This window comes from Kribbella polygonati, from assembly GCF_050320105.1.
Taxonomy (GTDB): Bacteria; Actinomycetota; Actinomycetes; order Propionibacteriales; family Kribbellaceae; genus Kribbella.
On sequence record NZ_CP190129.1, the window covers coordinates 4,449,394 to 4,505,958 of the forward strand.

Annotated in this window: 53 protein-coding genes (2 of these 53 cut by a window edge); 18 read left to right on the top strand and 35 right to left on the bottom strand. The window is 69.5% G+C overall.

Annotation, left to right across the window (positions count from 1 at the left end; translation table 11 throughout):
* The 3 genes in view from ACQHIV_RS21090 to ACQHIV_RS21100 are tightly spaced (at most 4 nt apart) and all read right to left on the bottom strand, a layout consistent with a single transcriptional unit that may run on beyond the window.
* A protein-coding gene (locus ACQHIV_RS21090; protein ID WP_427884690.1) for a carbohydrate ABC transporter permease crosses the window boundary here: on the bottom strand, positions 1-537 show its 5' portion. It extends 303 nt beyond the left edge of the window; 537 of the gene's 840 nt are visible here — the first part of the coding sequence; it begins with the start codon at positions 535-537; the stop codon falls past the left edge of the window.
* A gap of 4 nt (positions 538-541) precedes the next feature.
* The gene (locus ACQHIV_RS21095; protein WP_427884691.1) at positions 542-1,459 is read right to left on the bottom strand and encodes a carbohydrate ABC transporter permease; all 918 of its coding nucleotides are present in this window, start codon (positions 1,457-1,459) and stop codon (positions 542-544) included.
* A complete protein-coding gene (locus tag ACQHIV_RS21100) occupies positions 1,441-2,697 on the bottom strand; it encodes an ABC transporter substrate-binding protein (protein ID WP_427884692.1) in 1,257 nt (418 codons plus the stop codon). Before ACQHIV_RS21100 ends, ACQHIV_RS21095 begins: the two co-directional genes overlap by 19 nt.
* A gap of 160 nt (positions 2,698-2,857) precedes the next feature.
* Here ACQHIV_RS21100 and ACQHIV_RS21105 point away from each other — a divergent pair, with 160 nt between their 5' ends.
* Positions 2,858-3,625, top strand: a complete 768-nt coding sequence (locus ACQHIV_RS21105) for a hypothetical protein (protein ID WP_427884693.1) — start codon at positions 2,858-2,860, stop codon at positions 3,623-3,625.
* Here ACQHIV_RS21105 and ACQHIV_RS21110 read toward each other — a convergent pair.
* Positions 3,622-5,472: a bifunctional metallophosphatase/5'-nucleotidase gene (locus ACQHIV_RS21110; protein ID WP_427884694.1), complete on the bottom strand. Its 1,851-nt coding sequence runs from the start codon at positions 5,470-5,472 to the stop codon at positions 3,622-3,624. The genes ACQHIV_RS21105 and ACQHIV_RS21110 overlap by 4 nt on opposite strands.
* 105 nt (positions 5,473-5,577) lie before the next feature.
* Between ACQHIV_RS21110 and ACQHIV_RS21115 the strand changes: the two genes are divergently transcribed.
* Entirely contained in the window at positions 5,578-6,369 is a 792-nt protein-coding gene (locus tag ACQHIV_RS21115) for a polysaccharide deacetylase family protein (protein WP_427884695.1), read from the top strand.
* Positions 6,370-6,530: 161 nt separating this feature from the next.
* On the opposite strand, the gene ACQHIV_RS21120 is transcribed toward ACQHIV_RS21115, so the two are convergent.
* Together ACQHIV_RS21120 and ACQHIV_RS21125 are read right to left on the bottom strand one after the other, a co-directional pair.
* Complete coding sequence (locus ACQHIV_RS21120) at positions 6,531-7,229, bottom strand: hypothetical protein (protein WP_427884696.1); 699 nt, start codon at positions 7,227-7,229, stop codon at positions 6,531-6,533.
* 23 nt (positions 7,230-7,252) lie between these two features.
* Positions 7,253-8,446 (bottom strand): homogentisate 1,2-dioxygenase, encoded by a 1,194-nt coding sequence (locus ACQHIV_RS21125; RefSeq protein WP_427884697.1) that lies wholly within the window; start codon positions 8,444-8,446, stop codon positions 7,253-7,255.
* A gap of 69 nt (positions 8,447-8,515) precedes the next feature.
* Between ACQHIV_RS21125 and ACQHIV_RS21130 the strand changes: the two genes are divergently transcribed.
* Together ACQHIV_RS21130 and fahA are read left to right on the top strand one after the other, a co-directional pair.
* Positions 8,516-9,343, top strand: a complete 828-nt coding sequence (locus ACQHIV_RS21130) for a hypothetical protein (RefSeq protein WP_427884698.1) — start codon at positions 8,516-8,518, stop codon at positions 9,341-9,343.
* On the top strand, positions 9,343-10,548 hold the full coding sequence (fahA, locus tag ACQHIV_RS21135) for a fumarylacetoacetase (protein ID WP_427884699.1): 1,206 nt from the start codon (positions 9,343-9,345) through the stop codon (positions 10,546-10,548). The genes ACQHIV_RS21130 and fahA overlap by 1 nt, the downstream gene beginning before the upstream one ends.
* Here the strand turns inward: fahA and ACQHIV_RS21140 are convergent.
* From ACQHIV_RS21140 to ACQHIV_RS21150, 3 genes are read right to left on the bottom strand one after another with little or no spacing between them, the layout of a single operon-like run.
* Complete coding sequence (locus tag ACQHIV_RS21140; RefSeq protein WP_427884700.1) at positions 10,541-11,794, bottom strand: lanthionine synthetase C family protein; 1,254 nt, start codon at positions 11,792-11,794, stop codon at positions 10,541-10,543. The genes fahA and ACQHIV_RS21140 overlap by 8 nt on opposite strands.
* A complete protein-coding gene (locus tag ACQHIV_RS21145) occupies positions 11,791-14,478 on the bottom strand; it encodes a lantibiotic dehydratase (RefSeq protein WP_427884701.1) in 2,688 nt (895 codons plus the stop codon). The genes ACQHIV_RS21140 and ACQHIV_RS21145 overlap by 4 nt, the downstream gene beginning before the upstream one ends.
* Before the next feature lie 30 nt (positions 14,479-14,508).
* Positions 14,509-14,682, bottom strand: coding sequence for a hypothetical protein (locus tag ACQHIV_RS21150; RefSeq protein WP_427884702.1), 174 nt, complete (start codon positions 14,680-14,682; stop codon positions 14,509-14,511).
* Positions 14,683-14,894: 212 nt separating this feature from the next.
* Here ACQHIV_RS21150 and ACQHIV_RS21155 point away from each other — a divergent pair, with 212 nt between their 5' ends.
* Positions 14,895-18,647: an endo-alpha-N-acetylgalactosaminidase family protein gene (locus tag ACQHIV_RS21155; protein ID WP_427884703.1), complete on the top strand. Its 3,753-nt coding sequence runs from the start codon at positions 14,895-14,897 to the stop codon at positions 18,645-18,647.
* Positions 18,648-18,695: 48 nt separating this feature from the next.
* Here ACQHIV_RS21155 and ACQHIV_RS21160 read toward each other — a convergent pair whose 3' ends face one another.
* The 7 genes from ACQHIV_RS21160 to hppD form a co-directional block, all read right to left on the bottom strand.
* A complete protein-coding gene (locus ACQHIV_RS21160) occupies positions 18,696-19,109 on the bottom strand; it encodes a hypothetical protein (RefSeq protein ID WP_427884704.1) in 414 nt (137 codons plus the stop codon).
* 78 nt (positions 19,110-19,187) lie between these two features.
* A complete protein-coding gene (locus tag ACQHIV_RS21165; protein ID WP_427884705.1) occupies positions 19,188-20,432 on the bottom strand; it encodes a HAMP domain-containing sensor histidine kinase in 1,245 nt (414 codons plus the stop codon).
* 3 nt (positions 20,433-20,435) lie between these two features.
* Complete coding sequence (gene cseB, locus ACQHIV_RS21170) at positions 20,436-21,101, bottom strand: two-component system response regulator CseB (protein ID WP_185759410.1); 666 nt, start codon at positions 21,099-21,101, stop codon at positions 20,436-20,438.
* A gap of 48 nt (positions 21,102-21,149) precedes the next feature.
* Entirely contained in the window at positions 21,150-21,749 is a 600-nt protein-coding gene (locus ACQHIV_RS21175) for a hypothetical protein (RefSeq protein ID WP_427884706.1), read from the bottom strand.
* Between the two features lie 128 nt (positions 21,750-21,877).
* On the bottom strand, positions 21,878-23,254 hold the full coding sequence (locus tag ACQHIV_RS21180; RefSeq protein WP_427884707.1) for an FAD-binding oxidoreductase: 1,377 nt from the start codon (positions 23,252-23,254) through the stop codon (positions 21,878-21,880).
* A gap of 44 nt (positions 23,255-23,298) precedes the next feature.
* Positions 23,299-23,769 carry a hypothetical protein gene (locus ACQHIV_RS21185; protein ID WP_427884708.1) on the bottom strand — a complete coding sequence of 157 codons (471 nt, stop codon included), beginning with the start codon at positions 23,767-23,769 and terminating at the stop codon, positions 23,299-23,301.
* Positions 23,770-23,918: 149 nt separating this feature from the next.
* Complete coding sequence (gene hppD, locus ACQHIV_RS21190; protein WP_427884709.1) at positions 23,919-25,121, bottom strand: 4-hydroxyphenylpyruvate dioxygenase; 1,203 nt, start codon at positions 25,119-25,121, stop codon at positions 23,919-23,921.
* A 152-nt stretch (positions 25,122-25,273) separates the two neighbouring features.
* Here hppD and ACQHIV_RS21195 point away from each other — a divergent pair, with 152 nt between their 5' ends.
* Positions 25,274-25,744 (top strand): Lrp/AsnC family transcriptional regulator, encoded by a 471-nt coding sequence (locus ACQHIV_RS21195; protein ID WP_427884710.1) that lies wholly within the window; start codon positions 25,274-25,276, stop codon positions 25,742-25,744.
* A 789-nt stretch (positions 25,745-26,533) separates the two neighbouring features.
* Here ACQHIV_RS21195 and ACQHIV_RS21200 read toward each other — a convergent pair.
* A complete protein-coding gene (locus tag ACQHIV_RS21200) occupies positions 26,534-27,178 on the bottom strand; it encodes an IclR family transcriptional regulator (protein WP_209698258.1) in 645 nt (214 codons plus the stop codon).
* 55 nt (positions 27,179-27,233) lie between these two features.
* Here ACQHIV_RS21200 and ACQHIV_RS21205 point away from each other — a divergent pair, with 55 nt between their 5' ends.
* Positions 27,234-27,983 (top strand): hypothetical protein, encoded by a 750-nt coding sequence (locus ACQHIV_RS21205; RefSeq protein WP_427884711.1) that lies wholly within the window; start codon positions 27,234-27,236, stop codon positions 27,981-27,983.
* Positions 27,984-27,989: 6 nt separating this feature from the next.
* Here ACQHIV_RS21205 and ACQHIV_RS21210 read toward each other — a convergent pair whose 3' ends face one another.
* Both ACQHIV_RS21210 and ACQHIV_RS21215 read right to left on the bottom strand, forming a co-directional pair.
* A complete protein-coding gene (locus ACQHIV_RS21210; protein WP_427884712.1) occupies positions 27,990-29,222 on the bottom strand; it encodes an MFS transporter in 1,233 nt (410 codons plus the stop codon).
* Positions 29,223-29,251: 29 nt separating this feature from the next.
* A complete protein-coding gene (locus ACQHIV_RS21215; RefSeq protein WP_427884713.1) occupies positions 29,252-30,013 on the bottom strand; it encodes a phytanoyl-CoA dioxygenase family protein in 762 nt (253 codons plus the stop codon).
* A 127-nt stretch (positions 30,014-30,140) separates the two neighbouring features.
* Here ACQHIV_RS21215 and ACQHIV_RS21220 point away from each other — a divergent pair, with 127 nt between their 5' ends.
* Entirely contained in the window at positions 30,141-30,779 is a 639-nt protein-coding gene (locus ACQHIV_RS21220; RefSeq protein WP_427884714.1) for an AraC family transcriptional regulator, read from the top strand.
* A 14-nt stretch (positions 30,780-30,793) separates the two neighbouring features.
* Positions 30,794-31,342, top strand: a complete 549-nt coding sequence (locus tag ACQHIV_RS21225; protein ID WP_427884715.1) for an NUDIX hydrolase family protein — start codon at positions 30,794-30,796, stop codon at positions 31,340-31,342.
* Between the two features lie 65 nt (positions 31,343-31,407).
* On the opposite strand, the gene ACQHIV_RS21230 is transcribed toward ACQHIV_RS21225, so the two are convergent.
* Positions 31,408-32,136 (bottom strand): SDR family NAD(P)-dependent oxidoreductase, encoded by a 729-nt coding sequence (locus tag ACQHIV_RS21230; protein ID WP_427884716.1) that lies wholly within the window; start codon positions 32,134-32,136, stop codon positions 31,408-31,410.
* Between the two features lie 102 nt (positions 32,137-32,238).
* Between ACQHIV_RS21230 and ACQHIV_RS21235 the strand changes: the two genes are divergently transcribed.
* Together ACQHIV_RS21235 and ACQHIV_RS21240 are read left to right on the top strand one after the other, a co-directional pair.
* Positions 32,239-33,081 (top strand): helix-turn-helix transcriptional regulator, encoded by an 843-nt coding sequence (locus tag ACQHIV_RS21235; RefSeq protein WP_427884717.1) that lies wholly within the window; start codon positions 32,239-32,241, stop codon positions 33,079-33,081.
* A 47-nt stretch (positions 33,082-33,128) separates the two neighbouring features.
* Positions 33,129-33,878 carry a glycoside hydrolase family 16 protein gene (locus tag ACQHIV_RS21240; RefSeq protein WP_427884718.1) on the top strand — a complete coding sequence of 250 codons (750 nt, stop codon included), beginning with the start codon at positions 33,129-33,131 and terminating at the stop codon, positions 33,876-33,878.
* Positions 33,879-33,934: 56 nt separating this feature from the next.
* Here the strand turns inward: ACQHIV_RS21240 and ACQHIV_RS21245 are convergent, their stop codons facing one another.
* Complete coding sequence (locus tag ACQHIV_RS21245) at positions 33,935-35,722, bottom strand: DEAD/DEAH box helicase (protein WP_427884719.1); 1,788 nt, start codon at positions 35,720-35,722, stop codon at positions 33,935-33,937.
* Between the two features lie 146 nt (positions 35,723-35,868).
* Between ACQHIV_RS21245 and ACQHIV_RS21250 the strand changes: the two genes are divergently transcribed.
* A complete protein-coding gene (locus ACQHIV_RS21250) occupies positions 35,869-36,138 on the top strand; it encodes a DUF3039 domain-containing protein (protein ID WP_380191453.1) in 270 nt (89 codons plus the stop codon).
* Between the two features lie 3 nt (positions 36,139-36,141).
* On the opposite strand, the gene ACQHIV_RS21255 is transcribed toward ACQHIV_RS21250, so the two are convergent.
* From ACQHIV_RS21255 to ACQHIV_RS21265, 3 genes are read right to left on the bottom strand one after another with little or no spacing between them, the layout of a single operon-like run.
* Positions 36,142-36,699 carry a YqgE/AlgH family protein gene (locus tag ACQHIV_RS21255; RefSeq protein WP_380191455.1) on the bottom strand — a complete coding sequence of 186 codons (558 nt, stop codon included), beginning with the start codon at positions 36,697-36,699 and terminating at the stop codon, positions 36,142-36,144.
* Between the two features lie 7 nt (positions 36,700-36,706).
* The gene (locus ACQHIV_RS21260; protein WP_427884720.1) at positions 36,707-37,090 is read right to left on the bottom strand and encodes a VanZ family protein; all 384 of its coding nucleotides are present in this window, start codon (positions 37,088-37,090) and stop codon (positions 36,707-36,709) included.
* On the bottom strand, positions 37,087-38,517 hold the full coding sequence (locus tag ACQHIV_RS21265) for an NAD-dependent malic enzyme (protein ID WP_427884721.1): 1,431 nt from the start codon (positions 38,515-38,517) through the stop codon (positions 37,087-37,089). Before ACQHIV_RS21265 ends, ACQHIV_RS21260 begins: the two co-directional genes overlap by 4 nt.
* Positions 38,518-38,624: 107 nt before the next feature.
* Between ACQHIV_RS21265 and ACQHIV_RS21270 the strand changes: the two genes are divergently transcribed.
* The gene (locus ACQHIV_RS21270; protein WP_427884722.1) at positions 38,625-39,620 is read left to right on the top strand and encodes a LacI family DNA-binding transcriptional regulator; all 996 of its coding nucleotides are present in this window, start codon (positions 38,625-38,627) and stop codon (positions 39,618-39,620) included.
* Positions 39,621-39,676: 56 nt separating this feature from the next.
* On the opposite strand, the gene ACQHIV_RS21275 is transcribed toward ACQHIV_RS21270, so the two are convergent.
* From ACQHIV_RS21275 to ACQHIV_RS21300, 6 genes are all read right to left on the bottom strand, one after another.
* Entirely contained in the window at positions 39,677-40,672 is a 996-nt protein-coding gene (locus ACQHIV_RS21275; RefSeq protein ID WP_427884723.1) for a substrate-binding domain-containing protein, read from the bottom strand.
* 12 nt (positions 40,673-40,684) lie between these two features.
* The gene (locus ACQHIV_RS21280; RefSeq protein ID WP_427884724.1) at positions 40,685-41,704 is read right to left on the bottom strand and encodes an ABC transporter permease; all 1,020 of its coding nucleotides are present in this window, start codon (positions 41,702-41,704) and stop codon (positions 40,685-40,687) included.
* Complete coding sequence (locus ACQHIV_RS21285; RefSeq protein WP_427884725.1) at positions 41,701-43,221, bottom strand: sugar ABC transporter ATP-binding protein; 1,521 nt, start codon at positions 43,219-43,221, stop codon at positions 41,701-41,703. The genes ACQHIV_RS21280 and ACQHIV_RS21285 overlap by 4 nt, the downstream gene beginning before the upstream one ends.
* A 250-nt stretch (positions 43,222-43,471) precedes the next feature.
* Positions 43,472-44,617: a CaiB/BaiF CoA transferase family protein gene (locus ACQHIV_RS21290; RefSeq protein ID WP_427884726.1), complete on the bottom strand. Its 1,146-nt coding sequence runs from the start codon at positions 44,615-44,617 to the stop codon at positions 43,472-43,474.
* A gap of 47 nt (positions 44,618-44,664) precedes the next feature.
* The gene (locus tag ACQHIV_RS21295) at positions 44,665-45,792 is read right to left on the bottom strand and encodes an alpha/beta fold hydrolase (RefSeq protein ID WP_427884727.1); all 1,128 of its coding nucleotides are present in this window, start codon (positions 45,790-45,792) and stop codon (positions 44,665-44,667) included.
* Entirely contained in the window at positions 45,789-47,615 is a 1,827-nt protein-coding gene (locus ACQHIV_RS21300) for a hypothetical protein (RefSeq protein WP_427884728.1), read from the bottom strand. Before ACQHIV_RS21300 ends, ACQHIV_RS21295 begins: the two co-directional genes overlap by 4 nt.
* Before the next feature lie 85 nt (positions 47,616-47,700).
* Between ACQHIV_RS21300 and ACQHIV_RS21305 the strand changes: the two genes are divergently transcribed.
* Together ACQHIV_RS21305 and ACQHIV_RS21310 are read left to right on the top strand one after the other, a co-directional pair.
* Positions 47,701-48,441, top strand: coding sequence for a MerR family transcriptional regulator (locus ACQHIV_RS21305; RefSeq protein WP_427884729.1), 741 nt, complete (start codon positions 47,701-47,703; stop codon positions 48,439-48,441).
* 239 nt (positions 48,442-48,680) lie between these two features.
* Positions 48,681-48,806, top strand: a complete 126-nt coding sequence (locus ACQHIV_RS21310; protein WP_427884730.1) for a hypothetical protein — start codon at positions 48,681-48,683, stop codon at positions 48,804-48,806.
* 52 nt (positions 48,807-48,858) lie between these two features.
* Here ACQHIV_RS21310 and ACQHIV_RS21315 read toward each other — a convergent pair whose 3' ends face one another.
* From ACQHIV_RS21315 to ACQHIV_RS21325, 3 genes are read right to left on the bottom strand one after another with little or no spacing between them, the layout of a single operon-like run.
* Positions 48,859-49,020, bottom strand: a complete 162-nt coding sequence (locus tag ACQHIV_RS21315; RefSeq protein WP_427884731.1) for a hypothetical protein — start codon at positions 49,018-49,020, stop codon at positions 48,859-48,861.
* Positions 49,017-50,324: a hypothetical protein gene (locus ACQHIV_RS21320; protein WP_427884732.1), complete on the bottom strand. Its 1,308-nt coding sequence runs from the start codon at positions 50,322-50,324 to the stop codon at positions 49,017-49,019. Before ACQHIV_RS21320 ends, ACQHIV_RS21315 begins: the two co-directional genes overlap by 4 nt.
* Positions 50,325-50,373: 49 nt before the next feature.
* A complete protein-coding gene (locus tag ACQHIV_RS21325; RefSeq protein ID WP_427884733.1) occupies positions 50,374-51,828 on the bottom strand; it encodes a flavin-containing monooxygenase in 1,455 nt (484 codons plus the stop codon).
* A 66-nt stretch (positions 51,829-51,894) separates the two neighbouring features.
* Here ACQHIV_RS21325 and ACQHIV_RS21330 point away from each other — a divergent pair, with 66 nt between their 5' ends.
* Together ACQHIV_RS21330 and ACQHIV_RS21335 are read left to right on the top strand one after the other, a co-directional pair.
* Positions 51,895-52,515 (top strand): TetR/AcrR family transcriptional regulator, encoded by a 621-nt coding sequence (locus ACQHIV_RS21330; protein WP_427884734.1) that lies wholly within the window; start codon positions 51,895-51,897, stop codon positions 52,513-52,515.
* A complete protein-coding gene (locus ACQHIV_RS21335; protein WP_427884735.1) occupies positions 52,512-53,069 on the top strand; it encodes a GNAT family N-acetyltransferase in 558 nt (185 codons plus the stop codon). Before ACQHIV_RS21330 ends, ACQHIV_RS21335 begins: the two co-directional genes overlap by 4 nt.
* A 1-nt stretch (position 53,070) precedes the next feature.
* Here the strand turns inward: ACQHIV_RS21335 and ACQHIV_RS21340 are convergent, their stop codons facing one another.
* Positions 53,071-54,102 carry a LacI family DNA-binding transcriptional regulator gene (locus tag ACQHIV_RS21340; RefSeq protein ID WP_427884736.1) on the bottom strand — a complete coding sequence of 344 codons (1,032 nt, stop codon included), beginning with the start codon at positions 54,100-54,102 and terminating at the stop codon, positions 53,071-53,073.
* Positions 54,103-54,213: 111 nt separating this feature from the next.
* Between ACQHIV_RS21340 and ACQHIV_RS21345 the strand changes: the two genes are divergently transcribed.
* Positions 54,214-55,140, top strand: a complete 927-nt coding sequence (locus ACQHIV_RS21345; protein ID WP_427884737.1) for an acetylxylan esterase — start codon at positions 54,214-54,216, stop codon at positions 55,138-55,140.
* A 45-nt stretch (positions 55,141-55,185) separates the two neighbouring features.
* Here ACQHIV_RS21345 and ACQHIV_RS21350 read toward each other — a convergent pair whose 3' ends face one another.
* A protein-coding gene (locus ACQHIV_RS21350; protein ID WP_427884738.1) for a chitobiase/beta-hexosaminidase C-terminal domain-containing protein crosses the window boundary here: on the bottom strand, positions 55,186-56,565 show its 3' portion. The gene runs 852 nt beyond the window's last position; the window shows 1,380 of its 2,232 coding nt (coding positions 853-2,232); its start codon lies beyond the right edge, outside the window — the gene reads right to left on this strand; its stop codon occupies positions 55,186-55,188.

Genomic DNA, 56,565 nt, shown 5'->3' on the forward strand with positions numbered 1-56,565 from the left:
GGCGCCGTCGATCGAGGCCGCGTGGTCGATGTCCACCGGGATCGTCCGGATGAAGCCGACGAACAGGAAGATGCTCACCGGCAGCGTCGACGCCACGTCGTGCGCGAGCAGCCCGGCCACGGTGTTCGCCAGCCCGAGAGACCGCAGTACGTAGATCACCGGGATGATCAGCGCGGCGCCCGGGATGAAGGTGCCGGCCAGGAAGTACAGCATCAACAGCTGCGTACGCCGCTTCATACTGCGGGCGATCACATACGCCGCAGGTCCGGCGAACAGAATGCACAACACGTCGACGGCCACCACGAGGAACAGCGTGAACCCGTAACCCTTGATCACGTTGAACTGCGGGCTGTGGATCGCGGCGTTCAGGTGCTCCAGCGTGAGCTTCGAGAACGGCAGCGAGAACGGGCCGTTGAGGATGTCCTCCTGGTTCTTGAAGCTGTTCACCAGCAGCAGGTAGACGGGCACGGTCATCAGTACGAAGAGCAGCCCGAGCAGGATCGGCCGGACCACACTCCGCCGTACGTTCGGTGCCATGCCCCTACCCCGTCGCTGCTTGGTCTTGGCGGTTCCGCAGGGCGGTCACGACCAGAGCGAGTGCGGCCGACACCACCATCAGGAACACCGCCTGCGCGGTCGCGTACCCGACCTTCGTGCCCTCGAACGAGCGCGCCAGGATCAGGTACCCGTACGTCTGGGTCGCGCCCGCCGGACCGCCGCCGGTCAGGCTGACCACGATGTCGTACGTACGGATCAGCCCGATCAGGTTGAGCACCGTCGCGACCGTCACCACAGGGGCGATCATCGGGATCACCACCTGGGTGTTGATCTGGCGCGCGCTCGCCCCGTCGATCTGGGCCGCCTCGAGCAGCTCGGCCGGGACCGTCTGCAGCGCGGCGACGAACAGTACGACGTTGAACCCGAAACCGGCCCAGGCGATCACCGCGATCAGCGTGACCAGCGCGAGCTTCTCCGAGAACAGGAAACCGACCGGGCCGACGCCGAACTTGTGCAGGGTGTTGTTGATCGCGCCGTTCGTGCCGAGGATCGCCGCCCACAGGTAGCCGAGGATCAGCGCGCTGATCACGTGCGGGTAGTAGGCCAGCGCCCGGAAGAACGAGTTGACCAGCGACTTCTCCTTGAGCACCAGTGCGTACGACAGCCCGCCGCCGAGCATCAGCACGGAGCCGCTGACCGCGACGATCCCGGTCACCCACCAGGCCCGCGTCGAGTTCGGGTCGTCGAACAGGTGCCGGTAGTTGCCGAGCCCGATGAACACGGCGTCCGAGAAGCCGTTCCAGTTCGTCAGGCTCAGGTAGACCGCGACACCCACCGGCACGATCGTCAGCACCGTGTACAGCAGCACGGCCGGACCCGCGAGGCCTACGGAGAGCGCTGTCTCCCGGAGCCTCGCGATCCTGAGCTGCCGTCGATGGCCGGTCAGTTCTGGGAGTTCCACCACTTGTCCAACCCGTCGGCGACCTGGTCCGGCGAGGCACCGGTGAACAGCGACTGGACCCGGGTGTTCAGCTCGCCCGAGAACCCCTCGATCGGCTGGTGCGTACCGGACTTCACCAGCACCGTCGGCGCGGCGTCGAGGATCTTCTGTACGCCGGTCCCGAGGCTCGACGTCTTGTACGTGAAGCCCTTGCGCAGGTTCCCGTCCGACGCCAGCTGGCTCTCGACCGCGGCCGGATCCGTGACCAGCCACTTCACGAACTCGGTGGCCTGGGCCTTGTGCTTGGACTGGTTCACGACGACATACGGGCTGGCGATGTTGCCGAACTGGCCTGACGGGTAGGCGCCGTCGGTCGGCATCGTGAAGACGCCGATCTGGTCGCTCTTCTTCGCCTGGTCGGCGGCCGGCACGAAGTACGAGCCCATCATGTACATCGCGGACTTCCCGTTCAGGAACGCCGTCTGGCCGTCGGCGTACGTCAGGCCGAGCGCGCTCTTGTCCAGGTACCCGGCGTCGATCCAGTTCTTGTACGCCTTGAAGTAGTCCAGGTACCCGCTGTCCTTGAAGCTGGCCTGCTTGGCGGTGCGCTTGACCACCCAGTCCGGGTCCTTGGTCAGTACGCCGGCGTCGGCCATCATCGAGAACTGCGCGCCCGGGACCCACTGCCCCGCGGTCTGCAGCGGCGTGTACCCGGCCGTCTTCAGCTTCGCCATCGCGGCGGTGAAGTCGGCCATCGTCTTGATGTTCGCGGCGTCCAGCCCGGCCTTGGTGAACGCGGCCTTGTTGTAGAACACCAGCGACTGGATCTGCTCGCCGACGCCGACGACGTACCGCTTGCCGTCGATCGCGTACTGCTCGCTCAGCGGGGTGTCCTTGACCCACGCCTGATCGGTGAGGTCGGCCAGCAGGCTGACGTTCTCCTTGGTCGGAGTGATCTGCTGCGCGATGTCCGGCGGGTCGCCGGCGGCCAGGTCCTGGGTGAGCTTCGCGCTCGCGGAGATCGTGCCGGTCAGCTCGAGCTTCACCTTGACGCCGGGATGCGCCGCCTCGTACTTGGCGAACAGGCCGGTCCAGTACGCCTCGGTGAGGTTCGGGGTGATGTTCACGATCACCCGCAACGTGGTCTGCCCGGAGTCGCCCCCGGCGCCGGAGTCGCCGCCACCACAGGCGGCCAGCGATCCGGTCAGGCTCGTCGCCGCAACCGCGGCGATCACGGTACGGCGCCACAGTTGTCTCATCTCGTCACACTCCAGTGCCTAGAACTTCGCTGATCGGCTATCGATAGATGATCATATGGAGATGCGAACCGGAGTCAAGATCCAGTTGACACCGAACCCGCTCCGCGAGTTTCATCTATCATCGATAGGCGATCAAATCGTGATCAACGAAAGGCACCTCATGTCCACTCCGACGTACAGCTCGCAGCTGTCCCCGGTCCAGACCGCGACCTTCTCCCGGCCGACCGCCGAGATGCTCGGCGCGCTGACCGACGTGAGCGCGGCCACCGCCTGCGCCAAGCTGCACCAGAAGGGCATCACCCGGACGTTCATCAACGGCCCGGTGCCGCTGCACCGGACGCCGGACGTGCGCGTGTACGGCGGGGCCGTGACACTGCAGTTCCTCCCGCAGCGCGAGGACGTGTTCAGCAGCGCCGACCAGGAGTACGCCGAGAAGAAGACGGCGCTGTGGGGTGTGCTGGAGTCGATCCAGCCGGGTGACGTGCTGGTGGTGTCGGCGTACGCGAGCCAGTTCACCGGCTGCCTCGGCGACATGCTGGTCCGCTACTTCAAGCTCCGCGGCGGCGCCGGCATCGTGGTCGACGGGCGGGTCCGCGACGCGGCCCGGATCCGGGCGCTCGGCGTCCCGGTCTGGAGCACCGGCGTGACGCCGCACTACGCGTCCCAGACCGAGCTGTTCCCGGCCGCGTTCAACGTGCCGGTCGGCGTGGGCGGCGCGCTCGTCACCCCGGGCGACATCGTCGTGGCCGACGACGACGGCGCGGTCGTCGTACCGCAGAAGTCCGCGGTCTCGCTGGCCGACGACTCGCTGGAACTGCAGGCCCGCGAGGAGTTCGCCCGCCGCCGCCTCGACGACGGCGGGCGCCTGTCCGACTACTACCCCCTGAACGGCCAGGGACTCGAGGAGTACCTGGCCGCGAAGGGCTAGGCGGTGACGGTGATCGGGCTGCCGTTCGAGACCAGCGACCAGTCGACCGTGTGGAAGGTCTTCGGGTCCACGGTGCCGGTCGCGGTCACGTAGTCGATCATCAGCTGGCGGATCTCGACCTGCCGGTTGTAGACCACCGGCGCGGTCTTGACGTGCGGGAAGTTGCCGCCGCCGGACTGGCGGTAGTTGTTGACCGCGACAACGAACTGCTGGTCGGCGGCGACCGGCGTACCGTCGTACGCCAGGCCGGTGATCCGCGCGCCGGGCGCCTTGGCGATGTCGATCGTGTAGGTCAGCGGCTTGGTCAGGCCGCCGACGATGTCGTAGTTGTAGTCCGGCGTACCGTTCGGCGCCGTCGAGGTCGGCGCGTTGGTGACCTGGTCCGACGGGAACGGGCCGGTGCCGGTGACCTGCTTGAAGTAGTACGCCGAGAACTCCAGGTAGTCCTTGACCTGCGCGCCCGTCATCGTCACCGCGAGCAGCGTGTTGTCGAAGACGTACAGCCCCGCGACGTCGCGGACCGAGACGTCACCGGCCGGGATCGCCGCCTCCCGGTTGAACGGCGCCGCGATCGCGAGCACCGGCAGCGAGGCCTGCGGCGTACCGGCGAGTGCCTTCGACACCGCGTCGGCCTGGACGAAGTTCACGAAGTCGAGCGCCGCGGTGTCCTCCCACGGCGCGGTCGCCGCGGACATCGCCTCGGTACAGGTGCCGACCTTCGAGTTCACGTACTGGACGACCTTGTCGTGGTCCTTCTCCAGCAGCGCGACCACGTCCGGGTCGGCGGCGACGGTGTTCGCGTTCAGCACCTGGCTGTGCCGGGCGACCACCTTCCACTGCCCGCGGACCTTCTGCAGGTCCAGGTCGAACAGCGACAGCCGCATGCCCCACTTCAGCGGCTCACTCAGCACCACCTGCTCGCCGCTCGTCTTGTTCGTGACCAGCCGCTCCGGGATCTCCAGGTGCGCGTGGCCGACCAGGACGGCGTCGATGCCCGGGACGGTCTCGGCCATCAGCACGGACGCGTTCTCCGGGTACGGCAGCGCGTCGCCGTACGACGAGGACAGGTCCATGCCGGAGTGCACCGAGGCGATCACGATGTCGGCGCCCGCGGCCCGGACCTTCGGGACCCACTGCTGGGCGAGCTCGACGATGCCGCCGAACTTCAGCTTGTTCTCGACGTTCGCCTTGTCCCAGATCGCGATGCCCGGGTTGGTCAGGCCGAGGATGCCGACCGTGATCGGCTTCTCCCCCGGCACGTGCACCCGCTTCAGCACGTACGGCGGGAACGCGGGCAGGCCGGTCGTCCAGTCCTGGGCGTTCGCGCCGAGCAGCGGGAAGCGCAGCTGGCGCTGGAACTTGCGGAGGATGTCGAGGCCGTAGTTGAACTCGTGGTTGCCGAGCGCGGCGGCGTCGTACCCGATCCGGTTCATCGCGGCCGCCATCGGGTGCGTGTGGCCGCCGGTGATGGGCTCGATCTTGGCGTAGTAGTACGCCAGCGGGGTGCCCTGGATGGTGTCGCCCGCGTCCAGCAGCAGCGGGCGCGGCGCGTGCGGGTCCTCGGCGAGCCGGTCGCGGACGGCGCTGACCAGCGTGGAGATCTTCGCCAGGCCGATGTCGTTGTGCGCGGAGTCGTCGTACTCGGCGTTCTTGAAGTAGTCCCAGTTGAAGACGTTGCCGTGCAGGTCCGTCGTACCCATCACGGTCAGCCGGACCGTCTTGCCCGAACCACCCGCGAACGCCGGCGCCGTCTGGAACCCGGCCGCGGCCAGCGCCGCCGCGCCGCCGATCCCGGCGCCGATCACTGTGCGTCGCGTCATCGTGTTCCGCTCACCGCTGTCGCTCATCGCCCCGCCTCACAAGGTCGCATCGCCGGGATCTCCGGCACGAATGCACACGATAAGCGAGACCCGGTGAACACTTGCCCCCACCCACAGGAGAAGATGCCGCCCATGACCAAGCCGCCCGGCAAACTCCTGCCGTTGGTCGCCGCCTTGCTCTGCGGTGCCGTCCTCGCCCAAGCCGCCTCTCCCTCCGGTCCTTCCGTCACGTCCGCCGCGCCCGTGGTGAGTACGACGCCGGACCACGGACTCTTCGGTACGCCCGGTACGTCGAAGCGCGGCGAGCCGTCGTCGTCCAAGCCGAGTACGCCGCCGGTGCGGCCGGCCCCGCCGAAGCCGCCCGCCGACGACTGGAACCTGACCGGCCACGGGAAGGTCCTCTACCTGACCTTCGACGACGGACCGCAGCACGAGTGGACGCCGAAGGTCCTTCAAGTACTGCGCAAGCACCACGCGCAGGCCACGTTCTTCGTGCTCGGGATCCAGGTCGCGCAGTACCCGGAACTGGTCGCCGCCGAGCGCGCCGCCGGGCACCACGTCGGCAACCACACCGTCGACCACAAGACGCTGACCCTGCTGCCGGACGCCAAGGTCCGGCAGGAGATCGGGATGGGCGTCAAGTCGAAGTGCCTGCGGCCGCCGAGCGGTGCGACCAACGCCAAGATCCAGGCGATCGCCGCGGCGTACCACCAGCGTCAGGTGCTGTGGGACGTCGACACGAAGGACTGGGAGAAGCCCGGCACCGCCCACATCGAGCACGCGATCATGTCCGGCGCCCGCCCCGGCGCGATCATCCTGATGCACGACGGCGGCGGCAACCGCTCCCAGACCGTCGCCGCCCTGGACCAGGCCCTCACCAAGCTGACCGCCCAGGGCTACACCTACCGCGCGCTGCCCTGCTAGGGCACGGCTCCCGATCCCGCGCCGTAGCGAGGAGGTGCTCGGTGCGGTAGCTCGGCGTGCGGGGGCGAAGGTCTCGATGCGGAGCATCGTGGCCTTTGCACCCGTGCGGCGAGGTGCCGTGCCGAGTGCCCCGCAGTAGGCGTGGGATTGGGAGCCGTGCCCTAGCGCTGAACGCCGGCGGTTCCGTTCGAGAAGTGGCGGAGGGCCTCGTCGATGACGTGGACGGGCTGGTCGAGGGCCTTGATCAGGAACATGCCGGTCGGTCGGAGTAGCGGGTTGGGCTTGACCACGCTGCGGACGGACGGCTGGTCGAGGCCGCGGACGCCGGCGGTGGTCGCGCCGACGCCGCGCTCGAGCGCCAGGTCGAGCATGTACTGACCGAGCAGCTTGTGCTGGGTGAAGCCGCGGACGCTCGCCCACGGGAGGACGACCGGGTACGCCGCGCCGTCGCACGCCAGCTCGAGGCCCTTGACCGAGATCCGCATCGCCACCGGTGGCAGCTCGTTCGCGTCGTACCACTGCTGCCGGTCGGACTGCACGCGGTACACCAGCAGCGTGCTGATCACCAGCGGCAGCATCGCCGCGATCAGCAGCAGCGCGAACGGCCACATCCCGGAGCCGCGGAACGCGACCAGCGCGTAGACCGCGGCAACGATGCCGATGCCACCGAGGACCGCGGTCACCCAGGCGCCGCGCCGCTCCACGATCCGCACCACCTCGCGCCGCCGCAGCACCGCGTCGCGGTCGATCCCGACCACGAACCCCTGTCCCGGATCACCTGGCGGCATCGCTACCTCCGGCGTGTCGTCTGCCGCGTCCAACTCTGCGACCTGTGAAGTTGCGTCCCCGTCCTCACTCACGGGGGACAGAATCCCACAGACCGTCAGTTTTTGCGCCTCCCGGCCCAGGTCCAGGCGTAGACGCCGTCGTCGACGGCCTGGCCGGCCTCGCCGAGTTCGAGGGGGCGGAAGGTGTCGACCATGACCGCGAGTTCCTCGAAGCGTTCGGCGCCGAGGGAGGCCTCGATCGCGGCGGGCTGGGGGCCGTGGGCGTAGCCGCCGGGGTGCAGCGAGATCGAGCCGAGGCCGATGCCGGAGCCCTTCCGGGCCTCGTAGTCGCCGCCGCAGTAGAACATCACCTCGTCGGAGTCGACGTTCGAGTGGTAGTACGGCACCGGCACCGACAGCGGGTGGTAGTCGACCTTCCGCGGCACGAAGTTGCAGACCACGAAGTTGTACCCCTCGAAGACCTGGTGCACCGGCGGCGGCTGGTGCACCCGCCCGGTGATCGGCTCGAAGTCGCTCACGTTGAACGTGTACGGGTACAGGCAGCCGTCCCACCCGACCACGTCGAACGGGTGCGTCGCGTACGTCATCCGGGTGCCGACGATCCCGCCCGGCCCGTTCCCGCGGTGCTTCACCAGCACCTCGACGTCGGTGCCCTCCTCGACGAGCGGCTCGGTGGTGGGGTGCAGGTCGCGTTCGCAGTACGGCGAGTGCTCGAGGAACTGGCCGTACCGGGACAGGTAGCGCTTCGGCGGCGCGATGTGGGAGTTGCCCTCGATGCAGTACGCCGCGACGCCGTTCGGCCCGGGGAGCCAGCGGTGCGTGGTGGCGCGCGGGATGATCACGTAGTCGCCCTCGACCGCGTTCAGCACGCCGAACACGGTCTCCACGGTGGCGGAGCCTTTCTCGACGTACACGCACTCGTCGCCGATCGCGTTCCGGTAGTACGGCGAGGGCTGCTCGGCGACGGCGTACGAGATCCGGACGTCCCCGTTGCCCAGGACCAGCCGGCGGTCCTCGACGGCGTTCGACTTGGACGTGTCGGTGAACAGGTCGTGAAGCTTCAGGTGCCGGGGCGTCAGCGGGTGGTTCGGGACGGTGGCCAGGTCGGGGAGGTCCCAGACCTGGGAGTCGACGAGCGCGGACGGTACGCCGGCGTGGTACAGCAGCGAGGAGTCCGACGAGAAGCCCTCCTCGCCCATCAGCTCCTCGTAGTACAACCCGCCGTCCGGTTTCCGGAACTGGGTGTGCCGCTTGGGTGGTACTTCCCCGATCTGCCGGTAGAACGCCATACTCACTCCGTTGAACGATAATCGAACGCATGCGTCCGCTTACCGAAAGCATCCGTTAGGCTCTGGAACATGTCAACCGTCCCCCCGCTCTACCAGCACCTGGTCGACGACGCCTCGATGTTCCCGCCCGGCAACCTCCCCCTCGAGGAGGCCGTCGCCGCCCACCACTCCCACCTCCAATCGGCGCACGCCGACCTCGTCGGCACCTTCGTCTGCACCGATGACAACCTGATGAAGGTCGCCGCGGCAGCGTCCACCCCGCTGCGGGTGTCCGTGGTGGTCTCCGGTGGGGCCGGGGGGATCGAGCCGGTGGTGCGGTGGGGGGATCGGTCGAAGGACGTGGTGGTGGCGGGGGTCGAGGTGCGGTTGCGGGACGAGGACGACCTGTCGCGGAACGCGCTGCGGGTCGTCCGGGCGTGTGACGACTGCCTCGACGAGGAGGCGGCGTACGTCGAGATCGGGATGGAAGGCGCCTGGGAGCGGGCGCTCGACGTGGTCGCGGACGCCGGGTACCACGCGAAGCTCCGTACCGGCGGGCTCGACGCGCATCTGTTCCCCTCGTCGCAGCAGGTGGCGGCGTTCATCACCGCCTGCCTGGACCGTGAAGTGCCGTTCAAGTGCACCGCCGGCCTGCACAACGCGGTCCGTCACACCGCGGACGGCTTCGAGCACCAGGGCTTCCTGAACGTCCTGCTCGCGACCCGCGCCTCGTTGGACGGCGCGCCCCGGGACGAGCTGGTGCAACTGCTGGACAGCCGCGACGGCGACGCGCTGGCCGCGCGGGCGCGCGAACTGTCCGAGGACCAAGCGGCGGGCACCCGCCGGTGGTTCACCTCGTACGGATCGTGCAGCATCGAGGAGCCGGTGACGGACCTGAAGAGCTTGGGGTTGATGTGATGAGCTGGATCGACATCCCGGACGGCTCGCCGTTCGGGCCGGACAACCTGCCGCTCGGCGTGTTCCGGCTCGGCGACGAGGAGCCGCGGGTGGGCGCCGCGATCGGCGACCAGATCATCGACCTGGCCCCGGTCGCGTCCGCCCAGATGCTCGACGGCGCCCAACTGTTCGCACAGCCGACCCTGAACGCGTTCCTCGCCCTCGGCCGTCCGGCCTGGCGGGCGACCCGCAACTGGCTCCTCGACCTGGTCCGCAACGCGAACGACCGCGACGCCGTCGAGCCGCACCTGATCCCGCAGTCCGCCGTCAGCATGCAGCTCCCGTTCGAGGTCGCCGACTACGTCGACTTCTACGCCTCCGAACAGCACGCGACGAACCTCGGCCGGCTGTTCCGCCCCGACTCCGAGCCGTTGCTCCCGAACTGGAAACACCTCCCGGTCGGCTACCACGGCCGGGCCGGCACGATCGTTGCCAGCGGCACCGACATCGTCCGCCCGTCCGGCCAGCGCAAGCCCCCGGACGCCAGCGCCCCGGCGTACGGCCCGTCCCAGCGCCTCGACATCGAGGTCGAGCTCGGGTACGTCGTCGGTACCCCGTCGACGCTCGGCAAACCCGTCTCCGTCGACGACTTCGAGGACCACGTGTACGGCGTGGTGCTCGTCAACGACTGGTCCGCCCGCGACCTCCAGGCCTGGGAATACGTCCCGCTCGGCCCGTTCCTGGGCAAGTCCTTCGCCACCTCGATCTCCCCCTGGGTCGTGTCGCTCGACGCCCTGGCCCACGCCAAAGTCCCGCTGCCCACGCAGACCCCGCCCGTCCTCCCCTATCTGGGCGGACAGAACCTCACGAATTACGACATCACCTTCGAAGTCAGGTTGAACGGCCATCTTGTCAGCTCCCCGCCGTACCGCGACATCTACTGGTCCCCCGCGCAGATGCTCGCCCACATGACCGTGAACGGCGCCAGCGTCCGCACCGGCGACCTGTACGCGTCGGGCACGGTCAGCGGCGCGGCGAAGGACCAGCGCGGCTCGTTCATCGAGCTGACCTGGGGCGGCCGCGAACCACTGGTTGTCGACGGCAAGGAGCACGGATTCCTCGAGGACGGCGACGAGGTCACGATCTCCGCCTGGGCGACCGGATCCGGCGGGTCGCGGCTCGGGCTCGGCGAGGTGACCGGGAAGATCACGCCGGCGGTCAGCTGAGCAGCAACGCGGAGTCCCAGCCGGTCCGGGGCGGCCGGGTGTACGCGCTGAGCGCGAGCGCGATCCCGGCGGCACCCTCCATCAACCCCGGCAGATCGAGGTGGAGGTCCGCGACCGGCTGGTAGTAGCGGTACCCGAACGGCAGCGCCGGGTCGAAGCGCCCGATCAACCGCTCCGCCAGCCGGTCCGCCGACGCACCGAACTCCTCGAACAGCGTGCAGAGGTACAGCATGCCTGCCCAGCCGTGGCAGAACGCGTCGTCCGTGACACCCCAGTCGGGCCGCGCCACCAACGATCGGAAAGCGTCGAGTCCTGCCTCGCGCCACTCGGGTCTGCCCAACGCGTCCGTGGCGAACGCCAGTGCGCGCGCGATCCCGGGCGCGCCGTAGCACCAGGAGGCACGCGCCGGTTGCGGTTGTGGCCCGCGGTTCGCGTAGGTCTCCAGCGACACGAAGCCGGTCCAGTAGTTGCCGTACGCATCCGATTCACGGCGATCGAGCAACCAGTCCGCCATCGCGGCGATCGCGGCGTCCTGACCGTCGACGCGGACCCCTTCGGACCACGCGAGCGACAGCAGCGCGAGTGGTCCGGGGATCCCGTGCGCGAGCCCGAAGTTCGCCTGGCCACGCTCGAAGCCCGGGCCGACGACGGTCTTCTCGGTGCCGTCGAACCACCAGCCCGGTACGTCGATCCCGTCCACGACCAGCGGTTCGCGCAGCGAGGCCAGACAGGCCAGCACGTCCGCGAGTACGTCGTACCGCTGTCTCGCGAGGAGGTATCGCCCGACGCCGCTCAGGCCGCTGACCACGTCGACGACCCCGGCGCAGGTCGGTACGCCGGCCCGCCGGGTCGCCTCGTGGACGCTGACCAGCCAGCGGGCGTGTTCGCTCATCCGATCGTCCAGGCGGGTCAGGATGCCGGCGTAGTCGCCGGGTTCGCGGGCGGCGATCCGGGTCGCGGTCGCGAGGGCGCCGAGTCCTTCCAGAGCGCCCGCGACCGGCGCCGACGCGGATGCGGCGACTGTTCGGGTCAGGTATTCGTGCGCCACCTCACGCTCGCCCAGTTCGGTGAACAGGATCGCCAGCGCGCCTGGTCCGCGGGACAGCGTGGTCGGGTCCCAGGGCGGGCAGCGGAGGTCGGCGACGTCGACCACGTCGCCGTTCGCGGTGGTGGCGGCGATCACCGCGTCGGGGTCGCGGAGGCGGTCCGCGAGTTCGGCCACCAGCTTCGCGGCTTGCTCCTTCATCGGCCGTGCCTCCGTCGGTCGATCCGTCGCTTCAGCGCCACGCGGGCGAGGCCGTATGCGCGGCGCTCCAGGGTGCGGGCGGTGCCGAGCAGGCGGTTGCAGTGCAGGTGCAGCACGCTCATCACCGCCGGCATGCCCACACCGGCGTACTTCTCGACCGCCGTACGTCGTTGCTGCCAGCAATCGAAGGTGTCCGAGACCTGTAGGAAGGCCTTGCGGTCGGCAGGCGTGATCGCATTGGAGAGGTCGATCGAGTACGTGTCGACGAACCACTGCTGCAGATCGCCGAAACCCTCCAACAGGTCGAGGATGTTGAACGCCGCGAGCGACTCGCGGGGCAGTTGCGTCTTCAGTTGTTCGAGGACCGCGCGGCTGTCGGCGCAGAACACGTCTTCGGCGGCGGCCATCACGTCGGTGCCGCCGTACCGCGCGACCTCGGGTTCGTACTCGTCCAGGACGAGGGTGCGGATCCGGCCGGACTCGACGAGGTCCGTCGCCCAGTCGTGCAGGATCGCGGGATCGCCTTGGTGGAAACGGATTCGGAGGTGGGCGTCCGGGTCGCGGTAGCGCAGGAAGAACCAGCGGCCGACGTCCATGCGTTCGACCAGTTGGCGCACAGGCCCGGCGAGGAGGGCGTCCTGGAGATCGGCGGGCAGGTAGATCTTCGCGGACAGCCACTCGCCGCCCGGGAGGTGCCGCGGCGGGCGGTGGTTCGCCGTACTCCAGGAGGGGTTCGGGGCGACCTCGGGGCGGTCGGCGACGGAGACGAGCGGTACGACGATCTCGTTGGCGTGGCCCGCGGTCACGCCGTACCCGGTGAGGGGTTCGCTGACGACGGAGGACGGTTCCTTGCGGAGCTGGTCGCGGAACAGGCGGCGGTGCAGCGGGACGCGGAGGTCCAGGTCGAGGTGGTGGTCGAACATGCCGACGCGGATGACGTCCGGGACCTGCCGGCGTTCGCGCCACGCGTCGAGGGTCCTGTCCCAGTCGGTCGCGGTGGACAGATTCGGGTCTGTCCGCCAGAGGGCGGGGGCGAGGATGCTGCGGCCGGAGCGGACCCGCGGGAGGCGGGGCAGGACTTCCAGGCGGCCCCATTGCCAGGGCGTCCAGAAGCGGCGCCCGGCGAGGCCGATCGCGGCGAGGAAGCGGGCGACGTTCGGCGCGCCGGTGACGACGTTGAGCATGTTCGGGCGTACGACGGTCAGCTCGCGGCGGAGCTTGGTGGAGAAGAGGTAGAGGCGTTCGCCGGTGGTACCCACGCAGACGTCGTGGACGTCGACGACGCCGGGATCGGCCGGGTCGGCGAAGGTGCCGACGGCGAGCCTGTGCGGGAGGACGCGCGGTTCGCGCAGGACGTTGCCGAAGCGCGGTTCGTACGGGGCGAACTCGAGTTGGACGGCCAGTGGGCCGGGGACGTCGTACAGCTCGGTGAGCTGGTGTTCGAGGCCGAGCATGCCGGCGAAGCGGCCGATCATCGCACCGGCGGCGATCGAACCACTGGTTGCTGCCAGCAAGAAGTCGCCGCGTTCGAGAGCCTCGGGCGAGTCGGCGAGAAGCTGGGCGCACAGGTCGAGCGAGTCGGGTGGCTGGTCGTCGGAGGTGCCCACGAGACGGTCGATCAGGGCGTCGTCCAGCAGCAACTCGTCCCCGCCGGTCAAAGCGGCGGCCAGAGCTTCGTCGCGGGCGGCCGGGTAGGTGTTGTCCGGCACCTCTTCCCGCCCACGCTCCCCCACCGGAATCCGATACCCCGCAGGCGCCCCGAGCCCGATCTGCGGATCCATCAACTCCAGCACCGGAACCACCCGGTCGGTCCCGTACCGATCCAGAAACGCCCGGTGATAGGCGGCGAGCGTCGGTAGCCCGTCCCCAGGCGGCGACAGCCGCCACAAGAGCGAAGCCGCCCGCGCAGCCTCCTCCGCAACCGCAAGCGGAAGCCGCACCTCGGCATCCACCCGCAAATCCACCTGCACCTCCCCGCCTGCGGTTGGTGTTGCCTCAGGTGTGTGGTCGCCGAGGAGGATTTCCTTGTCCAGGAGTTGTTTGAGGAGGTGGTCGGCGTCTTCTCGGGTCGCGGCGGGGGTTGCGGCCAGCAGGCTTTCCAGGAGGGTGTTGTACGGGATGGGGTGGTGGGCGGCCGCCTGGATGTATTGGACCGCTTCGGTGTTGGCGACGGTCAGTTCGCGGCCGGGGGTTTCGGGGGTGAGTTTGCGGAGGTACGGGAGGACCAGGCGGTTGCCGCGGACAAACGTGAGGTTGTTGGTGACCACGCGGGCTGGTTGCTGGTCGCGGCGGGTGGTGTGGAGCCAGGCCGCGTCGGGGAGGACGTGTCTGGTGTGGGCGGTGCCGATCCGGACGTGAGTTGTGCTGGCGAAGGTGACCGGAGCTACCCCGGCGAGGAGGCCGAAGGGGGTGGGGCGGCCGGTCATGCGGAGGAGGTAGCGGGCGGTGGAGAGGAGGGCTCGGTCGAGTTTCGCGGCGTCCAGCGGCTCGCCGCGCAGGAACCGACGCAGGGTCCCGGCCAGCGACGGGCTGGACAGCTCGATCGCCTCAAGCAACGACTTGTCCGCGAGCAGGTCGCGCAAATGGGCGGCGGGTGCGCGGGTGGGTGCTGCGGCGGCAGCGGGCGAGGCTGCCAGCCGCAGCACCGCGAAGGCGCCCGGCCGGAACTGGTCCGGTGGTGTCACGTCGCGCCGTACGGTCCGGTCAGCCGGCCGTCAGCAGCACGGCACGCAGGCGGCGATGCCGACCGCGTACGTGTTCACCGTGGTCGGCGTCAGGCCGCTGCGCTCGTCGACCTCGCGGGCGTCCTCGGGACGGGCCGGCCGGGCCAGGGCCGGGTCGGTGGCGGGGATGACGTCGAGGTCCAGCTCGAATGCTGTCAGGCTCATGGTGGTGACCCTTCGCTCGGATTTGCGTAGCCGATCGACTACCTAGGGCAATCAATCACGTCATACCGAAGGTTTTCAACGCCTTTAAGCATTGACATTGAACTTCTTTTACCAGCCGGCTGCAGACGCGAATATCCCTCACGCTGCGCCAATCTGTTCATTAGTGTTCGTTTCTCTTGACGAACTCGCGCTTGCGTGCGAACTTCATCGGCATGAAACGTTCAGTGGGGTGTGGAGTACTGGCTGTAGCCATGGCCGCCGCTGTGCTGATCGCGCCGTCCGGCGCGCAGGCCCAACCGGCACAACAGGCGGACGGCGACCCGAATCTGCGGTCGCCGGAGCTGACGGTCACCGTCGCGGCGGACTTCCCGCGGGTGATCAGGTACGTCGACAACGCCTCCGGGCAGGCGCTCGGCGGACAACCGGACGCGATCTCGACGGTCACGATCGACGGGGTCGCCCGCGCCGCGCACCTGGTCGGGCCGGCCGCGATCGGCGACGGCAAGGCGTCGTACACGCTCGGCTTCGACGCCCTGCCCGGCGTCGAGCTCGACACCAGCCTGAGCGTCGCGGGCCGGGTGACGACGTTCGCGATCGACGCCGTCCGCGACACCGACAGCAGCCGGGTGCACACGATCGACATCCCGAACCACGACCTGGTCTCGGTGGCGAGTACGGACGCCGGCGCGACGACCGCGTTCACCACGCTCGACCCGGACTCGACGCGGACCGCGGACAAGATCACCCCGGTCACCGCCGCCACGCCGGCGGACACCGCCGCGACGGGTGCGGCGTACGCGTTCGTCAACACCAGCGGGCTGGCGGCGGGCATCGAGTCGAACTCGACGTACGACAAGCCGTCCGGGCCGTCGGTCGACGACGGCGCCCGGTTCTGGCACCGCGCCCGCAAGGGCAGCGACGGCAGTACCCGGGTCGGCGTCTGGAGCGGTCAGTGGACGTACCGCGCCGACACCTCGCCGTACACCGAGCCGCTCCCCTGGGCGAAGGTCGTGGTCACCCCGGACGCCAACAACGACAAGACGGTCGACTGGGAGGACGGCGCGGTCGCGTTCCGCTCGATCATGACCGAGCCGAACGGCGGCGACCAGGTCAAGGACCGGGTGATCACGCACATCCCGTTCAACTTCGCCAGCCAGGCCACGCATCCGTTCCTGCGGACGCTGGACGACGTCAAGCGGATCTCGCTGTCCACCGACGGGCTCGGTCAGATGGCGCTACTGAAGGGGTACGCGTCCGAGGGGCACGACTCGGGACACCCGGACTACGGCGGCAACTACAACCTCCGCGCGGGCGGCCTGACCGACCTGAACACGCTGCTCAGGCAGGGCAAGTCGTGGAACGCGGCGTTCGGCGTCCACGTGAACGCGACCGAGTCGTACCCGGAGGCGAACGCGTTCAGCGAGGACCTGGTCGACAAGAACGCCAAGGGCTGGAACTGGCTGAACCAGAGCTACTACATCAAGCAGCGCCCGGATCTTGCCTCGGGCAACATCGTGAAGCGGTTCCAGCAGCTGCGCGACGAGACCGACAAGAACCTGCAGGAGCTGTACATCGACGTGTACTACCAGTCCGGCTGGCTCGCCGACGGTCTCACCCGGCAGCTGTCCGCGCAGGGCTGGCAGATCGCCACCGAGTGGGCCGACCGGCACGAGCGGACGTCGCTGTGGTCGCACTGGGCGAACGACCTCGACTACGGCGGCGCGACCAACAAGGGCCTGAACTCGAAGATCATCCGGTTCGTCCGCAACCACGAGAAGGACGTCTGGAACAAGGACCCGATCCTCGGCCAGTCCGCCATCGTCGAGTTCGAGGGCTGGACCGGCGAGACCGACTGGAACGCCTTCTACGCCAACATCTGGCAGCGCAACCTGCCGGCGAAGTTCCTGCAGCAGCAGAAGATCCTGGACTGGAACGCGGACGACATCACGTTCACCGGCGGCGTCCGCGGCGCGGTCGAGAACGGGAAGCGGACCGTGTACGCCGGGAACGCGAAGGTGCTCGACGGCGACAAGTACCTGCTGCCGTGGGACAACAACAAGAAGCTGTACCACTACAACCCGTCCGGAGGCCGTACGACGTGGCAACTCCCGGCCGCGTTCGCGGGTGTCACCACCTTCACCGCCTACCAGCTCACCGACACCGGCCGCACCAAGCCCACCACCATCCGCGCGAACCACGGCGCCATCACTCTCGATGCGATTCCGGGCAAACCGTACGTGATCTACCCAGTAGCCGCTCCGCAGCCTCGCGCGGTGAATTGGGGTGAGGGCACGCACTTGAAGGACCCCGGCTTCAACGCGGGCAACCTGGCTGCCTGGAACGCCACCGGTGGAGCGACGATCGCGACGCTCGAGAACGGGCAGCACGTGGCTGAGCTCGGGAAGAAGGCTTCGTCGTTGAGCCAGCGCATCACCGGGCTGACCAAGGGACGTACGTACAGCGCGTCCGCCTGGGTGGAGGCGTACCGTCCGACCACCATCTCCGTCGACGGGGTGAAGAACGTTGTCAATCGGTCGACCGTGGAGAACATGGTGGCGGCGGACGACAAGCACGGGATGTACTACCAGCGGGCGCGAATCCTTTTCACAGCAAAGGGGAGCACCGCTGACCTGGCAATCGGGGCTGCGGCTGGGGCTGGGCAGGTGCGGGTGGACGATGTGCGAGTGGTCGAGACCTCACTGGCCGGCGCCGCGGAGGGGTTCGAGGATGTGGATCAGGGATGGGGGCCCTTCATCAAGGGGGATGCGGGTGGGGTGACCGATCCGCGGACCGTACTCGCGAGGAAGCATGCGCCGTACACGCAGGCCGGGTGGAACGGGAAGCTCGTCGACGACGTCCTGGACGGGAACTGGTCGCTCAAGTCCCACGAGGAGAACGAGGGGCTGGTGTACCGGACCGCGCCGTGGACGGTGAACTTCCAGGCGGGGCACAAGTACAAGGTCAGCTTCGACTACGAGAGCGGGCGGGCCGGGCAGTACGCGTGGGTCCAGGGCGTCGATCGCCCGGGGTCTGTCGAGGTGAAGGCGACGCCGATCGGTGAGCAGCGGACGAAGGCGACGTTCGGCCAGGAGTTCGTCGCCGGGTGCGGCGGGGACTACTGGGTCGGGCTGCGCAAGCTCACCGACGGCGGTGACCAGACCGACTTCGTGATGGACAACTTCGCCGTGACCGACCTCGGTACGACGTCGGAGCCGGCGGACTGCACGTCCGTCGCCGTCACCGGGCTGAGCGGGTTGGTGTCGGGCGAGGCGAATGTCGTCACGACCACGTTCACCAACAACGACATGGTTGCTGCCAGCAACATCACGCTCGGGCTGACGGCTCCCGACGGGTGGACCGTGGCGGCGACGAGCCCGGCGACGGACGCCACGGTTGCTGCTGGTGCGAGTGTTTCGACCACGTGGGATGTCACTCCGCCGGCCGGTACGCCGGAGGGCAAGTATGTGCTGACGGCAACTGGTGGTCAGGCGACGATCAGCGGGGAGGCGACGGTGCTGCCGCCGGGGATCGTCCCGCAGTCGCGGATCAAGGTGGTCGACGTGGACAGCGAGGACGTCGCCACGGGTGGTGCGGCGACGATGGCGCTGGACGGGAATCCCAGTACGATCTGGCATTCCGCGTGGTCGCAGGTGAGTACGCCGGCCGGGTTCCCGCACTACATGACGCTCGACCTCGGGTCGACGTACCAGGTGAACGGATTCAGCTACCTGCCCCGGCAGAGCGGGACCAACGGGATGTTCAAGGGCTACGAGCTGTACGTCAGCGCCGACGGCCAGGACTGGGGCACACCGGTGGCCACGGGCCAGTTCCCGAACTCCACCGCCGTACAGCGGCTGGACTTCACTGCCAAGCCCGGGAGGTACGTGAAGTTCGTCGGTACCAGTTCGTTGAACGGAGCGGTGTTCGGATCAGCCGCCGAGCTCAACGTGTACGGCACGCACTGAACGAATACGGCGCCACTCCCCTCCCCCGGGGAGTGGCGCCGGCTCGGGTCACTTGGTGATGGTCACCGAGGCCGGGGCGGAGGCGGTGTTCGCGGCGACGACGCGGAACTTGTTCACGCCGACCCGGCCGCTCTGCACCCACACCGAGTAGGTCGCGCGGCTGGTCACCTTGGTGGTCGCCGGGAAGTTGACCCACTTGCCGTTCTCCAGGCGCTGGACCTGGACGACCGTGTTCGCCGCGATGCCGGTGGTCTTGCCGGTGAAGGAGACCTTCGCCCACGCCTTCGCGGTGGCCTTGTCCGACTTGATCGTGATCGACTTCGCCGCGGCCGGGGTGCTGACGGCCGCGACCTGGGTCGTGGCGGCGTTGGCCTGCAGGGCGCCGGCGACGCCGAGACCGGCGGCGGCCAGGGCGACACCCGCGAAAGCGGCGGCGGTGCGGCGAACGAACTGAGTACGCATGATCTGTGGTTTCCCCTCGTTTTGTTGGTGTTTCAGAGGAGAAGACGCGCTGCGCGGGCGAAAGGTTGATGGGTTGTGTTACGACTCCGTCTCAGGTCCCGCAGGCAGCACGAGCCGCGCCGACGCACCCCCGCCAGGCGCCTCACCGAAGGTCAGCTCGGCCCCCAGCACCTTCGCGTGCCCGGCCGCGATCGTCAGCCCGAGACCGTGCCCGACACCGCGCTCAGCCATCCCCGACCGGAACCGGCGCGGGCCCTCGGCAATCAGTTCCTCCGGATACCCGTTGCCGTGGTCAACCACCTCGACCGTCCGCCCGCTGACCGTCACCTCGACCGGCGGCTTGCCGTGCCGGAGCCCGTTGACGATCAGATTCGCCAGGATCCGCTCGATCCGCCGCGAGTCGGTGGAGACCGTCTCGTCCGGCCCGTCCAGGTGCACGATCACGTCGTCGGCCGCGAGCGCCTGCTGCATCCGCAGCCGCCCGACCGCGGACCCCACGAACGCACCGAGCCCGACCAGTTCCAGGTCCGCCTGCTCGACACCGGAGTCGAACCGGGCGATCTCCAGCAGGTCCTCGACGAGCCGCCGCAGTACCTTCGCCCGGTCCCGCACCAGCTCGCTCGGCCGGCCCGGCGGCAGCAGTTCCGCCGCAGTGGTCAGACCCGTGACCGGCGTCCGCAGATCATGGGCGACGTCCGCGGTGAACCGCCGTTCCGCCTCCAGCTGGCCACGCAGCGAGCTCGCCATCGTGTCCAGCGCGGTCGCCAGCGACTGCACCTCGTCCTTGCCCTTGCCGACGGCCTCGGCGGCGGACGCGTCGAGATCACCGGCCGCGATCCGCCGCGCCGTACCGGCCACCGCGACGATCCGCTTCGACAGGCTGCCCGCGAGAATCACGCTGACCAGTGCGACCAGCGCGACCGTACCGATCCCGCCGAGGATCAGCGCCTGCTGCAACGCCTGCATCGAGTCGTCGGTGTTGTCGTAGTCCTGCTCGATCGACAGCACCTTGCCGTCCTTGACCGCGACCGCCGCCCACATCTTCGCGTGCGGCGACCCGGTCTTGAACGTGGCCCGCTTCCCGGACAGCACCGCGTCCCGCAGCTGCGGCGGCAGGTCCGGGTCGTCGAGCTTCGCCCCGAACACCGGTACGTCGTTGCTGTCGTAGCTCTGCGCCGCGAGCTGGATCCGCTCGTCCGCGAAGCTGCGCGTCCGGTCCAGCCGGGCCGACTGGGCCTGGGTGTAGACCGCGACGCACAGCACCAGGATCGCGAGCGACGAGACCAGCAGGAAGATGAGACCGAGCTTGCCGCGCAGTCCCATCCGCTAAGCCCGCAGCTTGTACCCGAAGCCGCGGACGGTCTCGATGCGGTCGGCACCGATCTTGGTCCGCAACCGCTGCAGGTGGACGTCGACCAGCCGGCCGTCGCCGCCCCACTCGTAGTCCCAGACGCGCTGCAGCAGCGTCGAGCGGCTGAGCACCACGCCCGGGTTGTTCGCGAACTCGATCAGCAGCTTGAGCTCGGTCGGCGTCAGCTGCACGGTCGCGCCACCGCGCCGTACCTCCAAAGCCTCCCGGTCCAGCTCCAGGTCGCCGAACGACTCGACGCCGGAGCCGGCTGCCGGCGCCGGCCGCTCCGGATCGGAGACCGCGCGCCGCATCACCGCCCGCAGCCGGGCCACCAGCACCTGGGTGTCGAACGGTTTGGTCACGTAGTCGTCCGCGCCGGCCTCCAGGCCGAGTACGACGTCGAGCGCGTCGCCGCGGGCGGACACCATCACGATCGGGACCGTGCTGGTCTCGCGGATCCGGCGGCACACCGAGATCCCGTCCAGCCCGGGCAGCATGATGTCCAGCATCACGACGTCCGGGTGGATCTTCTCGAAACGCTCGATCGCTTCCAGGCCGTCCTCGGCCGTGGTCACGTCGTAGCCGTGCCGCTCGAGGGTCAACTGGGTCGCCTCACGGATCACCGCGTCGTCCTCGACCATGAGAATGCGCGCTGCCGGTTCTTCCGGTACCACCGAACTTCAGTCTCCCTACTGGTCCGTCGAGCTCACCTTGGTCATCTGCCGACCGTTCCAACGGTAGACCTCGACCCGGCGACCCGACGGGCAGCAGACCGGGTCGTTGATCGTGAAGATCTTCGACTCGACCACCAGGTCCCCTCCGGGACTGGCGTTCACGGTCGGCTGCTCGACGTTCAGGTTCCAGATCGGCCGCGGGCCCGAGGGCTCGAGCGCGATCAGGAAGATACCGAAGACGAACTTGTCCAGGGTGTGGATCAGGACGATCTGCTGAGGTTTACCGCTGTGCAATACATCAACGGTCTTACCCCTGCTGAGGCAACGCGAAATCACGGTGCAATTCGAAAGCACTGTCCGGTCGTAGCTGGACAGGCGCCGGTCGGCGAGCAGCCGGGACCGGACTTTGTACAGGTCGACGGCCACTTCCGGGGTCTTCTCCGGGCGTGGCGTCACCGTGCTGGTGCCGAGCGCGACCGACGGCGTCGGGGTGGCCGGCGGCGGCGACTCGGGGCCCTCGACCCGCAGTCCCCCGCCGTTCCCGCAGGCGGCGAGCACGGTCGTCGCGACCACGGCGGCGACAGCCGGGAGCACGGTACGGCGCCACCAACCCATCGGGCGCCTCCTACCCTGCATCCGGTCCTCCGCGAGTTCTAGCCTCTTATGCTCCAGTCCCGACGTCACATTCGATGGCCGTGGACGTCGAATGGGTTCGGCAGTTGTGTTGCGGTTACGTCACAGCATCAGTCCGCCACGATCTTGCCCGGGTTCAGCAGGTTCTTCGGGTCGAGCGCGTTCTTGATCGCCCGGTGGACGTCGAGCGCGACCGGGCCGATCTCCTCGGCCAGCCAGGTCCGCTTCAGTACGCCGACCCCGTGCTCGCCGGTGATCGTGCCGCCGAGCTCCAGCCCGATCGCCATCACCTGCTCGAACGCCTGCTGCGCCCGCTCGGCCTGCGCCGGGTCGGTCTGGTCGAACACCACCGTCGGGTGCATGTTCCCGTCGCCGGCGTGCCCGAGGACGCCGATCGTGATGTCCAGCTCCGCGGACAGCTGCTCCAGCCGGCCGATGAACTCCGCCAGCCGCGACCGCGGTACGGCGACGTCGTCGATCATCGTCGTACCGAGCTGCTCCAAGGCGGTGAGCGCGACCCGGCGGCCTTCCAGCAGCATGTCGCCCTCGGCGTCGTCCTCGGCCTCGATGCACTCCAGCGCACCGTGGTCGCGGCAGAGCTTCGCGACCGCGGCGACGTCGGCCGCGCCCGCCTCGCCGCCCGCGTCGGACTGCGCGATCAGCATCGCGCCGGCCTCCTCGGGCAGGTCCATCCGCTTGTACTTGTTGACCGCCTGGATCGTGGTCCGGTCCATGATCTCCAGCAGGCTCAGCGAGACGCCGCTGCGGATGATCTCCAGGATCGCGTTGCCGGCCTCGACACCGGACGCGAACAGCGCGGCCATCGTCCGCGGCTTGGCGGCCGCCGGGCGGAGCATCAGGGTCGCCTCGGTGATGATGCCGAGGGTGCCCTCGCTGCCGACGATCAGCTTCGCGAGGTCGTAACCGGCGACGCCCTTCACGGTCTTCCGGCCGGTCCGCAGTACCCGGCCGTCGGCGAGCACGACCTCCAGGCCGAGCACGTAGTCCGTGGTCACGCCGTACTTCACGCAGCACAGGCCGCCCGAGTTCGTGGACAGGTTGCCGCCGATCGAGCAGAACTCCCAGCTGGACGGATCCGGCGGGTAGAACAGCCCGTGCTCGGCGACCGCGCGGGACAGGACGGCGTTGTAGACGCCCGGCTGGGTGACGACGTACCGGTCGACCGGCTCGATCGCCAGGATCCGGTCCATCTTCTCCAGCGAGATCACGATGCACCCGTCCAGCGCGTTCGCGGCGCCGGACAGGCCGGACCGCGCCCCCTGCGGGACGATCGGTACGCCGGCCTCGTTCGCGACCCGCACCGCCGCCTGCACGTGCGCGGTCTCCCGGGCCAGCACCACCGCCAACGGCATCCCGGCCGGGCAGAACATCGCCCGGTCGTACCGGTAGCTCTCCATCCGGTCCGGATCGGTCACCAACGCCTCCGGCGGCAGCACCTGACGCAGCTGCTCGACAACCTCACTCATACGCCGAGCCTAATAACTACCGCCTGGTACTGCGCACCCGAGTCTCAGCGTGTGCGATTGGTGGAGTTCTCCGAGATCTCCTGGTAGCCGCCGCCGTAGTTGTGGTACTCGCGGCCGATGGCGGTGAACGTGATGCTTCCGCTGGTGGCCTTGATCTTCGGCGTACGGCAGGTGCGTTGGCCCTGGATGACGGCGCCGTTGCCACCGCTGCTGTCGCAGCTGAGCACCCGGCCGTTGTTGCCGCCGCCGGACTGCACCAGGAACGCGTTGGCCTTGGCGTTCGCCACCACGGGCGACGCCATCGTGATCTCGGCCCAGTACTGCGAACAACTGTCGCGGACCAGGCGGATGGTTCCCCAGCTCGGCGGCTGGTGATTTCGCAGCATCGGCGCGGACGCGATCGATGTCGCGCCGGAGCAGCTGGCGGCGTTGACCGCCGCGGCCGGCATGGCGGAGAGGGCGATCGCGCCCACCCCCACACCGGCGGTGCTGAGCAGCAGGCCCAGTGTCTTCATGACGAAACCCTTCCTGAGCACGCGCCCCGACGCGCACTCAGGAAGGCACACTACGCGAACGGAGCCTGCCCCAACAGTCATTCCGGTAATCGGACGGCGACACGCCGTGTTCAGTTGCAGGCGGCAAGCTTTTGATCGTCAAAGTGCCCCTACAGGTTGCCGCGGCGCTCCTGTTCGCGCTCGATCGCCTCGAACAGCGCCTTGAAGTTGCCCTTGCCGAAGCCCAGCGAGCCGTGCCGCTCGATCAGCTCGTAGAACACCGTCGGGCGGTCGCCGATCGGCGCGGTGAAGATCTGCAGCAGGTAGCCGTCCTCGTCCCGGTCGACCAGGATGCCGCGCGACTGCAGCTCCTCGATCGGCACCCGGACCTCGCCGATCCGGGCCCGCAATTCCGGGTCCTCGTAGTACGAGTCGGGCGTGTTCAGGAACTCGACACCGTTCGCCCGCATGATGTCGACCGTACGCAGGATGTCGTTGGTGGCCAGCGCGATGTGCTGCGCGCCGGCGCCGTCGTAGAACTCCAGGAACTCGTCGATCTGCGACTTCTTCTTCGCCACCGCCGGCTCGTTCAGCGGGAACTTCACCCGGTGGTTGCCGTTGGCGACGACCTTGCTCATGAGAGCGGAGTAGTCGGTGGCGATGTCGTCGCCGATGAACTCCGCCATGTTCACGAAGCCCATGACCTTGTTGTAGAACGCCACCCACTCGTCCATCCGGCCGAGTTCGACGTTGCCGACCACGTGGTCGACGGCCTGGAACAGCCGCTTCGGGTGACCCTCGGGGCGCCGTACCTGCGTCTGCGCGGCGACGAAGCCGGGGAGGTACGGGCCGTCGTACTTGCTGCGGTCGATCAGCGTGTGGCGGGTGTCGCCGTACGCCGCGATCGCCGCGCGGCGGATCGTGCCGTGCTCGTCGGAGACGTCGTTCGGCTCCTCGAGGACGACCGCGCCGACCTTGCGGGCGTGCGCGACGCACTTGTCCACGTCCGGCACCTCGAGCGCGATGTCCGCGACGCCGTCGCCGTGCTTGCGGTGGTGGTCGAGGATCGCGCTTTTCGGGCTGACGCCGCCGGAGATCACGAAGCGGGCCGAGCCGGACTTCAGGACGTACGACTTCGCGTCCTTGCTGCCAGTCTCCGGGCCGGCGTACGCGACCAGGTCCATGCCGAAGGCGAGCTGGTACCACTTCGCGGTCTGGGTCGCGTTGCCGACCACGAACACCACCGCGTCCATCGCGGTCACCGGGAACGGGTCGGTGCTCTCGTCGTACGGCACCAGGCCGACGAGCTGCTTCAGCTGGTCGAGGTCGAGATCGGCGTCGAGCTCTGCAGGGGTGAGGTCGGTGCTGGTCATCGGTGCTCCTCCGGGTCTCGGATCAGTACACCGAGCCTTGTTCCTGGGCGGCAGGTTGCGCAACACATCCTTGTTTGACTAGGCATGATGACTACTCATCTACCAGCATTGGTAGGCTATTTGGTCAGTCTGACTATCTACGGAGGATTCGTATGTCCGTCGACGAACTGGATGCCCGGATCCTCACGCTGTTCGCGGCCGAGCCGCGCGTCGGCGTCCTGGAGGCGTCACGTCGGCTCGGGGTCGCCCGCGGGACCGTCCAGGCCAGGTTGGACCGGCTCCAACGCGACGGGGTGGTACGCGGCTGGGGCCCCGACATCGACACCACCGCGATCGGCTACCCGGTGACGGCGTTCGCCACGTTGCAGATCGAGCAGGGCTCAGGCCACACCACCGTCGCCGAGGCGCTCGCCCGCATCCCCGAGGTCCTCGAGGTCCACACCATCACCGGCGCCGAGGACCTCTGGTGCCGGATCGTCGCCCGCTCCAACGCCGACCTCCAACGCGTGATCGACCAGGTAGTCATCGTCCGAGGCATCCAACGCGCCTCCACAGTCATAGCCCTCGCCGAACAGATCCCCCACCGAGTCCTTCCCCTGGTAGAAGCCGCCACCAAGAACTAACAGGTGCCGCCTACGCAAGGAAGAGGAAGAACTGACAGGTGCTGCCCTTGCGAAGGACATGAGGAGCTGACAGGTGCTGTCGCGTGGGGGCGGCGATCCGACCCGCAATGCAGCCGGTACGAGCGCCGCGGGGCTGATCGTCGGCACCGTCGACATACCCCGGCCGATCGCCGGCACGGCCGGCACACGCTCAGCCTTCACCAGCACCGCCGGCACACACTCGGCCGTTCACCAGCACCGCCGGCACACACTCGGCCGTTCACCACCACCGCCGGCACACACTCGGCCGTTCACCACCACCGCCGGCACACACTCGGCCGTTCACCACCACCGCCGGCACACACTCGGCCCTTCACCACCACCGCCGGCACACACTCGGCCCTTCACCACCACCGCCGGCACACACTCGGCCCTTCACCACCACCGCCGGCACACACTCGGCCCTTCACCACCACCGCCGGCACACACTCGGCCCTTCACCACCACCGCCGGCACACACTCGGCCTCTCACCAGCACAGCCGACGCACGGCCGGATTGATCGCCCGCACAGTCGGGGCACGCCACGCCCTGTGCGCTCTCGCAGGCGTGGTCCGCGGAGCATGGTGTGCTACCAGCGCCGTCGCACGTCAAATGGCGCTGCACCGCGACCGGGCTGACCAGGCGCCCCGGCCAGTCCGCTCTCAGCCCACAGCAGCACCCGTCAGCCCGTCATCCCCCCACACGGAGCAGCACCTGTCAGCCCGTCATCCCCCACCCAGAGCAGCACCTGTCAGCTCTTGGTGCGGTCGTCAGGCAAGGCGTTTGGCGACCTCGACTGCGGCTCGGGCTACTCGCGGGCCTACGAAGTCGCGGTCCAGTTTGCCCAGGACTACTACGCCGATGGAGGCTTCTACGCCGGGGACGCCCAACACCGGCGAGGACACACCTTGGGCGCCGGCCTGGAGTTCGCCGGCGGTTACTACGAAGGGGCGGCCGGCGGGGTCGGGCTTGCGGCGGCCGGCGAGGATGGCTTTGCCGGCTGCGCCTTGGTCGAGGGCGTGGCGGGAGCCCATGCGGTACGACACGTGGTAGTCGGTCCAGCTCGGCTCGACCACCGCGATCGCTAGCGCCTCCTCACCGTCCGCGACGGTCAGGTGCGCGGTAGCGCCCGTGTCCTCGGCGAGCGACCGCAGTACCGGAAGTGCGGCATCACGCAGCGTGGGCTGCACCCGTCGGCTGTAGTGGAGTACGGCGAGCCCGAGCCGGGCCCGTCCTTCGCTGTCCCGCCGCACCAAGCGGTGCAGCTCCAGCGTGTTCACCAGGCGGTACACCACCGTCCGACTGACCCCCAGCGCCGCCGCGAGCTCGGTGATGGAGAGCCCGTCCGGGGCGTCCGCCAGCAACTCGAGGACGGTGAGTCCCCGGTCGAGCGTCTGCGAGGTCTCGGCTGGCACCCAGCAAGAGTATCCGCTATTCGGGCACGGCCCGATGGCCCCGTATCTTGCTGCCGTGCGAAATTACTGGTCGCTGCTCCCCGCCGTCCTCGTGATCGTGGGTCTGATTCTGGTCTACGCCGTTCCGACCATCATCAACCCGCAGTGGACGAGCTCGATCATGGCGCTGTTCCGCAGTGCGCCGCTGCCGGCCGACGCCACGCCGGAGGAGGCCCGCCGAGCGGCCGGCGTACTGGGTCCGCAGCAGCTGCGGTCGCGCCGGATGCTGGCGATCTCGATGGTGGTCGGCGCGCTCGCGATCGTCGGCTTCAACGTCTCGCTGAACCGCGAGGCGGTCGGCTGCTACAAGGCGGCCCGCGCGTTCGGCGCGATCGACGGCCCGGACACCAAGGACCCGTGCTACGAGATGATCTACGGCACGTTCCTCGGCGACGGCACCGGTATGGCGGAGGAGAAGTCCCCGCAGCCGCTGCAGTACTACCAGCTCGTGAAGGGCAGCCGGCCGAAGTACCTGAAGTGGATCCAGAACGCCCCGAAGTACGACGAGGCGAACCTGCTGGTCCCGGCCGGCGGCAAGTGCGTGAGCGATCTGCGGGTCGAGCAGTCCGACGCCGAGATCAAGATCTACCTGGACAGCGACGTACCGTGCCCGCCGGACAGCAACATCTCGCTGACCCCGATCAAGCTGAAGAAGCCGCTCGGCGACCGCAAGATCGTCACGGTCGGCGGCAAGGAGATGACCGAGGTGAACCCCGACATGGACTCCTGGTTCACCGTGCTGAAGAAGCTCGCCACCGGCGGCTGACCGGCGTCAGCTCAGCGCCCGGGTCCGCGCGTCGTACTCGCGGAACGGCCGGTTCCGGGCGAGCAGGATCAGCAGCCCGGTGACGCAGACCGCGGCGCCGCCGAGCAGCGCGACGGTCGGGCTGGTCAGCGAGGACGTCGTACCGACGACGAAGTCGCCGAGCCGCGGCCCGCCCGCGACCACCACGATGAACACGCCCTGCAGCCGCCCGCGCATCGCGTCCGGCGCCGCGGACTGCAGCACGGTGTTCCGGTACGCCGAACTCACCATGTCGGCCGCCCCGGACATCGCCAGCAGCGCGACGCCCAGCCAGATCGTCCGGGACAGCCCGAACAGCCCGACGGCCGCGGCGTACGCCGTGATCGCGAGCACGATCGCCACGCCCTGACGGCGGACCCGGGTCACCCACCCGGAGAACAGCACCCCGACCAGCGCCCCGAGCGCGGGCGCGGCCTGCAGGACGCCGACGGTCCGTACGCCGCCGCCGAAGAACGCCCCGGCCACCGCCGGGAACAGCGCCCGCGGCTGCGCGAACACCATCGCGAGGATGTCCGCGAGGAACGTCGCCAGCAACGCCGGCGCCGCGCGCAGGAACGTGAACCCCTCGAGCACCGACCGCAGCCCGGCCCGCCGTACCTCGCCGGTCGGCGGCACCGGAGGCAGCCGGAACAGCGCGTACAGCGCCGCGGTAAAGGTCACGACGTCGACCAAGTAGGCGGCCGCGAAACCCTGCCAGGCGATCACCGCCGCACCGAGCAGCGGCCCGGCGGTGAAGCCCAGGTTGAACGCGGCCTGGCTGAGCGTGTTCGCGGCCGGCAGCAGCTCGGGCCGGATCAGCCGCGGGATGATCGCGGACCGGGCCGGGTTGTTCACCGCGAAGCACGCCGACTGGCAGGCGACCACGCCGTACAGCACCCCGACCTGTCCCCAGTCGAGGTGCGACTGCAGGACCAGCACCATCGAGAGCAGCCACAGCCCGGTCGACGAGACGAGCGCGAGCGTACGGCGGTCGATCGCGTCGGCCATCGCACCGCCGTACAGCCCGAACACGATCAGCGGGACCAGCGAGCAGAGCCCGACCAGCCCGACCGCGAACGTGGAGTGCGTCAGCGCGTACACCTGGATCGAGACCGTCACCGCGGTCATCTGCTGACCGAGCTGCGACACCGTCGACCCGATCCACAACCTCCGGAAGTCGGCGGACTCACGCAGCGGGCGGATGTCGGTGAGCAGACGCACGCAGCCAACTTATGTCACGTCATGCAAAGTCAAACCGCCGGGAAGATCTCGTGGTCGAGCGGTGCGCCGACGGTCAGGCCGAGGCCGTCGGTGACGACGTGGCCGCCGCCGGTGTACGTCGCCTCCGCGTCGATGTAGATGTTGACGTGCGCGATCCGCGGGTCGTCGGTCAGGTTCGGGGTCGCGGAGTGCGCCAGGTACGCGTTGTGGAAGGTGCAGTCGCCGGCCTGCAGCGGGATCGTCAGCCGTTCCTCCCAGCGCAGGTCGGGTGCCGCGCGGAACATGTCGTCGCGGTCGGACAGGTCCTGGCTGCGCAGGTCCTGGTGGTTCTGCGAGCCGGGGATGAAGGTCATGCAGCCACGCTCGACCGGTACGTCGACGAGCGCGATCCAGGCGGACAGCGAGGCGCGGGAGCCGGCGTGCGGCCAGTACGGCGCGTCCTGGTGGAACTCGGTCGCGGCGCCGTTGTGCGGGGGCTTGATCAGCAGCTGGTCGTGCCAGATCCGGACCGGTACGCCGGCCAGCGCGGTCGCGGCGGCGGCGAGACGCGGGTCCAGGGTGAGCTCCCGCAGTACGTCGTTCTGCCGCCAGACGTTGACGTACTGGTTGAAGATCTTCGAGCCCTCGAAGTTGTCGTTCGCGTTCGCGGTCCACTCGGTCGCCGCGGCCGCGAACCGGGCGGCCTCGTCGCGGCCGATGATGTTCCGGATCCGGACGACGCCGTCCCGGCGGTAGGCGGAAATCGTCTCGTCGTCGAGGGTCGCGGGTGCCGTAGGGTCGGTGGTGGTCATCGGGTTGCTCCTCGGATTCCGTCGTACTGGAAGGTGATTCCAGGGTCGCGGGGCGGGGGCGGCGGGGACAGGATGTGGTTGACCTCGGGTTGTCCGAAATTCACCTCCTTGGAGGACTGTGCACAACGTGCTGAGCAGTGCGGTGTTCCCGGATCTGCGGCTGCCGGTGGCGGGCGAGCGGATCGAGGTGGTCGCGGACGTGGCGATGCACAGCCACGCGTTCTTCGAGATCGCGGTGGTGGTCGCGGGCCGCGGGACGCATGTGTCGGCGGCCGGCGAGGTGGAGCTGGGGCCGGACTCGGTGGTGGTGATCCGGCCGGGCGAGTGGCACGGGTACGTCGAGTGCGACGGCCTGGTGGTCCGCAACGCGTACCTGGGACCCGATGTGTTCGGCTTGCTGTCCGGCGCGCTCGTCCCGGGCGGTGGCAGCTTGCAGACCGCTGTCCACCCCGCGGTCCAGCATGCGATGCGGGTGCTGGAGGCCGATCTGGCTGAGGCGTGGACCCTCGAACAGTTGGGGGCTCGCGTCAACCTCGCGCCCGGGTACCTGATCCGGCTCTTCGGGAAGAGCGTCGGCATGTCCCCGATGGCGTACCTGAACCGCATCCGCGCCGAGCGAGCCGCCGGCCTGCTGATCGAGACCGAGCTCCCGGTGGCGACCGTCGGGGCGATGGTCGGCTGGCACGACCCGAGCCACGCGACCCGGAGATTTCGCTCGACGTTCGGCCTCAGCCCCTCCCAGTACCGGAGTGCTTTCAGGCCGTAAGCAAAGATGGGCCCATGACGTCGTCTGTGCAAACGCCTGACCCCAATCCGGGCTGGCTGTCCGAGTTCGCGCTGGCCGAGACCCGGACGCGGGTGCCGATCCTGTACGTCGAGGCGGTGCCGGCGCGGGTCGACACGCTCGGGCAGATCGAGCACATCGGAGTACTGCTCCGGACCTCCCCCGCGACCGGTGAGATCACCCGCACGCTGGTCTCCGGCCGGGTGCTGCACAACGAGTCGATCCGGGACGCGCTGCAGCGCAACATCGAGAAGGACCTCGGCCCGGCGGCGTTCCCGCGGCTGCCCGCGACGCTGGTGCCGGTGACCGTCGCGGAGTACTTCCCGTTCCCCGGGATGACCCCGCTGCACGACCCGCGCCAGCACGCCGTCGCACTGGTGTACGTCGTACCGGTCACCGGCGAGTGCAACCCACGCCAGGACGCCCTGGAGCTGACGTGGCTGACCCCCGAGGAGGCCTTGTCCCCCAGCCTCCTCAACGACCTCGAAGGCGGTCGCGGCCAACTCCTCAAGCAGGCTCTCGCCTGGTCCGGCGCCATCGTCTGACCCCACGAACGGCGGGGCGCGCCGCGCCCCTCGACGGCGTCAACACCCGGGGCGGCGAAGGCGCGTCACCAGGGCAGGCGCCCCTCCTCCGCGTAGACCTGCCCGGTGGGACCGTCCCCGTCCAGCGTTGCCAGGCCGACGGCGACAGCCGCGCCCTGGGCGGGGGTGCGAGCCGCCGTCCAGCCGCCCATGTCCGTCGCGCAGTTGCCGGGGTCGGCGGCGTTGACGAGGATGCCGGTGCCGCGCAACTCGTTGGCGAGCATCACCGTGACCATGTTCACCGCGGCCTTCGACGAGTTGTACCCGAGCGTCAGCACCGTCGACATCCGCGACTCCGGATCCCCGACCTGCGCGAACGACGCCAGCGACGTCGACAGGTTCACCACCCGCGCCCGCTCGGCCCGGCGCAGCAGTGGCAGGAACGCCTGCGTCACCCCGACCAGCCCGATCACGTTCGTCTCGAACGCGGACCGCAGTACGTCGCCCGCCACCTCCGACACCGCGCCGTCCCCCTCCGGGATGATCGCCGCGTTGTTCACGAGTACGTCGAGCCGCCCGTAAGCAGCCTCGACCGCCGCAGCAGCCGCACCGACCGACTCCGGCGACGTCACCTCCACGGCCAGCGCGACCGCATTGAGGCCCTCGGCAACCAGCTCCTTGACCGCGACCGCACCGCGCTCCACATCGCGTGACCCGACCAGCACGGTGAATCCGAGCGCCCCCAGCTGCCGCGCGATCTCCTTGCCGATGCCCTTGTTGGCGCCCGTGACGAGCGCGACCTTGTTCGTGTTCATGCCCTCAACGCTGCGGCCCCCGCGCCGCCCGCGGCAGAGCGAGCTGACCCTGGGACCGGCAGTCCCTGGCTACCGCCCGAGCCCGCCTGCGATCCTGGGACCGTGGATCGCGACGCGCTGGCGGAGTTCCTCCGGGTACGCCGGGAGGCCCTGCAACCGTCCGATGTCGGCCTCCCCGCCGGACTGCGCCGCCGTACCCCGGGCCTCCGCCGCGAGGAGGTGGCGAGCCTCGCGACCATGTCGACCGACTACTACACGCGCCTCGAACAGGCCCGCGGCCCGCGCCCGTCGCGCCCGGTGCTGACCGGCCTCGCCCGCGCGCTGCGGCTGTCCGACGTCGAGCGCGACCACCTGTTCCGGCTGGCCGGCGAGCAGCCCGGGCCGCCACCGGGGCCGCCCGCGGACGTGCGTTCCGGCGTACTGCGGATGCTCGCGCGGCTGGACGTACCGGGGCTGGTCCTGGACGCGAAGTACGACGTACTGGCGTGGAATCCGTTGGCGGCCGCGCTGATCACGGACTTCTCGGCGATCCCGCCGCGGGAGCGGAACCTGCTGCGGCTGCGGTTCCTGACCGACCGGCAGACGGAGTTGTTCGGCGCGGAGGCGACCCGCGAGTTCGCCCGCGAGGCCGCGGCGGACCTGCGGGCGGCGACCAGCACGTACCCGGACGACCCCGACCTCGTGCGCCTGGTCGACGACCTGCGGCACGGCAGCCGCGAGTTCGCGGCGATCTGGGCGCGGCACGAGGTGGGCCGGCAGCAGTCGTTGTGCCAGACGATCTTCCACCCGCGGGTCGGCCGGATCGACGTGATCTGCGAGGTGCTCGTGGTCCCCGAACGCGACCAGCGCGTGGTGCTGTACACGGCCGAGCCGGGATCGCCGTCGGACCAGGCGATCCGGCTGCTGGACGTGATCGGTACGCAGGAGTTGACAACCAAGCCCTGATCAAGCGACTGTTTGATCCGTTCTTTTCCGACGGAGAGGGTTGCCTGATGCGTAAGTTACTTACGGCTGTGGTGGTACTCGGACTGCTGGTCATCCCCCTCCGCGCGGCCGACGCCGCTGAACCCGGCAAGCTGGTGTTCGCCGACGACTTCGACGGGACGTCGATCGACCGCACCAAGTGGGCGATCCACTCCAACGCCGAGGGCGACCAGTGCCTCGGGAACAAGAGCAACGACCAGCTCGAGTGGCACACCTGGGACGCGCTGTCGGTGCGCGACGGCAAGCTGACGATGACGGCGACGAAGAACAACCCGGCCCCGGGCTACGAGTGGTCGGGCGCACTGATCACCACCGGTCAGGCGTGCGGGCACGAGCCGTCGAACTCGTTCGCCGTACAGCCCGGTGACTACGTCGAGACGCGGCTGAAGCTCCCGTCGGCGCAGGGTTTCTGGCCGTCGACGTGGACCTGGAACGGCAACGGTTCGAACGAGCAGGACACGTACGAGTTCTACAGCGACAACCACAACACGCTGTACCTGACGAACCACCAGTCCCCCGGCGGCAGCTGCAAGTACGAGGCGCCGGCCGACCTCACCACCGACTGGCACACGATCGCCGAGCGGCTCGGATCGGACCAGACGGTCTGGTACCTCGACGGCAAGGAGGTGTGTCGCCAGGGCGCGTACGCCGGCACCGGCGACGCGCTGATCCTGGACCTGTTCGTGTTCGGGAAGATCGCACCCACCGTGACGTCGGAGTCGATGCAGATCGACTACGTGCACGTGTACCGCCCCTGATGGACTGAGGCCCAGCACCTCGGGCGGGGTGCTGGGCCTCGGGGTTCACCTGGCGGTCAGGCGCGGCGCTGGGTGGCCCAGTCGCGGATCAGCTCGATCCGCTCCTTCAGCTGGATCGACGACGCGTGCGCCGCGGCCGGCCCGCCGAGCTTGCGCCGCAGGTCGTTGTGGATGACACCGTGCGGCTGGCCGGTTCGGTGGTGCCAGGCGGCGACCAGGCCGTTCAGGTCGCGGCGGAGCAGCGCGATCTGCTCGTGGGTGGCCAGCTCGGTCGGCGTCGGGTCCTCGCGGTCGGCCGGCCGCGAGGACTTCTTCTGCGCCGCCAGCGACTTCTGCTGCCGCTTGTGCAGCAGCTCGCGAACCTGGTCCGGCTCCAGCAATCCCGGCAGCCCGAGGAAGTCCAGCTCCTCGTCGGACGCGTTCTCGCCGCCGGTGCCGTAGTCGCCGCCGTCGAACACGACCCGATCGAAGCTGGCGTCCGACCCGAGCGCCTCGAAGTTCCCCTCGAGCTCGTCGCTGGCGCCCTCGGCCTGGTTCGCCTGCTTCAGCAGGTCGTCCTCGAGCGCGAAGATGTCGCCGTCCTCGTTGCTGTTCTTCCGGCCGAGCACGTGGTCGCGCTCGACCTCCATCTCGGCCGCGAACCCGAGCAGCCGGGTCACCGACGGCACGAACACCGACGCCGTCTCACCCCGCTTCCGGGCCCGCACGAAACGTCCCACGGCCTGGGCGAAGAACAGCGGCGTCGAGGTCGGCGTCGCGTACACCCCGACCGCCAGCCGCGGTACGTCGACGCCCTCGGACACCATCCGGACGGCGACCATCCAGCGCGACTCGTCCTCGGCGAACTTGGCGATCTTCTTGCTCGCCGCCTTCTCGTCCGACAGCACGACCGTCGGCGCCTCCCCGGTGAGCTCGCGGAGCGTCTTCGCGTACGCGCGGGCCGTGTTCTGGTCGCCGGAGATGACCAGCGCGCCGGCGTCCGGCATGTGCCGCCGCACCTCGGTCAGCCGCTTGTCCGCGGCCGCGAGGACGGCGCCCATCCACTCGCCGGCCGGGTCCAAGGCGGTCCGCAGCGCCTGCGCGGTCAGGTCCTTCGTCAACGGTTCGCCGAGCCGCGCCGCGACCTCGTCGCCGGCCTTGGTCCGCCAGCGCATCTCCCCGGAGTACGACATGAAGATGACCGGCCGTACGACGTGGTCGCGGAGCGCGTGACCGTACCCGTAGGTGTAGTCCGCCCTGCTCCGGGCGACGCCGTCGTGGCCCTCCTCGTAGGTGACGAACGGGATCGGGTTGTCGTCGCTGCGGAACGGCGTACCGGTCAGGCAGAGCCGGCGCGCGGCGGGCTCGAACGCCTCCCGGACGCCGTCGCCCCAGCTCAGCGCGTCGCCGCCGTGGTGCACCTCGTCGAGGATCACCAGGGTCTTGAACCGCTCGGTCCGGACCCGGAAGGCCAGCGGGTTCACGGCGATCCCGGCGTACGTCACCGCGACGCCCTGGTAGTCCTTGTTGGTCTTGCCGCGGCGCCCGGCGAACGCGGGGTCGATGGCGATCCCGGCCCGGTCCGCGGCGTCGGCCCACTGCACCTTGAGGTGCTCGGTCGGCGTCACCACGGTGATCCGCTCGATCACCCGCCGGTGCAGCAGCTCGGCGGCGACGGTCAGCGCGAACGTCGTCTTACCGGCGCCCGGCGTCGCGACCGCGAGGAAGTCCCGCGGGTTGGTGTCCAGGTACTGCTGCAGCGCTTCGGCCTGCCAGGCGCGCAGCTTGCTCGCGGTACCCCACGCCGCGCGGTCCGGATAGGCCGGTGGCAGGACAGCAGGATTGGCCGGCACGTGCGAATCCACAGACAGCTACTCCCCCGAAGGTCGACAGTGTGCCGGGCAGGAAGGTTACCTGACGCACGTGACAACTGCGGGGTGCCGTGTCGGGGTACGGGCGATCTGTGGAGAAAGTTCCGGGCCGGCTGGTGACACGTCCTACACTCGGGGGTATGAGTACTCAGCTGACCCCCGGCGCGGAGACGGTTGTCGACGAGCGGACCCAGACCTCGCCGGCCGAGCCAGGCGATCACGAGCGGTTCTCGCACTACGTGCCGAAGGACAAGCTGACCGAGGCGATGGTGATGGGCACGCCGGTGGTCGCGCTCTGCGGCAAGGTGTGGGTGCCGAGCCGCGACCCACAGCGTTTCCCGGTCTGCCCGGAGTGCAAGGAGATCTGGGACTCGCTCAACCCCGGTGACGACGGCGACGGCGACGAGTAGTCCTCAGTTCTGCGTCGGGTCGTCGGGGTAGGTCGACACGTAGGCCATCTGGTCGTTCTGGCGGCGGAGCACCCGCCGCCACAGCGTGTCCGGGTCGTGGCCGAACACGTCCGCCGGTTCCGACTCCACGACGTACCAGGCACCCTCGGCGATCTCGCCCTCGAGCTGGCCGCTGGACCAGCCCGCGTACCCGGCGAAGATCCGCATCCGGGTGATCGCGCCCTCGAGCAGCTCCGGCGGTACGTCGAGGTCGACCAGCCCGATCCGTCCGTAGCACTCCCGCCAGCCGGGCGGGTCGGTGTCCGCGACCACCTCGGCGACCGCGAGCGCGCTGTCGGTGCCGACCGGGCCGCCCATGAACAGCACGCCGGGCTCGTCGACGGCCGTCGACCAGTTCGGCAGCACCCGGTCCACGGACAGGTCCGCGGCCCGGTTCACCACCACCCCGAGCGCGCCGTCGTCGTCGTGGTCGAGCAGCAGGATCACCGACCGACGGAACGGCGGCTCGTCGAGCAACGGAGTCGCCACCAGCAGCGATCCGGTCAGCGTCGAGACCGTCATGTCTCCATCATGGCGTACGGCGGGGCAGCCGCGAGCGCTTTACCGTCGTCAGCCAGGCACCCAGCGCGACACCGGCCAGGTCGGCGAGCGTGTCGAACGGGTCGCCGTCGCGCTGCGGCAGGAACCAGTGCTGCACGAGTTCGCTGACCACCGCGTTGGCGGCCAGTGCCCCGAGCAACCAGCGCGCCGGTACGCCGGCCTTCAGCCCGGTGAACGCCACCGCGCCGAACAGGACACAGTGCGCGACCTTGTCGAGCTGCGGGATGCCCAGGTTCGGACCGGCCTCGCGCGGCGCGTAGACGCCGTACAGCTGCAGCGCCACCGCCGCGACGAAGGCGATCCGCCAGGCCCAGACCGAGACCTGGGAGGCGTTCTCCGTGGTGAGCGTCACAGGGCGGGCGCGTCGTCCGGGAAGTTCTCGTGTGCCGGGGCCTTGCCGCCGGCCGCGTCCCGGACCGCGTGCGCGACCCGGGTGTGCACCTCCGGATGGAAGACGCTCGGCACGATGTACGTCGCGTTCAGCTCCTCGTCGGTGACCACACCGGCGAGCGCCTTCGCGGCCGCGAGCTCCATGTCGACCGACACCTTCGACGACTGCGCGTCGAGCAGACCGCGGAACACCCCGGGGAAGACCAGCACGTTGTTGATCTGGTTCGGGTAGTCGCTGCGGCCGGTGGCCACCACGGCGGCGTGCTCGCCGGCCTCGGCCGGGTCGACCTCGGGCGTCGGGTTGGCCAGCGCGAACACGATCGCGTCGTCGTTCATCGTCGCGATGTCGTCGCCGGTCAGCAGGTTCGGCGCGGAGACGCCGATGAACACGTCGGCACCGGCCAGCGCGCCCTTCAGGTTGCCGCTGTACTTGGCCGCGTTGGTGTTCTCGGCGATCCAGCGCAGCTCCGGCGACAGGCCGTCGCGCTCGGTGTGGATCACGCCGTCGATGTCCGCGACCACCGCGTCCTTGACCCCCGCGGCGAGCAGCAGCTTGAGGATCGCCGTACCGGCCGCACCGGCGCCGGACAGCACCACGCGGACGTTCGCGATGTCCTTGCCCACCACGCGGAGCGCGTTGAACAGCGCCGCCAGCACCACGACCGCCGTACCGTGCTGGTCGTCGTGGAAGACCGGGATGTCCAGTTCCTCACGCAGCCGGGCCTCGATCTCGAAGCAGCGCGGCGCGGAGATGTCCTCGAGGTTGATGCCGGCGAACCCGGGCGCGATCGCCTTGACCACCTGGATGATCGCCTCGGGATCCTGGGTGTCCAGGCACAGCGGCCAGGCGTCGATCCCGGCGAACCGCTTGAACAGCGCGGCCTTGCCCTCCATCACCGGCAGCGCGGCCTTCGGGCCGATGTTGCCGAGGCCGAGGACGGCCGAACCGTCCGTGACCACCGCGACACTGTTCCGCTTGATGGTCAGCCGGCGGGCGTCGTCGGGGTTGTTCGCGATCGCCAGGCAGACCCGCGCGACGCCCGGGGTGTAGATCATCGACAGGTCGTCACGGTTGCGGATCGGGTGCTTGGCCTCCATCGAGATCTTCCCGCCGAGGTGCATCAGGAAGGTCCGGTCCGAGACCCGGCCGATCTCCACGCCCGGTACGGCGCGCATCGCCTCGACCAGGCGGCCGGCGTGCTCGGTGTCGGCCGCGGCACAGGTGACGTCGATCCGCAGCCGCTCGTGGCCGGACGCGGTCACGTCGAGCGCGGTGACCAGACCGCCGGCCTGCTCGACCGCGGTCGTCAGCTTGCTCACCGTCGAGCCGCCCGCGGGCACCTCGAGGCGAACGGTGATGGAGTACGAAACACTCGGCAAGGCAGTCACGCGGGTGATCCTCTCATGTCACTGGTAAGGCGTCGCGGTTCCGTAGGTTAAGAACACGGGTAATCCATTACCCGAGGCGCTACTGTTCGGGCAGGAAGGGAGTGACCGTGCCGACTGTCAGCGACGTGGCCGCGCGCGCCGGGGTGTCGACGGCGACCGTGTCCCGGGCGCTGAACGGCAAGCCCACGGTCGATCCCGGCCTCGCCGAGCGGGTCCGGACCGCGGCCGCCGAGCTCGGGTACCGGCCGAACGGACCGGCGCGGAACCTGCGCCGCCAGGAGGCCGCGGTGGTCGCGCTGATCATCTCCGACGTGGAGAACCCGTTCTTCACCGCGATCGCCCGCGGGGTCGAGGACGTGGCGCACGAGGTCGGGTACTCGGTCGTCCTGTGCAACTCCGACGAGAGCCTCGCGAAGGAACGCCGGTACCTCGACGTCGCACTGCAGGAGCGGGTCGCCGGGGTGATCCTGTCGCCGAGCGGGCCGGAGTCGTCGGTGGCGCAACTGGCGGCGCTCGGTACGGCGTACGTCGCGGTCGACCGGCCGTTGCCGGGGACGGACAGCGACGTGGTGCTGGTCGACACCCGGGCCGCGGCCCGCGAGGCGACCGCGCATTTGGTTGCCCAGGGCTACGAACGGATCGGCTGCATCACCGGGCCGTCCGGAGTGCGGACCGCGGACGACCGGCTGGCCGGATACCGGGAGGCGCTGAAGGCGGCCGGGCGGCGGCGTACGACGAAGCTGGTCCGGCGGACCGAGTTCAAGGCGACCGGGGCGCACCGGGCGGCGCTGGAACTGCTCGCCCAGCCCGAGCCCCCGGACGCACTGCTGATCGCGAACAACGCGATGGCGGTCGGCGTACTGCAGGCCCTGCAGGAGCGCGGCGTTCGGGCAGGCCGAGACGTCGGCGTCGTCACCTTCGACGACGCCCCGTGGGCAGCGTTGGTGGACCCACCCCTCACAGTCGTCGCCCAGCCCGCCTACGAACTCGGCACCGTAGCCGCCAACCTCCTGCTGGACCGAATCGCCGACAACACCCGCCCACCCACAGCCACCACCCTAGGAGCCCGCCTGATCCCCCGAGCCAGCTCCCTCCGCGGCTGACTGCTGGTGCTGGGGAGGATTTCTTCCCTGTCCGGGGGCAAATCCTCCCCAACTCGTCAGCCGTTGGGGTTTTCCTCGGCGTAGATCTTGGCGGCGTTGGACGGGTCGATGAGGCGGGTCGGGAGGGTCTGGGTCTTCTCGATGGTGCCGCAGTCGATCAGGATCTTCTTCGCGGCGGCGATGGCTTCCTTGCCGTTCGTCGGGTACGTGAACGTCGCCGACAGCCGGCCCTGCTCGACCGCCTTGATCCCGCCGGACGGAATCGGCAGCGCGTCGATCCCGGTGAACTTCATCTCCTTCTCCCGGCCGACCGCCTTCGCCGCCAGGTACGCGCCCTCCGCCATCGGGTCGTTGTGCGAGAACACCACGTCGATCTTCGGGTTCGCCTTCAGCAGCGCGTCCATCTGCGACTGCCCCTTCTCCCGCAGCCAGTCACCGCTCGCCGACGCGATCACCTTGACCTTCGGGTTCCCCTTGATCCCCTCGACGAACCCCTCGTGCCGCTCGGCCTGCGGAGTCGCCCCGGCCAGGCCCTTCAGCTCCACGACGTTCCCGCCGTTCGGCAGCAGCTTCTCCGCGATGTACTTGCCGGCCTCGCGCCCGATCTGGACGTTGTCGCCGCCGATGAACCCGGTGTACGCGTCGCCCTCGACCTTCCGGTCCAGCACGATCACCGGGATGCCCTTGTCGTAGGCCTTCTTCACCACCGCGGTCAGCGGCTTCGCCTCGTTCGGGCTGATGATCAGCAGGTCGATCTGCTGGGTGATGTAGTTCTCCACGTCCGCGACCTGCTTGGCGTTGTCCTGCGCCGCGTCCGCGAACTTCACGTCGAACTGCGGCACCTCCTTGGCCGCGTTCTTGATGTCGTCGTCCATCCGCTGCCGGTACGGCTCGGCGACGTTCGCCTGGCTCATCCCGATCGTGTACTTGCCGTCGGCACCCTTGCACGACTTCGATGCCCCCGGCGACGAACCCGCGGTTCGTTCGTTGGTGGTTCCACAGCCGGCCAGTACCAGGACGGCGACCGCGGCAACTGCGAGCGGCAACTTCATGACAAACCTTCCTTACGACGTGGGGCGGAGCCGTTGCAGCGCGGCGGCGGCAACGATCACCAGTCCCTTGATCAGGAGCTGGATGTTGGAGTCGATGTTGTTCAGGGCAAGGATGTTGTTCAGTACGCCGAGCAGCAGCGCGCCGGCCACCGTCCCGGCCACCGATCCGCGGCCGCCCGCGAGGCTGGTACCGCCGATCACCACCGCGGCGATCGCGTCCAGCTCGTAGCCGATACCGTCGTTCGGGCTGCCCTGGTTGAGCTGGACGGCGTGCACGATGCCGGCCAGCGCCGCGAGCAGCCCGCAGATCGCGAACACCGCGACCTTGACCCGCACGACCGGTACGCCGGACAGCCGCGCGGCCTTCTCGTTGCCGCCGACGGCGTACAGGTGCCGGGAGAACGCGCTGACCCGGAGGAACACCACCGCGGCGGCCGCGACCACGGCGAAGATGATCACCGGGATCGGTACCAGGCCGCCGAAGGTGCGTTCGCCGAGCAGCGCGAAGGACGCCGGTGCCTCGTTCGGCCCGTCGCCGTACGCGATCGCGACGCCCTGCCCACCGGACCAGATCCGGGCCAGGCCTCTGGCGATCTGCAGGCCGGCGAGCGTCACGATGAACGACTGGATCCCGAGCATCGCGGTCGCGATCCCTTGCAGGGCACCGAAAACCAGCCCGATCGCGAGCACGAGCACGACCGACGGCAGGAATCCCCAGTTGTCCTCGACCATCAGTACGGCGGACCCGACCGCGGCCAGGCCGAGCACCGCGCCGACCGACAGGTCGATCCCGCCGATCAGGATCACGAACGTCATCCCGACCGCGATGATCCCGATCTCGGACATCGCCCGGACCACGTTCGCCAGGTTGTCCGCGCTGATGAACAGGATCTCGCCGTTCTTCCGCGGCGAGAACACGATCGCGGCGATGAAGACCGCGATCAGCCCGAACACGCTCTGGAACCGGAACAGTGTCGCGGCCACGGACGTGTTCTCAGCCGGGGTCACCTTGTCCTGCACAACGTCCGTCACTGCATCGCTCCTTGTCCCATCGCGGCGGCCAGCAGATCCCCCTCGCCCGAGTGCGCCGTACTGAACGAGGCCACGTCGCGCCCGTCCCGCAGTACGACGACGCGGTCGCAGACCCCCACCAGTTCGGGGAGTTCGGACGAGGCGAGCAGTACGCCGATGCCCTGCGCCGCGAGCTCGCCGAGCAGCCGGTAGATCTCGGCCTTCGCGCCGACGTCGACGCCGCGGGTCGGCTCGTCGAGGAGCAGCAGCTTCGGCTCGGTGAGCAGCATCCGGCCGAACACGACCTTCTGCTGGTTGCCGCCGGACAGCGTGCCGACCTCGTCCTGCATCCGCCCGAACTTCAACCGCAGCCGGTCCGCCATCGACGCCGACGCGGTCCGCTCCAGCCGGCGCGCGACCACCCCGAGCCGGCCGTACGCCGGGAGGCTCGAGACGACCGTGTTCGCGAGGATCGAGTGGAACAGCACCAGCCCGGACGCGCGCCGGTCCTCCGGGACGAAGCCGATCCCGTGCGCGAGCGCCTGCCGCGGGCTGCGCGGGCGGATCGGCTTGCCCTGCAGGACAATCCGGCCGGTCAGCGTGCCGCCGGGCGCGACGCCGTACAGGGTCTCGAGGAGTTCGGTCCGGCCGGAGCCGAGGAGTCCTGCCAGGCCGACGATCTCGCCGGCGCGGACGGTCAGCGAGACGCCGTCCGGGTCCCGGCGACCCGGGCGCTTCGCCTTCAGGGCGAGGTCCTCGACGCGGAGGAGTTCGTCGCCGGTGTCGCTGTCGGGGGTGCTGAACATGGTCTGCACCGGGCGGCCGACCATCGCCTCGACGACTTCGGCCGTACTGAGTTCGCGGGGGTCGAAGCTGGTCACGATCCGGCCGTTGCGGAGGACGGTCGCACGGTCGGCGACCTGGGCGATCTCCTCCATCCGGTGCGAGATGTAGACGATGCCGACGCCGCTCTGCCGGAGTTCGCGGATCACGTCGAAGAGCCGTTCGACCTCGGAGCTGGTGAGCGCGGAGGTCGGCTCGTCCATGATCAGTACGCGGGCGTCGAGCGAGATCGCCTTCGCGATCGTGACGAGCTGCTGCTCGCCGACGCGGAGGTCGCCGACCGGTCGGCGCGGGTCCAGGCTGACACCGCCGCGGTCGAGGAGTTCGCGCGCCGCGCGTTCCATCCGGCGCCGGTCGACGGTCCGGTACGGCGTGCGCAACTCGCGGCCGAGGAAGATGTTGTCCGCGACCGACAGCGCCGGGACGAGGTCCAGCTCCTGGTGGATCATCGCGATCCCCGCGGACTGCGCGTCGGTCGGCCCGTTGAACCGCACGGGCTCGCCGTCGATCGCGATGGTTCCGGCGTACTCCGTGACGTCGCCGGACAGGATCTTCATCAGCGTGCTCTTGCCGGCCCCGTTCTCCCCGAGCAGCGCATGCACCTCACCGGCCCCGAGCACGAAGTCGACCCCGTCACAGGCCTGCACCCCGCCGTACCGCTTCCCGATCGCACTCATCGTGACGAGGTCCGGCACCACAGCACCTCCACGATTCGGGCGAGTAATCGATTTCCCGGACGCTAGACCGCACCCCTCCAGCCCGTCAACCCCTCACCGGGTCAAGAATCCCCAGCTCGGCCGCTCGGCCGCCGGCCTTTCCACCACCGTCGAACAGCTCGCGCGCGGACGCCCAGCACTCACCAACTGCCGGGAGCAGCTCGGTCCGACGCTCAGGTGAGCGAAGGCTCGGCAGTTGGCGGGTGGTTGGTGAGTGGTGTAGGTCCGCCTACTCCTCCAGCCACCGGCGGACCGACTCGTTGTGTTCGCCCAGGCGGGGTGGGGGGAGGTTGGTTTCGCGGGCGCCGGCGTAGGGGTTGTCGTCGAAGCGGAGGGGTGGGCCGGGGAGCTGGATGGGGCCGAGCGCCGGGTGGTCGACGTCGATGAGGAGGCCCTGGGAGCGGGTCTGTTCCCAGTCGTAGACCTGCTGGAAGTCACGGACCTTGCCGGCCGGGATTCCCTTGTCCGCAAGGCGTTCCAGCCACGCGTCGGCCGCGTCCCCGGCGAAGGCGGTCTCGATCGCGGCGGTCAGTTCGTCGCGGTGCGCGACCCGCGCCGGGTTGGTCGCGAAGCGGTCGTCGTCCGGGTCGAGGCCGACGATCGGTGCGAACAGCCGCCACAGCCCCTCGCTCCCGACCGCCACCTGCACGATGTCGTCGCGGGTGCGGTAGAGCCCGTACGGCGCGATCTGCGCGTGGTGGTTGCCGACCCGTTCCGGCAGCTCGTGCGCGACCGTCCACTTCGTCCCATGGAACGCGTGGACGCCGACGACCGCGGCGAGCAGGCTGGTCCGGACGACCCGCCCCTTGCCGGTGATCGCGCGCTCGTGCAGGGCGGCCAGCGCGCCGTACGCGCCGTACATGCCGGCCAGCAGGTCGGAGATCGGGGCGCCGACCTTCGTCGGTTCGGTCTCGCCGGTGATGCTCATCAGGCCGCCCTCGCCCTGGGCGATCTGGTCGTACCCGGCGCGGCCGCCCTCGGGGCCGTCGTGCCCGAAGCCGGTGATCGAAAGGATCACCAGGCCGGGGTTGAGCTCGTGCAGCCGCTCGGTGCTGAACCCTAGGCGGTCGAGAACGCCGGGGCGAAAGTTCTCGATCAGTACGTCGGCCTTGCGGACCAGCTTGACGAGGAAGTCCTTGCCTTCGCCGGACTTGAGGTCGGCGGTGACCGACTCCTTGTTCCGGTTCGCGGACAGGTAGTACGTCGACTCCCCGTCCACGAACGGCGGTCCCCAGCCGCGGCTGTCGTCCCCGCCGTTCGGCGTCTCCACCTTGATCACCCGGGCACCGAGATCCCCCAGCATCATCGCCGCATGCGGCCCGGCCAACGCACGGGTCAGATCCACCACGACGACATCCGAGAGAAGATTCTGCACGAAGTCGAGCGTAGGCGAGGACGCCGCGGTGGGCCGTGACGAGACTCTCAGGCGGACGCCTTGCGGGCGAGGGAGGCGAGGCGGTGGGTGACGTCGCGGGGGCGTTCCTGCATGAGCATGTGGCCGGCGCCGGGGTAGATCCAGAGGCGGGCGGTGGGGAGCTGGGCGGCCATGCGGTTGGCGTGGCGGGGCGGGAGGAGCCGGTCGCGGGTGCCGTGCATGATCTCCACCGGCAGCTGCTCCAGCACCTTCAGCGCGTCACCGCGGTCGTGCTCGAGCATCGTCTCGAAGAACCCGCCGTACGACGCGCCCGGCACCACCGCCAGATCCTCCAGGAACAGCTCCACCTCGGCCGGATCCACCTTCTTCCCGAACACCACCTGCTTGAGAGCGGGCCGCTGGAGCAGCGCAGCCCGCGCGCCCGCCCGCCGGGCCGCACCAGCGAGCCGCGCAGCGGCCTGCCCCCGAGCCGACGCCGCTCCGCCGCCCGCCGCCCGTGGACCGGCCCCCGCCGCCGAACGCAGACCGCCCTCCGCCGCACCACCCGTGCCGTGCGAGGCAGCATCGCCGCCCGCCGCGCCGTGTGAGGATCCGCCGGCCGCGGTGGCTGCCTCTCCCCCGGCCGCCTCGGTCCGGCGGGCCGCCTGGCGGTCGATCCTCCGGCCCACCGCGTTCAGTACGCGGGGGGCGATTCGGGCGGCTGTGGGGTCGAAGCGGGCGGGGATGCCGAGGGCGCCCTCGGTGAGGTGGCCGGAGGTGGTGCTGACCAGGGCCGCTGCGCGGATGCGGGAGCCGAAGAGTTCCGGATAGCGGTCGGCCGCGGCCATCAGGGTCATGCCGCCCATCGAGTGCCCGGCGTACACGACCGGCCCGTCGCCGACGACCTCGTCGAGGACCATGACCAGGTCGTCCGCCAACTGGTCGAGCCGGGTCGACCCGGCCGGTGCGGCGTCGGAGCGCCCGTGGCCGCGGTGGTCGTAGGTGACGACGCGTACGGCGTCCTCGCCGAGGATCTGCGGCAACCCCTCCACCTGGTTGTGCCAGGAGCGGGTCGAACACGTCCAGCCGTGCACCAGCAGCACCGTCACCGGCGCGTCGGCCGGCCCGGTCACCTCGACGTTCAGGCGTACTCCGTCAGGGGTGGTGACCCCGGAGCGCTCCAGCTGGATCGTCACGCGATCTCCCGTTCTCGATCATCGGACTTGCTCAAGTGGGCCGCTCGGAGCCGGCCGCCGCGGGCGCCGCGCCCGACCAGCCAGGCGATCCCGGCCACCTCGAGCAGCCCGACCACGGCCAGCAGCGCGTACCCGGCGTTCCACATCCATCGTGGCACGTCGGTCCGCTCCTCCCGCCGCAGCACCTGCTGCTCGTCGATGAACTGGACCGTCTGCCCGTTCGACACCTGTACGGCGGGCTTCGCGATCGCCGCGTCCTCCGGCGCGTACACCCAGGCGGCGACCATGTCCCGCTGCCCCTGGTGCAGCCGCACCATCGACTTCCACTTCCCGTACATCGGCAGCGCGTCCCGCGACCGGTAGGTGCCGTCGGCAACCTTCTCCATCGGGTGGTACACCAGCCCGCCGCCCTGCCAGGCCAGCGCCTCGAACCAGCGCGCCCCGTCGGCCGCGTCCGCGGGCGTGAGCGAGATCGTGACGTACGCCGTCGGCTCGGCCCCCGTGGCCACCCGCTCCAACGACACGACCCCGGTCACGCCCGGCTCCGCGGACCGCGGTACGCAGAAGAACACCGTCGCGGCGACCGCGACGAGTCCGACGGCGCCGAGCTGATGGGTACGCCGGACCGCGACGGCCCGGACGTGCTTGATCCCGATGGCCCGCTCCTCGCCCGCGACCTCGGCGTACCGGGTCGCCAGCCAGGCCCCGACCAGACCGGCCCCGGCGCCGACGATCACGCCGTACCCCAGAGCGGCCGGCAGCATCGACGACGGCCAGGCGATCGGCATCCAGACGTGGCTCCAGGCGTACTCCGCGACCACGCCGACCGTTCCGATCAGCACGCCGGAGACGAGGCCGAGCCGGAACCGGTTCTTGTTGCCGAGGGCAAACGCCGTCGCCTCGACGAGGACCGCCTCGACGACCAGCAGCGGGAAGTGCCCGACGATCTGCCCGAGCGGTTCGGCCACGGCGTACGCGATCCCGCCGCGGATCACCAGGTACACGCCCAGGGCAACGAACGTCGACCCCGGTCCGCGCCGCGCCCGCAGGACCGTGAAGCCGAGCGTTGCACCGAACGCGATCAGGATCGGCTGCAGGATCAGCGGGAACTGCGGTACGCCGTAGTTGAACTCGGTGCTGAACAGGTCCCACGCGATCAGCAACGCCCCGACCGACACCATCTCCTGGAAGACCCGGCGCTTGTTCGGACCGACCAGCTGCTCCACCTCGGCGATCGCCAGCAGCCGGGCGAAGATCGAGAACACCACGCCGCCGATCATCAGCAGGTGCGTCGGGCCCCACAGCGTGACGTCCTCACCGAACAGCCGGTGCCAGACGTCGTCGAGCGGGAACCCGACCAGCGCGAACGTCCCGCACACCGTGACCAGCGCCGCGCTGCACGGGATCCGCCAGCCCTTCGTGAGCCGGATCGTCCGCGCCGGCAGCGGCTTGCGGGCGAGCGCGATCGGCAGTACGCCGGACACGATCACGCCGAGGATGCCGAAGAAGATCGGGTAGTGCGCGGCGGTCCCGAACGGCCCGGTGTCGCGGCCGCGGTCGATGTGGATCGCGATGTCCCACCAGACCCCGAACGCGCAGGCCAGCAGTGAGACCGCGTGCAGGTACGGCGTGAGCGCGGCCCATCGGGGGACTCCGTCCAGTCTCCCGATGGTGTCCGCGAACCTCCCTACCAGGGTCTCGTGGCCGGTGCGTTCGCGCCACAGGAGCACGGCGAGTGCGAGGTACAGACAGCCGACCACGCCGGTGACGATGGCGATCTGGTCGAAGGTCGCGGTGCCGGTGGTGGCCAGCGGGACTGCCATTGGCGTACTCCTTCGGGACCTGAGGCATGCGCCATGCGGCATGTTACATCCGCTATGTAACGTGAAGTCTGGAAGACTGTCAAGGGTGGAAGAGGAGCTCACTGTCGACCAGCTGGCCGCCAAGGTCGGGATGACGGTCCGGAACGTGCGTGCGTACGCCGGGCGCGGGCTGATCGCGCCGCCCCGGCTGGTCGGCCGGACCGGGTACTACGGACCCGATCACGTGGCTCGCCTGACCCTGGTCCGGGAGCTGCTCGACAAGGGCTACACGCTGGCCGCGGTCGAGCGGATGATGAGCGAACTGCCGGACGGCGAGCTCGCGCTGGGCGTCTTCGAGACCCTGGTGAACCCGTGGAACCCGGCCGAGCCGGAGGAACTCGACGAACTCCAGCTGGCCGAGCGGGCCGGCGTACCGCACGATCCCGCGGTGATCGCGCGGATCGTCGAGCTCGGCATCGCGGAACGGCTGCCGGACGGCCGGCTGCGGATCCCGAACCCGGACCTGCTCCGCACCGGCCTCGAGGTGATCAAGCTCGGCGTCCCCATGCAGGCGATCTTCGAGATGCTGCCGAAGCTGTTCGCCCAGGCCGACGCGGTCGCCAAGACGTACGTCGAACTGTTCCGCTCGACCGTCTGGCGCGACTTCACCAAGGCCGGCATGCCCGCCGACGGCTGGCCCGAGATCCAGCGCACCCTCGAAGGCATCATCCCGCTGGCCGGCCAGGCCCTGGTCGCCGCCTTCCGCGAGGCGATGGCCCGCGAGATCGAACAGGTCGCCTACGAAGAACTCGGCCTCACCCCCGGCAACCTGCCTTCCACCGGATAGCACCCCGGCGTCCTCCCCTAGTGAAGGTCAGGGTTCGGATAGGTAGTTCTCCGCATGTGTGAACCGGTCCTCATGCGAGAGCGTGTAGCTATCAGGACAGACACCCAGGCAGGAGGAAGAGGATGCGCCAGATCCAGATCCGTCGGCGGCCGAGCATCAGGACGACCCGGCAGCAGCAGAACCGGACCCTCGACCTCCGGACGCCGTCCGGACGCAAGCTTCCGTTCTGAGCGCCCGTCATGAAGCTCAGACTGCACGTCCACCATGTCCACACCGGCGGCTGGTGTGCCGAGCTCGCCAAGCTGGTTGCCACCGCCCACCTGCCGCGCCTGAGCGGCGCGTACGAACCGGTGCTGGCTGCCTGAACCAACGGGGAACGAGGTGAGGTCCGGCGAACCGCAGGGGGTTCTCCGGACCTCACTTGTTCGGGAGGTCGCCGAGGTCGGCGTCCCAGTCGTCCTCGTCGTCGGAGACGTTCGCCTCGTTGCGACGGGCGATCCGGATGAACGCGATGATCAGGAAGACCGGGCCGAGAACCATTGCAGTCTCGGGGATTCCACCCATGTGCAGCGTGATCATGACGCCGTCACCAACGCGATTCCCCCGGCGGTGAACGCGACCATCGCGGCCAGCATCGGGTACTGCGCCCGCCGCAGCTGCCGGCGCCGGAAGAGCGCGGCCGCCCGGTCGTGCGCCGACACCACGCCGAGCACGTGCCCGAGCACGATCGCGCCGATCTGTACGCCGGCGATCAGCCCGGTCCCGAGGAACGTGTAGTCGATCCGCGTCCCGCTCGTCCCGAACAGGTCCCAGCCGCGCCCGAACGGATCGGTCGCGAGCAGCCAGCCGTCCTGGCCCTGGAACATCGCGAACGAGAAGTAGTGCGCGACGGCGTACCCGATGGCGATCGGGACGAGCGAGTGTACGAACGCGCCGGGCAGCCCGGCTGCACCGAGTGCGCCCGGGCGGATCTCGGCGGCGCCGGTGGTGCGCGCGGCGAGCAGGAACAGACCGGTGACGATCGCGACCGCGACGACCAGCCCGAGCGTGTAGACGACGAGGTGCTGTGGCCGGCTCAGCTCTCCCGTGCGCTGCGACCACGCCGACCAGCGGGAGATCCCGTCGAAGGCCGTTGACCCGAGCAACAAACACAGCAGCCCGACGAGCCCGGCCCGCCGCGGCAGCGTCGCCAGTCCGGCGAGCGGGTTGCGCAGTACGAGCCGGCCGTCCACGCGACCGAGTGGACTCAGGTGCGCGAGGACTTCGGCGTACACCTCGAAGCTGTCGCCGATCGGGAACCAGGCCGGGCCGTACACGATGCCCGCGGCAACATTCACGACGGCGTACGCCGTGACCGCGAGCGCGACCACCCGCGGGTCCGAGCCGTCCGGGTACACGAGCTCCAGCCAGAGGAACCCGGCCAGCCCGGCGACCGCCGGCCAGTACGCGATCCGGCCGGGCAGCGGCCGGTACGACGTACGCCTGACGAGCCCGGCGATCGTCCGCAACGGGTTGGCGAGCCGCCAGATCGGGCCGCAGAGCAGCGAGAGCGGGATGATCCCCACCCAGATCCACACGTACAGCCAGGTCGGGGCGGGATTCTCCTCGGGGCTCCCGAACCACGCGGCGCCGAGCAGCAACGCCAGGGCCGCGACCCCCAGCACCTTGAGCCCGACGCGAACAACCGGATGATCGACAATCCGCGTGGCGGCGATCAGCGGCGCGCCCGCGGTCCCCTCGAACCGCGGGCGCGACCAGAACGCGGCCAGCGCGAAGAACGACACCGCGACCGCGGCGCCGGCGGAGTAGACCGCCAGCCACAGCGGGACCGGCAGGTCCCCTCGACCGCCGATCCCGTGCAGCGGAAGCAACTGAACCAGCACCCGGCGCGCCTCCGATCGATCAGACCGATCGAATGTAACACGCCCGATGTCACATAGCGAGCGTCTGATACTCCGAGGCGTCGAACCGCCGGGTCAGCTGCCGGAACCGGAACGTGAACGACGGCCAGAGCGTGGTGTTCCGGCCCTCCGAGTCGAGGTACCAGCTGCTGCACCCGCCGCGCGTCCAGATCGTGTTCCGCATCGACGACCGGACCCCGTCGACGAACGCGCGCTGCACGTCCCGCCGTACCTCGACCTCCCGCAACCCCTGCGCGTCCATCGTCTTCAGCGCGTCCACGATGTACGCGATCTGGGACTCGATCATGAACACCATCGAGCTGTGCCCGAGGCCGGTGTTCGGGCCGATCAGCATGAAGAAGTTCGGGAAGCCGTTGATCGCCGTACCGAGGTGCGCCTCCATGCCGTCGGTCCACGCGTCCCGCAGCGAGACACCGTCGCGGCCGTGCACCATGTCCATCACCGGCAGGTCGGTCACCTTGAAGCCGGTGCCGTAGATGATCGTGTCGACCTCGTGCTTCACGCCGTCGGTGGTGACGACGCCGGTCGGGGTCACCTCCGCGATCCCGTCGGTGACCACCTCGACGTTCGGCCGCGCGAGGGCCGGGTAGTAGTCGTCGGAGATCAGCACCCGCTTGCAGCCGAGGGTGAAGTCGGGCGTCAGCTTCGCCCGCAACAGCGGGTCGCGGACCTGGTGGGCGAGGTGCTTCTCGGCGACCTTCTGCGCCTGCTTCATGATCGCGGGCAGCTTCGCAAACCCGAGCACCATCGACTCGCGGCCCCAGTAGATGCCGGCCCGGATCGCCTTCTGCGCCAGGGGGAAACGCCGGTAGACCGCCTTCTCGGCGGCGGAGATCTTCCGGTCCGGCCGCGGCATCACCCACGGCGGCGTCCGCTGGAACAGGTGCAGTTCCTCGACCTCCGGCTGGATCGCCGGCACGAACTGGATCGCCGACGCGCCGGTGCCGATCACCGCGACCTTGCGGCCGCTGAGGTTCAGGTCGTGGTTCCAGCGGGCGGAGTGGAAGACCTCGCCCTCGAAGTCCTCGATCCCGGGCAGCTTCGGGTACGACGGTTCCGCGAGCGGGCCCATCCCGGAGAGCAGGATGTCCGCGGTGAACGTGCCCTGGCTGGTCACGACCTGCCACTTGCCGTCCACCCAGTCGGCGGTCTCGACGGCGTGGCCGAAGCGGATGTGCGGCCGGACGCCGAACGTGTCGGTGACCTTGCGCAGGTAGTCCTCGATCTCGGGCTGCGGCGAGAACGTCGACGACCATTCCGGGTTCGGCGCGAACGAGAACGAGTACAGGTGCGAGGGTACGTCGCACCGGCAGCCCGGGTAGGTGTTGTCCCGCCAGGTGCCGCCGACGTCGTCCGCGCGCTCCAGGACGACGAAGTCGTCGTACCCGGCCTGCTTCAGCCGGACCGCCATCCCGATCCCCGCGAATCCGGTGCCGACCACCACGATCCGGTGCTGCTCGCTCATCCTGGCCTCCTGCTTCGGCTGGAACTTACTCCCAGTAAGTTACTCGGAGTCAGTTAGACTGCGCAAGTGACGTCCACCACCGCGCCCAAGCGCCGCCGCGACCGGGCCGCCCGCGAGCGGGAGATCCTCGAGGCGGCCGAGCGGATCTTCGGGGAGCGTGGCTACCAGGGCACGTCGATGGACGACGTCGCGGCGCAGGTCGGGGTGTCGAAGCCGCTCATCTACCAGTACTACGGGTCGAAGGACGGCCTGTTCCTCGCCTGCCTGGCCCGGCTCCGCGGTCAGTTGCTGGAGACGGTCGCGGACGCGGTGCTGGCGGCGGCCGACGCGGAGGACGCGCTGTACGCCGGCTTCCTGGCCTGGTTCCGGTTCCTCGACGAGCACCCGCAGGCGTGGTCGGTGCTGGTCGACGAGGGCATGCTGAGCGCGGGCCCTGCCGCCGAAGCCACCGACGAGGTACGCGCGGCGTTCATCGAGCTGATCGCGACGATGGTCCGGATGAACGTTCCGGCGGACCGCCCGGCCGACGACGACGAGATCCAGATCGTTGCCCAGAGCATCTCCGGCGCCACCGAACGGCTGGCGATCTGGCGGACCCGCAGCGCGAACCCGCCGACGCCCGAGAAGGTCGCCCGTACCCTCCAGGACCTGCTCTGGCAGGGTCTGCACACCCTCAAGACCACATGATCGAGACATACGCCGAGGTCCCGGGCCCGTTGCGCCGTCAGATCCAGGCCCTGCAGGACGAAGCCTGGCCGTCGCCGCCGACGGACGGACCAGTGCACGACCCCGCGCTTCAGCCGTTGTCGATGGTGCTGGTGGAGGACGGGGTGGTGCTCGCGGCGCTGGACATCCTGCGCAAGCAAATCGAGCACGCCGGAAACACCTTCCAGGCAGGCGGTCTGAGTACGGTCGTCACCCGCGCCGACCGCCGACGCCAAGGCCACGGCCACCGCCTCGTCAGCGCGGCCCGCACCACGATGATCGACGAACACCTGGACCTCGGCCTCTTCACCTGCGACGCTCCCCTGCTCCCGTTCTACGAATCCGCCGGCTGGCAACACCTCCCCGGCACCACCCTGATCGGCGGCACCCCCAACGCCCCCTTCCCCAGCGACCAACCAGGCTTCAACAAACTCACCCTCGCCGCCTTCTTCACCCCCGCGGCCCAACAGGCCGCGGCGACCTTCCGGCAGGCCCGGATCGCCCTCTACCCGGGGCAGATCGACAAGCTCTGGTAGCTCAGAGGATGTCGTACGGCTCGAGGGTGGGGCCGATGGTGGAGCGGCCTTCGACGAAGGTGGGTTGGACGTAGTGGATGCCGGGGGTGGTGGTGCCGCCGATGGCCTGCAGGAGGCGTTCGGCGGCGCGTTCGCCGACGGTGCTGAGGTCGGGGTCGAAGGTGCTGAGTGGGTGGTCGGGGCGCATCACGCCGGCCAGGCGGTTGTCGTAGCCGACGATCGCGATGTCGTCGGGGACCCGGACGCCGTGCCGGTGGAAGGTCGCGAACAGGCCGATCGCGATCTCGTCGTTGGCGGCGAAGATCGCGTCCACCGGTTGCCCGCCGGCGAGGATCCGCTCCCCGGCGTTCAGGCCCCAGCGCTGCTGGTAGCTGCCGTACAGCGGGCCGCCCATCGCGATCGGCATCCCGGCCGACCGCATCGCCTCGGTGAACCCGTCCACCCGCGCGTCGACGGCAGGGTCGTGGACGGCGGCGGTGACGTGCGCGATGTTCCGGCGCCCGAGCCCGATCAGGTAGTCGGCAGCCGCCCGGCCGGCGCCGCGGTTGTCCGGCGCGACCACGTAGTCGGTCTCCGGCGTCGCGGACGAGGACGCGAACACCACCGGTACGGCGAAGTCCTCGGACAGCACCAGGCTGGCCCGGTTCGGGTCGTCGCCGACGACCAGCAGGCCGTCGATCCGGCGCGACCGCAACCGCTTCAGATACTCGTTCAGGACCCGCGGCGTACCCTGCGCGTCGAGCGTGACGGTGGCGATGTTCTCCCGGCCGAGGTAGTTGGTCGCGCCCATGATCAACGGCATGCTGAACCGGCCCAGCGCGGACTCGGCGAGCACGCCGACGATGAAGCTCTTGCCGGTGACGAACGACCGGGCCAGCATGTCGGGCTGGAACTGCAGCCGCTCGGCGGTCTCGATCACCCGGGCCCGGGTCTCGGCGGACACCCGGCCGACGCCGTTCAGCGCCCGCGACGCGGTGGTCAGCGAGACGCCCGCGACCCGCGCGACGTCGCTCATGCTGGCCCGCTTCGCCATCGTCCCTCCCGTCAGCTCGCCCTGACCAGAGTGTAAACACTTGCGCATGGATGCCCTCTGACCGGGGAGAATTCGTTGCGAAACTATTTGCGCACACGGACTGGAGTACCGATGCCGGAACTGCCGCCTCTGCCACCGATCGGACCCGCGGTCGTCGACGAGTTCACCCGTACGATCTACGGCCGGACGCCGCCCGGAGGCGAGCTCGCGGACCTGGTGCCGCAGTCGCGCGAGGACGGCGTACTCGACGGCACCGCCGACCGCGTGCGGCACCGCGCCACCATCAGGTGCCCGCTCGGCGACCTCTCGTTCGACACCCTCCTGCACGTCCCCTCCGGCGGCGGTACGGCGCCGGTGGTGGTGATCCTGAACTTCGACGGCAACGACGAGACACTCACCGGTTTCCCGTACGCGAAGATCGTCCGGGCCGGGTACGCCGTACTCACCGCGCATTACCAGCAGGTCGAGCCGGACGACCCGAACCCGCCGGCGCCCGGCGTCCGCGGCCTGTTCCCGGCGGAGTCGTGGGGTGCGGTGGCCGCGTGGGCGTGGGGGTTGTCCCGGCTGCTCGACATCGCCTCGACGATCGACGGCCTCGACGTGGGACGTGCGGTGGCGATCGGCCATTCCCGGTTGGGCAAGGCCGCGCTCTGGGCCGGAGTACAGGACGACCGGTTCGCGCTGACGGTGTCGAACGACTCGGGCTGCTGCGGCGCCTCGCTCTTCCGGCACCCGGGCGGCGAGGACATCGAGGCGATCACCAGGAGGTTCCCGCACTGGTTCGTCCCGTCGTTCGCGCAGTACGCCGGGAAGGAGGACGAGCTGCCCGTGGATCAGCACCAGTTGCTCGCCAGCATCGCACCGCGCCGTGTATACGTATGCAGCGCGGCGGACGACGCCTGGGCGGACCCGGAGGGCGAACGCCTGGCCGTCGAGGCGGCCCGGCCGGCGTTCGGTCCTGACGGGATCGGGTACCACCTTCGGGCGGGTGGGCATGCCCTGTTGGAGGAGGACTGGATGAAGGCGCTGGCCTTCTGACGGCGTCGGGCCGCCCTCCCCGTGGAAGGGCGGCCCGATGCGCGCTCAGTTCTGCTGCAGGGACAGGTAGAACACGTCCTCGTTCTCGGTCTGGTTGAGCGCCTTCACGGTCGCGTCCGGGTCGATGATCGGCACCTCGACCTGGACCTGGTTCTGGCCGATGCTCTTCCACTGCAGCGGCGTACGGTTGCCGTACAGGTCGACGCGCTCCAGCGACTTCACGGTGCCGACGTTCCGGAACGTCACGGACATCGTCGGCTCGCCGAAGTTCAGGTGGATGGTGTCGCCGGTGTTCGGGTCCTCGAAGATGTCGGCCTGGTTCTGCCGCTTCAGGTCGATCGCCAGTACGACGCGCTTGCCGTCCAGGCGGAAGCCGTTCGCGGTGGACAGCGCCTCGTTCAGCTCCGGCTTGAGCTCGGGCGTCGTGGAGAAGTTGTCGTACGTCTCGGCCTTCGCGCCGCGGAGCAGACCGGCCAGCGTGGTCAGGGTCTTGCCCTTGGGGCTCAGGTTGTTGCCGTTGCGCAGCGTCCGGTTGTACCCGAACGCGTTCGGGTCGTCCGGCGCCCACTCGGCGAAGTACAGCAGCTTGAACCGGTCAAGGTTGTTGCCGCCCTTGCTCAGCGCCCAGTGGAACGCCCGCGGGTAGATGTCGGCGACGAACTTGTCCTCGGTGGTGAAGCCGATCTCGGTCTGCCAGACGGACGGGTCCTTCACACCGCGCTGCTGCGCCGCCGCGTAGATCGTCTGCAGGGTGCCGATCGGCATGTAGTGCATGTCGAACACGTCGATGCCCTGCCACGCCTTGTACTTGTCCAGCAGGGCGATGTACTCGCTCAGCGGGGCGCCGCAGATCCAGCCGCCGTACACGGCCTTGACGCCGTTGTCGTGCAGCACCTGGACGGCCGGCAGGTGGATGTCGGTCATGTACTGGTCCATGCCGCCCTCCCAGAAGCCGGAGCCGGGGTAGGCCTCGTTCCAGATCTGGAAGTACGTGATGCCGAGCGGCTTCAGGGTGTCGACGGCGAGCTTGACGTAGTTCTTCCAGTCGTCCGGGTTCTGCGGCGGCGTACGGCCGATGCTGGTCTGGACGTCCTTCGACGACAGCACTTTGCCGCCTTGCGTGACGGTCAGGTGCCGCGTGAACTGGCCGTTGTTCTCGGACGTGACAGCGCCGTACTCGTAGGTCTTGCCGTGGAAGTCGTACGTGTAGCCGGTACGGTTCGCGGCCCAGCCGGCGGTGTAGGCCAGGACCGGCAGGATCGTGATGCCGTGGGCCTTCGCGAGGGTGAACTGGCGGACGTACTCGGCGAGCGCGGCCTGGTCGACCTGGCCCTTCTTCGGCTCGACCGAGCCCCAGTCGAAGTCCATCCGGTCCCACTGCATGCCGGCGACCAGGCCGGTCTGGGTGCCCTGGTTCTCCCCCGC

Excerpts from the sequence above, each read along its gene's own strand:
- ACQHIV_RS21100 (WP_427884692.1), bottom strand. The coding sequence starts at position 2,697 with ATGAGACAACTGTGGCGCCGTACCGTGATCGCCGCGGTTGCGGCGACG.
- ACQHIV_RS21105 (WP_427884693.1), top strand. The coding sequence starts at position 2,858 with ATGTCCACTCCGACGTACAGCTCGCAGCTGTCCCCGGTCCAGACCGCG.
- ACQHIV_RS21110 (WP_427884694.1), bottom strand. The coding sequence starts at position 5,472 with ATGAGCGACAGCGGTGAGCGGAACACGATGACGCGACGCACAGTGATC.
- ACQHIV_RS21115 (WP_427884695.1), top strand. The coding sequence starts at position 5,578 with ATGACCAAGCCGCCCGGCAAACTCCTGCCGTTGGTCGCCGCCTTGCTC.
- ACQHIV_RS21125 (WP_427884697.1), bottom strand. The coding sequence starts at position 8,446 with ATGGCGTTCTACCGGCAGATCGGGGAAGTACCACCCAAGCGGCACACC.
- ACQHIV_RS21130 (WP_427884698.1), top strand. The coding sequence starts at position 8,516 with ATGTCAACCGTCCCCCCGCTCTACCAGCACCTGGTCGACGACGCCTCG.
- fahA (WP_427884699.1), top strand. The coding sequence starts at position 9,343 with ATGAGCTGGATCGACATCCCGGACGGCTCGCCGTTCGGGCCGGACAAC.
- ACQHIV_RS21140 (WP_427884700.1), bottom strand. The coding sequence starts at position 11,794 with ATGAAGGAGCAAGCCGCGAAGCTGGTGGCCGAACTCGCGGACCGCCTC.
- ACQHIV_RS21150 (WP_427884702.1), bottom strand. The coding sequence starts at position 14,682 with ATGAGCCTGACAGCATTCGAGCTGGACCTCGACGTCATCCCCGCCACC.
- ACQHIV_RS21155 (WP_427884703.1), top strand. The coding sequence starts at position 14,895 with ATGAAACGTTCAGTGGGGTGTGGAGTACTGGCTGTAGCCATGGCCGCC.
- ACQHIV_RS21160 (WP_427884704.1), bottom strand. The coding sequence starts at position 19,109 with ATGCGTACTCAGTTCGTTCGCCGCACCGCCGCCGCTTTCGCGGGTGTC.
- ACQHIV_RS21165 (WP_427884705.1), bottom strand. The coding sequence starts at position 20,432 with ATGGGACTGCGCGGCAAGCTCGGTCTCATCTTCCTGCTGGTCTCGTCG.
- cseB (WP_185759410.1), bottom strand. The coding sequence starts at position 21,101 with ATGGTCGAGGACGACGCGGTGATCCGTGAGGCGACCCAGTTGACCCTC.
- ACQHIV_RS21175 (WP_427884706.1), bottom strand. The coding sequence starts at position 21,749 with ATGGGTTGGTGGCGCCGTACCGTGCTCCCGGCTGTCGCCGCCGTGGTC.
- ACQHIV_RS21180 (WP_427884707.1), bottom strand. The coding sequence starts at position 23,254 with ATGAGTGAGGTTGTCGAGCAGCTGCGTCAGGTGCTGCCGCCGGAGGCG.
- ACQHIV_RS21185 (WP_427884708.1), bottom strand. The coding sequence starts at position 23,769 with ATGAAGACACTGGGCCTGCTGCTCAGCACCGCCGGTGTGGGGGTGGGC.
- hppD (WP_427884709.1), bottom strand. The coding sequence starts at position 25,121 with ATGACCAGCACCGACCTCACCCCTGCAGAGCTCGACGCCGATCTCGAC.
- ACQHIV_RS21195 (WP_427884710.1), top strand. The coding sequence starts at position 25,274 with ATGTCCGTCGACGAACTGGATGCCCGGATCCTCACGCTGTTCGCGGCC.
- ACQHIV_RS21215 (WP_427884713.1), bottom strand. The coding sequence starts at position 30,013 with ATGACCACCACCGACCCTACGGCACCCGCGACCCTCGACGACGAGACG.
- ACQHIV_RS21225 (WP_427884715.1), top strand. The coding sequence starts at position 30,794 with ATGACGTCGTCTGTGCAAACGCCTGACCCCAATCCGGGCTGGCTGTCC.
- ACQHIV_RS21230 (WP_427884716.1), bottom strand. The coding sequence starts at position 32,136 with ATGAACACGAACAAGGTCGCGCTCGTCACGGGCGCCAACAAGGGCATC.
- ACQHIV_RS21240 (WP_427884718.1), top strand. The coding sequence starts at position 33,129 with ATGCGTAAGTTACTTACGGCTGTGGTGGTACTCGGACTGCTGGTCATC.
- ACQHIV_RS21250 (WP_380191453.1), top strand. The coding sequence starts at position 35,869 with ATGAGTACTCAGCTGACCCCCGGCGCGGAGACGGTTGTCGACGAGCGG.
- ACQHIV_RS21255 (WP_380191455.1), bottom strand. The coding sequence starts at position 36,699 with ATGACGGTCTCGACGCTGACCGGATCGCTGCTGGTGGCGACTCCGTTG.
- ACQHIV_RS21275 (WP_427884723.1), bottom strand. The coding sequence starts at position 40,672 with ATGAAGTTGCCGCTCGCAGTTGCCGCGGTCGCCGTCCTGGTACTGGCC.
- ACQHIV_RS21300 (WP_427884728.1), bottom strand. The coding sequence starts at position 47,615 with ATGGCAGTCCCGCTGGCCACCACCGGCACCGCGACCTTCGACCAGATC.
- ACQHIV_RS21310 (WP_427884730.1), top strand. The coding sequence starts at position 48,681 with ATGAAGCTCAGACTGCACGTCCACCATGTCCACACCGGCGGCTGGTGT.
- ACQHIV_RS21315 (WP_427884731.1), bottom strand. The coding sequence starts at position 49,020 with ATGATCACGCTGCACATGGGTGGAATCCCCGAGACTGCAATGGTTCTC.
- ACQHIV_RS21325 (WP_427884733.1), bottom strand. The coding sequence starts at position 51,828 with ATGAGCGAGCAGCACCGGATCGTGGTGGTCGGCACCGGATTCGCGGGG.
- ACQHIV_RS21335 (WP_427884735.1), top strand. The coding sequence starts at position 52,512 with ATGATCGAGACATACGCCGAGGTCCCGGGCCCGTTGCGCCGTCAGATC.
- ACQHIV_RS21340 (WP_427884736.1), bottom strand. The coding sequence starts at position 54,102 with ATGGCGAAGCGGGCCAGCATGAGCGACGTCGCGCGGGTCGCGGGCGTC.
- ACQHIV_RS21345 (WP_427884737.1), top strand. The coding sequence starts at position 54,214 with ATGCCGGAACTGCCGCCTCTGCCACCGATCGGACCCGCGGTCGTCGAC.